Below are 56922 nucleotides of genomic sequence, written 5' to 3' on the forward strand. Positions count from 1 at the left end.
TCCAAGGCATCCCTTGCAGTAATCAGGCTGCCTGATTTCGCCGCGGCCTCGACAACAATCACCGCTTGCGCAAGGCCCGAGATGATACGGTTGCGTCGCGGGAAATGGCGCGCCTGCGGTGTCGTGCCCATGGGCTGTTCGGACAGGCGCAGGCCGCTCTCAACAATATCTCGTGCGAGATCGGCGTTCTCGGCGGGATAGATCACGTCGACGCCTCCGGCCATTACCGCCACCGTACCAGTTGCCAATGCGGCTAGATGAGCCGAGGTATCAATCCCGCGCGCTAGCCCAGAAACAATGACGAAATCTTGCTTGCCCAGATCGGCAGCAAGCGCACGCGCCATGCGCGCACCCAGCGAAGAGCAGTTTCGCGCCCCGACCATCGCAATCGCCTGGCGTTTTAGGATTGACGGATCTCCGATCGCCCACAGCATCGGTGGTGCATCCGAAATATCATTCAAAGCCTCGGGATAATCGGCGGCCCCAAGGCACAAAAGCCGTGCTTTTGCGGCTTTTGCGGCCCTGAGTTCCGCCTCAATCACACCGGGAGGACAGATTTCATATCTTTCGATCCCGGCAGCGCGTGCCATTTCCGGCAGCGCAGCCAGCGCATTCTGCGCTGAGCCGTGTTCGCGCAGCAAGCGTCGGAACGTCGCCGGACCAACCTTGCGCGAACGCAACAGGCGGAGCCACGAAAACCGGTCTTCTTCCGTGGTGGGTGGGAGTGGGGGGTGATAGGAAGAAAGCTGCTCTTCGGTCATCCGATGCTCCGCCTGATTGCAAAACTGGTTTACGGTGAAGCGGGTTAACAGCCTGTGAATCTCAGAAAATTAGATATGTTTTGTTCGGTATTTCACTCGAAAAGGAAGAGTATCCATATGAAAAAGAAAGAGAAAATTTATGTCAATTTTCTTGGGGCGTGTCGCACCTGTTCGGTTTCCGCCGCTGTGGATGGGGCGCAGTGTTAACTCTGCGTCCCATTTTGTGACAGATCATCCGACTCAGGCGGCAGAACCGCCGACCGTCAGCCCATCCATCAGAACTGTCGGCTGTCCGACGCCCACCGGAACCCATTGCCCGTCCTTGCCGCAGGTGCCCATGCCGGGATCAAGCGCCATATCGTTGCCCAAGCCCCGAATACGCTTCAACGCTGACGGGCCGTCGCCAATCAGTGTCGCACCCTTGACCGGTGCACCTATCTTACCATTTTCAACCCGGTAGGCCTCGGTGCAGGAAAACACAAACTTGCCGTTCGTGATATCGACCTGACCACCGCCAAATCCCACGGCCCAGATCCCATCCTTGATATCGGCCACCAGCGATGCAGGATCGGCATCGCCGCCCAGCATGATGGTATTGGTCATGCGCGGCATGGGTTTATGGGCATAGCTTTGCCTCCGCCCGTTCCCGGTGGGTGCAACACCCATCAAACGCGCGTTCTGGCGGTCCTGCATATAGCCGGTAAGAATACCATCCTCGATCAACACCGTACGCGAACTGGGCGTGCCCTCGTCATCCACCGAAATCGAGCCGCGACGATCCGCAATCGTTCCGTCATCCACAACTGTCACGCCTTTTGAGGCGATCTGCTGACCCATCAGCCCAGCAAAGGCAGAGCTGCCCTTGCGGTTGAAATCACCTTCAAGGCCGTGACCGATGGCTTCGTGCAACAGAATTCCGGGCCAGCCTGGGCCCAATGCGACCTCCATCACACCGGCAGGGGCAGGGATGGCATCCAGATTAACCATCGCGATCCGCAGTGCCTCTTGTGCCTTTGCCTGCCAGTCGGCGGGATCAATCAGCCCATCCAGCCCAACACGACCGCCCCCTCCGGCAGAGCCGCTTTCACGTCTGCCGTTCTGTTCAACGATGACCGATACGTTCAATCGGGTCATTGGGCGTACATCGCGCACCTGAACGCCATCGGGGCGCAAAATCTCAATCTCTTGTACGGTGGCTGCGATGGTCGCGCTGACCTGCACAACCCGAGGGTCCAGATCGCGCGTGAAGGCATCAATCTCGCGCAAGGTTTCGATCTTGACGGGGAAACTGGCGGATTCGATCGGGTCTTCATCAGTGTAAAGCCGGATATTGGTGGGCTGCGGGGCCCTAGCCATTGTTCCGCCACCATCACCTACAGCCAGTCGCGCAGTTTCGGCTGCCCGCTTCAAAGACGGTATCGAGACATCGGTTGAATGCGCGTATCCCGCGACCTCACCCTGCACAGCGCGCAGGCCGAATCCCTCGGATGCGTCGTACGAAGCCGTGCGCAATCGCCCGTCATCAAACACCAGCGACTCGGATTTTCGCCGTTCGACAAACAGCTCTCCGTCTTCTGCGCCATTGGTTGCGGACCGCAGTTCAGCAAGCGCTTCATCCCTGGGGAGAATGCTTTCAAAAGGGCGAAACGGGGCCTGAGTCATCAGTTGTGACCTTTCGGGTTTGATCCAGATCAAAAATAGCGTCTGTTTGACGCAAGCATTTTGCTTTATCTACCCGACGGAATATGGTTTTTAACGCGGCCAAAGACAACGGGAGAGGTGCGACCGATTCACACCTTTTCGCCAGAGACGCAAAGATCAAACGATCAGGACAGAAAATGAAGAATGCTTTGATGCTTTCCGGGCTTGCTACGGCCCTCTCCAGCCTTCCAGCCATGGCTCAGGAACTTGAGATTATTGGCAAGCCGGTCGATGGTGGGATGGGTTTCCAGCCTTCGGCTACCGAACTTGCTGACAGGATTCATAGTCTGGACGCGATGATTCTGGTGATCATCACTGCCATCTGCCTGTTTGTTGCGGGTCTGCTGGTCTATTGCATCGTACGCTACAATCAGCGCGTTAATCCCAACCCTGCACGATTCTCTCACTATACTCCGGTCGAGATTGCATGGACCCTGGTCCCGATTCTGATTCTGGTCGTTATCGGGGCGTTCTCGCTGCCGGTTCTGTTCCAGCAACAGGAAATCCCCGAAGGCGACATCACCATCAAAGTTGTAGGCAACCAATGGTACTGGACCTACGAGTATGTTGATCATGATTTTGCCTTTGACAGCTATCTTCTGGGCCACCCGGCTACTTTGGATGAAGGCGCCCGCCCTGCGGATGCAGATGTGACACCGTTTATTCTGGACGATGCGATGCGCGCCAAACTGACCGACGCGGGCTACAGCGAAGACGAATGGCTGCTGGCCACTGACACCGCCGTTGTTGTTCCGGTTGGAAAGATCATTGTTATGCAAGTGACTGCTTCGGACGTTATCCACTCGTGGACCATTCCTTCGTTTGGCGTGAAGCAGGACGGCGTGCCGGGGCGCTTGGCCGAACTGTGGTTCGAAGCTGAAAAAGAGGGCATCTACTTTGGTCAGTGCTCAGAACTGTGCGGCAAGGATCACGCGTACATGCCGATCACCGTCAAAGTGGTGAGCGAAGAGGCCTATGAACAGTGGCTTCAGGACGCTCTGGAAGAGTATGCAGGTCAGCCTGCCCCCTATCAGGTGGCCTCGAACTAAGCCCGTAGCGGCCTAGTAAACACATGCAGGCTGCGCGGGATTCGCGCAGCTTTCGCCCCGAAAAGGACCGGAAATGAGCGACGCAAGCTTCAATGCCAGCACCGTAGCCGCCCAGACCCGCGCGGACGAGGCCAGCTTTGGCGACTATTTCGCCCTGCTGAAGCCACGCGTGATGTCGTTGGTTGTGTTTACGGCTTTGGTTGGGCTGCTTGCGGCTCCGGTTCCGGTGCATCCGTTTGTTGGATTCTGTGCCATCCTGTTCGTTGCGATCGGTGGCGGTGCGTCTGGCGCACTGAACATGTGGTGGGACGCGGATATCGACCGCGTGATGAAGCGCACCAAAGGTCGCCCGATCCCGTCGGGCAAGGTCGAAGAAGGCGAGGCGATGGCGCTTGGGCTGGCCCTGTCTGGCCTGTCCGTGATCATGCTGGGGCTGGCGACCAACTGGTTCGCGGGTGCGTTTCTGGCCTTTACCATCTTTTTCTATGTCGTCGTTTACACGATGTGGCTGAAGCGATCGACGCCGCAAAATATCGTCATTGGCGGCGCCGCTGGGGCATTCCCGCCTGTTATCGGATGGGTCGCAGCCACGGGATCAATGACGCTGGAGCCGTGGTTGATGTTCGCACTGACCTTCATGTGGACACCGCCGCATTTCTGGGCGTTGGCGCTGTTCATGCGCTCGGACTATGACGATGCGGGCGTCCCGATGCTGACAGTTACACATGGGCGTCGTGCGACGCGCCGGCATATTTTGGTCTATACCGCCCTGTTGGCGCTGCTCGCCGTTGGCACTGCGTTCTCGGATATCGGCGGGCCGATCTATCTGATGGTTGCGCTGGTACTGAATGCCCTGTTCCTGCGGGGTGCGTGGGTCATCTCGCGCCGAACCGAGAATGATGCTGAGGCGGATAACTTCAAAGTGGAACGCAGTTTCTTCAAACTGTCGCTTCTGTATCTTTTCCTGCATTTTGGTGCGATTCTGGTCGAAGCTTTGCTGAAACCTTATGGGTTGGGGGGCTGGTCATGAGCTTGCGCAAAAGCCACGAGCTGCATCAGCGCCGGTTCAGCCGAAATCTGGGCGTCGGCCTGACGCTGGCAGCGTTCATCGTGATCATCTTTGGACTGACGATTGTGAAAGTCTCGGGCACTGATTTTAATCTGGCGCCGCAAGAGGTGCAGAACTGATGGCGATGACAGGACCTCAGAAAACTGTTGCGCAAACGGTTGGTGTGGTTGTCCTGATGGGCAGCCTCGCATGGGCATCGGTGCCATTCTATGATTGGTTCTGCCGTGTCACCGGGTTTGGCGGAACCACCGGTGTGGCCGAAGTCGCCCCTGACGAAATTCTGGATCGCACAATTACCGTGCGCTTTGACGCATCGAAAGCCAAAGATATGGCTTGGGAATTCAAGCCGGTCGAACGACAGATGGAAGTCCGCATAGGTGAGACAGGACTTGCCTTCTACGAGGCTTACAATCCGACCGATCGCCCGATCGCGGGGCAGGCTTCTTACAATGTCGCGCCGTATTCGGCTGGAGGGTACTTTCAGAAAATCGCCTGTTTCTGCTTTGAAGAACAGGTTCTACAACCCGGTGAGCGGGTTGAAATGCCGGTGACTTTCTTTGTCGACCCGGAAATCGTTGACGATCTGGAAGCCAAGTATGTGCATACGATCACTCTGTCGTATACATTCTACGAAATTGACCTGCCCGAGGGCTATGCCGCCCTTGAAGTGCAGGCTGATACAAACAAGAACTAACGCCTGTAGGTGAGGGACGCTGATGGCACACGCTAAAGACCATGACTACCACATTCTGAACCCCTCGATCTGGCCGCTGATCGGGGCTGTCAGTGGGTTTGTGATGCTGTTCGGAGCCGTTCTGTGGATGCACGGGGTCACCCCGTGGATCTTCTGGATGGGGTTGATCGGTGTCCTTTACACCATGTTCGCCTGGTGGTCCGAAGTGGTGGTGGAAAGCCGTCAGGGCGATCACACGCCGGTTGTACGCATCGGCCTGCGCTACGGATTTATCCTGTTCGTGATGTCCGAAGTGATGTTCTTCTTTGCCTGGTTCTGGTCGTTCTTCAAACATCGCATGTACCCGATGTACGACTATGCCGGGACCGAGTATATTCAGCCGGATATTCACGCCGTTGACCCGTTTCACCTGCCATTGATCAATACACTGGTCTTGTTGTTGTCGGGCTGTGCAATCACCTGGGCGCACCACGCACTGGTGCATGACAATGACCGTAAGGCTCTGATCAATGGTCTGGCTATCGGGATCGTTCTGGGCATCGCGTTCACCGCGTTGCAAGGCTTTGAATACTATGAGCTGCTGGCGCATGAAGGTTGGAAATTCGGTGATGATCAGTTCTATTCGAACTTCTTCATGGCGACTGGTTTCCACGGTTTCCATGTCATCATCGGAACCATCTTCCTGTCTGTCTGCCTGATCCGTGCGCTGAAGGGTGATTTCACGCCCGAGAAACACGTGGGTTTCGAGGCAGCGGCCTGGTACTGGCACTTTGTTGACGTCGTTTGGCTGTTCCTGTTCTTCGCCGTCTACATCTGGGGTCAAGCCCCTCTGATGTGAGCTGTGTCAGGTAATCCAATTGCAAAAGCCGCCCCATGGGGCGGCTTTTTCTCTATCCCGGGCGCAAGATTGCGCCCGATACAATTGCACGGTTGCAATCCACCTCAAGCCAACCATAACAAGACGCCGATTCCTGTGATGAGGTTTTGTTTCTAAATGCGCCGCATACTGTTTCCATTGATTTTCGGTCTCGCCGGTTTGGGCGTCCTCGTATCGCTGGGTGTGTGGCAGATGCAGCGGCTGGCCTGGAAAAACGACATTCTGGCCGAGATCGAAACGCGCATCGCGGCTGATCCGGTAAATCTTCCTGCGGCTATGTCCAAGGAAAATGACAAGTATCTTCCCGTCACGCTTACGGGAGAGATGGAGCCGGGGGAAATCCACGTTCTGGTCTCGGTCAAGCAGGTTGGCGCCGGATATCGGATCATCCAGTCCTTCAGCGCCGACAACCGAACCATTCTGGTGGATCGTGGCTTTGTGCCGACATCCGCGAAGCAGGCCGAGCGTCTGACAGGACCGATGGAAATTACGGGCAATCTGCATTGGCCGGATGAGATCGACAGCTATACGCCTGAGCCCGATATCGACGAAAACATCTGGTTTGCGCGCGATGTGCCCAATCTTGCGGCGGCATTGGGGACAGAACCGGTGCTGTTGATCGCAAGGTCACAAACCGATCCGGGCGTGACACCGCTGCCTGTGGATACAGCGGGCATTCCGAACGATCACCTGCAATATGCAATCACCTGGTTTGGTCTGGCTCTGGTCTGGGCCGCGATGACCGGGTATTTCCTGTGGCGCAACCGCACCCCTGCAAAGAGTGAAGAGCAATGAAATACATCTCGACCCGTGGCCAAGCGCCCGAACTGACCTTTGAAGAGGCGATGCTGACAGGGCTGGCCCGGGACGGGGGTCTTTACCTACCCGCCGAGATTCCGGTGATGTCGCAGGACGAGATCGCAGCACTTGCCGGTCTGCCCTACGAAGATATCGCGTTCCGCGTGATGTGGCCCTATGTCAGTGGGTCATTTGCTGAGGACGAGTTCAAGCAGATCATCGCCCGTGCCTACGAAGGGTTCGGTCATGATGCCCGCGCACCTTTGAAGCAATTGAACGAGAACCATTTCCTGCTGGAACTGTTCCATGGGCCCACTTTGGCCTTCAAGGACTTTGCCATGCAGTTGATCGGCCAGCTGTTCCAGGCTGCCTTGAAGCGCCGAGAAGAGCGCGTGACCATTGTGGGGGCGACCAGCGGTGATACAGGATCGGCAGCTATTGAGGCGTTTCGGGGGCTGGATGCCGTGGATGTGTTCATCCTGTTTCCGCATGGCCGCGTCTCGGAAGTGCAACGCCGCCAGATGACCACGCCCGCCGACAGCAATGTGCATGCGCTGGCTGTGGATGGTGATTTTGATGATTGCCAAGCCGCGCTGAAAGATATGTTCAACGATTTCGACTTCCGTGACGGCGTAAAGCTGGCTGGTGTGAACTCGATCAACTTTGCGCGGGTTCTGGCGCAGATCGTCTATTACTTTTCGGCGGCCGTCAGCCTTGGCGCGCCGCATCGCAAGGTCAGCTTTACCGTGCCTACGGGCAATTTCGGCGATATCTTCGCGGGCTACCTGGCCAAACGTATGGGATTGCCCATCGACCGGCTGGTGGTGGCGACGAACCAGAACGATATCCTGCATCGCTGTCTGTCAGGCGAGGGGTATTTCAAGGGTGACACGATCCCGTCGATCAGCCCGTCGATGGATATTCAGGTCAGCTCAAACTTTGAACGGGCGCTGTATTACGCCTATGGCGAGGACGGCGGTGCCGTAGCGCAGCTGATGGATGAGCTGAAGAACGGCGGCTTCAACGTTAGTCAGGGCGCGATGGAGGCGCTGCGCGAAAGCTTCGACTCGGGGCGGGTATCCGAAGACGAAACGCTTGCGACGATCAAACACACGCTGACCCACAGCGCTGAACTGGTGTGTCCGCACACAGCCGTTGGTATCAAGGTCGCGGAAGAACATCGCGCTGATACGCCGATGATTACTCTGGCCACCGCGCACCCGGCGAAATTCCCGGCGGCGGTCGAGATGGCGAGCGATGAACATCCGCCTCTTCCATCCCGCATGTCTGATCTGTATGAACGTCCGGAACGGGTGACCCGCATCGCCAATGATCTGGGTATCCTTGAGGATCATATCAGAAGGCATATCGCTGAGTGACTGTCAGACAAGACCAACTGAAGAACGGCTTTCGTATCGTCAGTGAACATATGCCGGGGCTGCAATCTGCGGCCATCGGCATCTGGGTGACCGCCGGTGGGCGGCATGAACGGATCGAACAGAATGGCATCGCCCATTTCCTTGAGCATATGGCTTTCAAGGGGACTAAGCGGCGGTCGGCCTTGCAAATCGCCGAAGCGATCGAGGATGTGGGTGGGTATATCAACGCTTACACCTCGCGCGAGGTGACGGCTTATTACGCGCGCGTTCTGAAAGACGACGTGGCGCTGGCGATGGATGTGATCGGAGACATCGTTCTGAACCCGGTCTTCGATCCGCGTGAGATCGAAGTTGAGCGGGGTGTCATCCTGCAGGAGATCGGTCAGGCCTATGACACGCCTGACGATGTGATCTTTGACTGGCTGCAAGAGCAAAGCTATCACGATCAGCCGTTGGGCCGGACCATTCTGGGCCCGACTGAGCGGGTCAGCGCATTCTCGCGCGAAGATTTGTCGGGCTTTGTGGCTGAACACTACGGACCCGAGCAGATGATCTTGTCGGCAGCGGGTGCTGTGGATCACGATGCGCTGATGAAAATGGCCGAAGAAATGTTTGGCCATCTGCAACCGCGCAAAGGTTTGATCCCTGACGCGGCGCGTTTCACCGGCGGTGAAGCGCGGCAGGAGAAAGAGCTGGAACAGGCCCATTTCGCGCTGGCGCTGGAAAGCCCCGGGTACCGCGACGATGCGATCTATACAGCCCAGATATACTCGACCGCGCTGGGCGGTGGCATGTCCTCGCGCCTGTTTCAGGAAATGAGGGAGACCCGGGGGCTTTGCTATACGATCTTTGCTCAGACCGGTGCTTATGCGGATACCGGCACGACAACGATCTATGCAGGCACTTCGGCCGATCAGGTTGGCGAACTGGCGTCGATTACAATTGATGAGATGAAGCGCGCAGCAGAGGACATGAGCGCCGAAGAGGTCGCGCGTGCACGGGCCCAAATGAAGGCCGGAATGCTGATGGGATTGGAAAGCCCGTCAAACCGGGCGGAACGCCTGGCGCGCCTGGTGCAGATCTGGGGGCGTGTGCCCTCGCTTGAGGATACGGTTGCCAAGATTGATGCCGTCAGTACCGAGGATGTGCGCGCCTTTGCTGAAAGCATGGCCGTGCAGGCCCCTGCGGCGCTGGCGCTTTACGGTCCGGTCTCGGGCGCGCCGACATTGGTGGAGCTGCAGGAGAGGCGTGCGGCGTGATGCTGTTGGGCAGACGCAAGCTGAAACTCGAAACCGAGCGCCTGACGCTGCGCCCGCCCGTGCATTCCGACTTCAATGACTGGACCGCGCTGCGGCGTGCCTCGAAAGATTATCTGGTTCCGTGGGAGCCGGTCTGGGCCAAGGATCATCTAAGCCGCAAGTCGTTTACCAACCGTGTCTATTGGGCGCAGCGTTCCGTGGCCAGCGGAACGGCGATCCCGCTGTTTTTGTTCCGGCGCAGCGATGATGTGCTGATGGGTGCGATTACGCTGGACAATGTGCGACGGGGGCCTGCGCAGGCGGGGACGCTGGGCTATTGGACCGGGCAAGCCTTTGCGCGGCAGGGCTTCATGCGCGAGGCCATAGGTGCGGTTGTGCATTATGCTTTCACCCGCTTGGACCTGAGCCGGATTGAGGCGGCTTGTTTGCCCGAGAACAAGGCCTCACGCGGGTTGTTGGAAAGCTCGGGGTTCAAATATGAGGGCGTAGCGCAGTCGTATTTGCAGATCAACGGGCGGTGGCGGACGCATGTTCTTTATGCGTCATTGCGATCGGACCGGCGGGGCAAGACGGACGCAGGATAGGGAGCGCCATCCCCATCACGGCAAGCCAGAACTTCCTCAGGATATTTGAGGCCAGATGAACAAGGGTTATGTCGCGTAAAAGTGGGCGCGGATTTTGCATCCTTTGGACCTGCGCGATCAAATAGAATGACTTGGGGATTTTCTGCGCTACACTGGGCTGTATGCGGTGGGTTGTTGCGGGATTGATGCTGGTAGCAAGCGGAGCTGGGGCGCAAGAGCGGAGACCCAGCCATTGCATCGCGATTGCAGACGCGACGCCGGGGATTGAATACCTTCACAAAGCAGCCTGGCAAGATCCTGTGCCCGAGTTTTCAGCCCGGATCAGCTATATCGCTCATGCGTCATTTCTGATCCAGACGCGGGGTGGGCTGAATGCGGTGACTGATTTCACCGGCTTTGTCGGCGGCGCTGCATTGATTCCCGACGTGGTGACAATGAACCACGCGCATGACACCCATTGGACCGCCTATCCCGACCCAGCCATCCCTCATGCGTTGCAAGGGTGGGGAGAATTCGGGCAAGGCATCGAGCATCATCTTGATCTGGGCGAGATGCTGGTGCGCAATGTGTCGACCGATATTCGTTCAGTCTATGGAGGTGTCGAAGAGCGCGGAAACTCAATCTTTGTGTTCGAGGTTGAGGGGCTGTGCATTGGTCATCTGGGACATCTGCATCATATCCCCTCGGACGAGCAGTTTGCAGCTTTGGGTCGGCTTGATGTGGTCATGGCGGCGGTTGATGGCGGAACGACAATGCCATTGCCTGAAATGATCGAGGTTCTGAAGCGATTGAAAAGTTCGATCATCATTCCGATGCACTGGTTCTCGGACTTTTCGCTCGAGCGGTTTTTGGTGGATATTCGTGACGATTTTCCGGTTGAACGCGATGGCGTAACCGAACTTGTCGTCTCATTGCGGACACTACCCGATCGGCCGACAGTTGTAGTATTGGAACCTCAGTATCTGATCGAGCAGGAATAGTGCTTGTCGCAGCCCGTGGCCTTTGGCAGGGAAGAGAAATGAGATTGAACCCCGCTGATGACCGCTTTGCCGCCGCTATCTGTGCCCAACTGGGCGATGATGTATTGCGACCCATTTCCGAACGCTATCTAGAAGAACCCCGTCAGCGGTTCGTGGGGCGGTCAGGGCTACTTGCTTTGCCGCGCACCGTTGAACAGGTTTCGGCATTGGTGAAACTGGCTGCTGAATCCTGTGTGCCAGTCATACCCTATGGCGGCGGCACGGGTCTGGTGGGTGGGCAGGTGGTTCCAGATGGCCCGACCCCGCTGATCATATCGCTGGAGCGGATGGCCGCGATCCGAGCGGTTTATCCAACGGAAAACATTCTTGTGGCCGAAGCCGGTGCCATTCTGGCCGATGTTCAGGCCGCGGCCGAGGAGGCTGAGCGTTTGTTTCCTCTGTCGCTTGCAGCACAGGGCTCTTGCCGGATCGGGGGCAATCTGGCCACCAATGCGGGTGGTGTGAACGTACTACGCTACGGCAATGCGCGCGATCTGTGTCTGGGGCTTGAGGTGGTTTTGCCCAACGGTGAAATCTGGCACGGGCTCAGCCGTTTGCGCAAGGACAACACCGGATATGATCTGCGCAATCTGATGATCGGATCCGAAGGGACGCTGGGCATCATCACAGCGGCTGCATTGAAGCTATTTCCACGACCCAAGGGGGTCGGAACTGCGATGTTCCAGGTTGCCTCGCCCGAGGCAGCCATCGATCTATTGTCGCTGGCACGGGATCAGGTGGGCGAGGCGATCAGTACGTTTGAGCTTATCCATCGGCAAGGCCTTGAGTTCCTGACCGACGCTCTGCCCGAGGTTCGGCAGCCTTTCGCCACGCCACTGGAATGGAGCGTCTTGATCGAATTGGGTCTGCCCGCCGGACTAGATCCGTCGGAGATGCTTGAGGCCATCTATGTTGCCGCAGATGAGCGCGCTCTGGTCAGCGATGCGGTCATTGCCCAAAGTGAGGTGCAAAGGTCCGAGCTTTGGGCCGTGCGTGAACGCATACCCGAGGCGAACAGGTTGATCGGTTCGGTCTCAAGCCATGATATTTCGGTCCCGATTTCCCGTATCCCCGAGTTCATCCAGCGCGGCGCGGATGTGGTCGCCGGGCAGGGGGCATTCCGGGTGAACTGTTTTGGCCACTTGGGTGACGGTAATCTGCACTACAACGTGTTTCCGCCTGAAGGGCACGACAAGGCAGAGTTTGTTGCGCAACGGGGCGCTGTCAAACGCGCCGTTCATGATCTGGTGCATGAGTTTGGCGGATCGGTCAGCGCCGAACATGGAATAGGGCGGCTTAAGACAGATGATCTGGAAAGCTATGGCGATCCGGTCAGATTGCAGGCAATGCACGCCATCAAGGCTGCACTCGACCCTCTTGGGATCATGAACCCCGGAGCCGTTTTGAAGCCATAGGCGCGACCCGGCGGGTAACCGGATCGCGCCAAATACTTACGAGGCAGGCAGAATGACCTTGTCGATCACATGGATCACGCCGTTTTCAGCTTCGATATCGGCCTGCACGACATTGGCATCATTCACCATCACCCCATTGTCCAGATCGATAGTGATGTCTCCGCCCTGAACTGTAGCTGCGGTCATATCGTCGGACAGATCGCTGGACATCACTTTACCTGCTACAATGTGATAGGTCAGGATTGCGACCAACTGGTCCTTGTTTTCCGGTTTCAGCAGGTTTTCGACCGTGCCATCGGGCAGGGCTGCGAAGGCCTCATCTGTGGGGGCAAAAACGGTGAACGGACCTTCACCTTTCAAGGTATCAACCAATTCAGCCGCCTGAACGGCCGCGACGAGTGTTTCAAAGCTGCCCGCACCAACGGCGGTGTCGACAATGTCCTTGGAATGCCCATCCGCGAAGGCAGAGGTGGTCATTAGAATGCTTGCTACTCCGGCAACTGCGAATTTGCGCAACATGATAAGGTTCCCTTGTTGAGAATGCCCTAGGTGGCATCAACAGGGGTACGGAGGGTCCTCGCAAAAAGATCACAGATTTTGAGTGAAGCCATCCGTTGACGGATCAACACTGTGCGCTAAGCTTCGACGTTCTCAGATCTCTAATCACGATTTTGTGATCGCCGGAGGGTCAAAGCCCCTCGAACTCGCACAGAACGTGCACATCCATGCCTAGATCTTCCAACGCCTTGCGCCCGCCCAATTCGGGCAAATCGATGATGAAGGCGCAGGAAATGATCTCACCCCCCAGACGTTCAATCAGATTGATCCCGGCAGCAGCGGTACCCCCTGTGGCCAGTAGATCATCGACGACCAGAATCTTTTCACCCGGCTGGATGGCATCATCGTGGATTTCAACGATGGCTTCGCCATATTCCAACTTGTAATCCTGACTGATCGTGGTTCCGGGCAGTTTGCCCTTCTTGCGGATCGGCACAAAACCCACGCTCAGCTGATGCGCGATGGCACCGCCAAGAATGAAACCACGCGCCTCAAGACCCACGACCTTGTCGATACGCTCACCGGCGTAGGGGTGCAGCATCTGGTCAATCGCCATACGAAACCCACGTGGGTCGGCAAACAGGGTGGTGACATCGCGAAACATGATCCCTTCATGCGGGAAATCGACGATGGTCCGAATGTAATCCTTGACCGTTTTGTTTCTAGACATGGGCCACCCCTTTGGCATCAAACTCGCGGGGGTGTTTGGCCCATCAAAGCAAGTCATGCAAGAAAACTTTGACCTCTGCGCTAAAGTGCTTTGGCTACGCATCGCGTTCGGCAGCTCTTAGTAACGATACAGTGCATTTGGTGACCAAGACAGATGCGGCTTACGCCAATTGCGCGGGCCTCACAGAAGAAGTGCGTGTGCGGCATGAAGGTTCATTGCTATTACGCTGGTTTTGTTGTTTTGTGCCCGATAACGACAAAGTCTATGCCACGTATAGACAAAGTATATCGAAGAAGTTCAAATTCAAGGTGGGGTCAGGGCGCGTGTCTAAGAAAGACGTAAAGAAATCTACCAAGAAAAACAGTCAGTTGGTTTTGCGTCTCGACAAAGATGAACGCGACGCTTTTGTGGAATTGTGCAAAGAACTGGATACATCCGCCGCACGTGAAATTCGCCGGTTTATTCGGGGATTTATGAAAGAAAACGCCGAAGAATAAATTAGGTGGGGCGGCGCAGAACTGCTGTGGCGACACCCATACCGACCAGGGTCAAACCTCCGAACCGGGTCATGGCGGTGATGACGCTGGTGCGCCCGATCAACTGGCGTAACTTATCCGCCAGCAACGCATAGGCCAACGAGTTGAGCCAGGCGAGGCCAACGAAGGTTGCGATCAGGATTGCAAATTGCGGGCCCAGTGGCTCTGCCGGGCGCAGGAATTGCGGCACGAATGCAATGAAAAAGGCGATGGATTTCGGGTTCAATGCGGTCACTGCGGCGGCATGGCCAAAAACACTTTGGGCGGTCACATCACGCCCGGTCGCGACCGTCTGCAACCCGGTCGAGGGTGCGCTGCGCAGCAACTTGATGCCCAGCCAGACCAGATAAGCGGCACCCACCCATTTCAGCACTGTGAACAGGGTGGCTGAGGCTAAAACCAGCGCACCTAGCCCCAAAAGCGACGCGGTCATCGCCACCAGATCGCCTACGGCAACACCAGTAGCCGAGGCAACGGCAACGCTGCGCCCTTTAGACAACGCATAGCTGAGCACCAGCAAAACGGTCGGGCCGGGGATCAGTAACAATGCGGTTGATGCGGCTACAAAGGTCAGCCAGAGTTCAAGAGACATAGGTCATCCTATCGGTGCGTTTCGCTCACCAAGCCCCGCTGCGATGGCGAGGTCAAGCCCTTGTGTACTCGGTCGCACGGCGCATCAACGCCTCTAGCGGTCCGCGCTTAAATTTGCGGGCCCAAAGAAGCGAAAACACAGAGGACAAGCTGCAAAACAGCAGCGCATAAAGGGCAATCTGCGGCGCGCTTAGCGTTCCGCCCAGCAGCCCAAGCTCTTCCAGCACCCCCATCCCGATCAGGATATGCGCCATATAAAGCGTCAGGCTCTGCCGCCCTGGTGCGGTCAGAAACGCGGCGGTACCAGTGCGTTTGATCATGGGCCAGAGTTTCAACAGAAGTCCAATCACTATACAGGCGGTACCCGTCCCCGCCATAACATAGAACGGTCCAGGCGGAATGGATTCTGTCCCCAGATAAGCCACCAGCTCTGTGTCCGACGTCATCATCTGCGGAAACAGCGCCAGCACCGCTGCGCCGAACCCCCACATGATCAACCGGTGCTGAATACACAATGTATGAAGCTTGGACCGTCCAATCGCCATCCCGATCAGCAGGAAAGCGGCCCAGGGCAGCACCGGATGCCACCCGTTAAACAACGCGTTGCGCAGAAATCCGGGCAGAGTCCAGAGGTCGGTATACACCAGTGTGTCCCAATCCCAGCCTTGGTCGTAGTCAAAAAACAGATTGGCGATCACCGCGAGGATCATTATCCCCAGTGCCCCCAGCCACAACCCGCGTTGCGATGCCGCCAGAAAAAAGGCCCCGACTACGAAATACAGCGCATAGAAATGCAGAATGTCGGCATCAAACACCGTCATGTTGATCAGGCCGATCACAAACAGAAACGCAGCGCGGCGCAGCAGCAAACTGGCTGAGATGCGTGACAACCCGATGCCAATCCCCGCCAAGACAACAAACAAAGCCGCCGCGCGCCCTTCGAGCGCGCCGATCAGCATTGATGCCCAATCCATGCCCGGTGCGACCTCGGCCGCGATGCGGAAGTTAACCAGAACCATGCCGCAAAAGGCCAGAAACCGGGCTGCGTCCAGTGCATCCAGTCGTTTCACTTGGGTTTTCGTATGCGGAGTCGGCACGGGTAAGTAGTTGCCTTTTCGACTATAATCAGCGTCAACATGGCTGGCTGGCTGCGCATTTCAACCGTTACTCGGCCCAATAGCTGCGCGAACTGGCATTGCGGCAACAGCTTTAAGATTGGATGAAGCTTGGCTCATGCATCTTGAAATGCCCTTATTACTCGCCACACTTGAAATACGACAAAAGGAGGCGGCTATGGTTCAAACTCAACACGCAAATGCTGAGGCAGACACCGGCCACTTTGGTGTCGAGCGCCTAAAAAGCGCCTTGGTCGGTCTACTGCTGGTCGGAACGATCGCGTATGCGGGCATCGTCGGTTACATGTTTCTTAACCAGCAATCCCTGCTCTATAAACCCGACGGCGAGTTGCCCGATCCGACCACCGTTGGACTGGCAGATGTCGAGGTTTTGTCGCTGAACATGGCCGACGGTACAGCCCTGACGGCTTGGGCTGCGCCCGCAGCAATCCCGGATGCGCCCACAGTGTTGTTTTTCCATGGTCAAAGCGGCAATCTGGGTGACCGCGCCGACCGGCTGCGCGAGGTACTCAATTCGGGGTACGGCTTGCTTGCACCAAGCTATCGCGGCTTTCCGGGTAGCGAAGGCGAACCCTCGGAACTGGCGCTGATCTCTGATGGTGTGCAACTCTATGACAGGCTGGCCGGTGAAGGCAAAACTGTGATTCTGCACGGCCAAAGCCTCGGCACGGGGATCGCGGCAGCCGTGGCCCATCAGCGCCCGGACGCCATGCTGCTGGTGCTAGAGGCCCCATTCACGGCCACTGTCGATGTCGCGGCAGAACGCTACCCGTTTCTTCCAGTCTCAGCCTTGATGAAGGACCAGTTTGCCACGCGCGATCTGATCGAACAGATCGCTGTGCCGACGCTGATATTTCATGGCACCGAGGATGAGACAATCCCACTGCACCATGGGCAGGCTCTGGCTGAGATGTCAGACCTTGCGCAGATATATGTGATCCCGGGTGGGGGTCATAACGACCTTTGGTCACATGGCCTGTGGGATGAGGTGCAAAAGAACTTGCCGTAAAAATAAGGTCATAGCACCCGCCCGGCTACTGCATCCAACTTGGCCAGCAGTGCCGGATCGCGCTTTTCGGGGGCGGTCAGGATCGCATATTCCAGTGCTCGGTCGCAGCCATGCGGGCATGGCGCGCGTTCGAGCCCCAGCAGCGCAGGCAGGCGTTTGACCAGTGCCCGTCCTTTTTCCGCATTACCGGTCAGTGTCGCGATTATGGCTGTCACGTCGACCTCGCCATGATCCGGGTGCCAGCTGTCATAGTCGGTGACCATGGCAATCGAGGCATAGCAAAGCTCGGCCTCACGGGCGAGTTTCGCCTCGGGCATGTTGGTCATGCCGATCACGTCACATCCCCAATGCTCCCGGTACATCTTGGATTCCGCCAGTGAGGAAAACTGAGGCCCCTCCATCGCCAGATAGGTACCGCCCCGGTGGATGGTGATCCCTGCGGTCTTGCCGGCTGTTTCACAGGCGTCGGACAAACGCGGGCAGGTGGGATGGGCAACACTGACATGGGCAACGCAGCCGGTGCCGAAAAAGCTTTTTTCCCGCGCGAAAGTCCGGTCGATAAACTGATCCACGATTACGAAATCGCCCGGTGCCATATGCTCGCGGAACGATCCGCAAGCCGAGACCGAGATCACATCCGTAACCCCCAGACGCTTCAAAGCATCAATATTGGCGCGATAGGGCACCTCGGTCGGTGAATGCACGTGGCCGCGTCCGTGGCGCGGCAGGAAGGCCATCTCGACACCGCCCAAAGACCCGGTCAGTATCTGATCCGACGGGTCGCCCCATGGCGTTTCCACGGTGACCCACTCGGCATTTTCCAGACCATCGATGTCATAAATGCCCGATCCTCCGATGACGGCAATTTTTGTTTGGGTCACGATTGCTCTCCGCTGAAAATAACTGTTGAATGAGTTCTGCGGGCCGCAGTCCTTTTTGACAAGTGGCTTCAACGGTTTGTGTGTTATTGAAGTATGCCATGCGCCAGGCGCATATCTGGTTCCCAGTAAACGCCGTATCTATCGGTCCGTTTGACGGCTAGAAGGCCCCTTTCGCGCGAACACATCTGACCGACAGGACGTCCAATGCCCCGAGCCTTGCTGGCAAGCTTTGCCAATCGCCTAGCCATACCTGATCTGCGCTGGGTGCCCGACGAAGGCCTGACCTTTACTCGCTTGCGGATCGAACTGCTTTCGGGCCTCACCGTCGCTTTGGCGCTGGTGCCCGAGGCCGTGGCCTTCGCATTTGTTGCCGGGGTACACCCGCTTGTTGGATTGTATGCGGCGTTTCTGGTTGGTTTGATCACGGCGCTGATCGGTGGTCGCCCGGGCATGATCTCGGGCGCAACCGGCGCTCTGGCCGTAGTTATGGTCGCATTGGTCGCGCAGCATGGGGTCGAATACTTGTTCGCAACCGTGGTTTTGATGGGAATCATGCAGATCATTGCCGGTGCAATGCACTGGGGCCGGTTCATCCGCCTTGTGCCACACCCTGTGATGCTGGGCTTTGTGAATGGCCTGGCCATCGTGATCTTTCTGGCTCAGATGGGGCAGTTCAAGGTTCCTGGCACCATGGAAAACACCGGCCACGGCATGAGCGGTGGCGAATGGCTTTCGGGAATGCAGCTTTACACCATGCTGGGTCTGGTGGCGCTGACCATGGCGGTGATCTGGGTTATGCCCCGCATCACGCGCATCATCCCAGCGCCTTTGGCTGGTATTGTGGTCGTGGCTGCGTTGGTGATCGGCATCGGGCTGGACGTCCCGCGCGTCGGTGATCTGGCGTCGATCGAGGGTGGTTTGCCCAGCTTCCACATCCCCATGGTACCGCTTACTTGGGAGACCTTCGAGATCATCCTGCCTTATGCCCTGATCCTTGCGGCAATCGGCCTTATCGAATCTCTGCTGACATTGAACCTTGTGGGTGAGATCACCGGCAAACGTGGTGGCGCTTCGCAAGAGTGCATTGCGCAGGGCACCGCCAACGTCGTCACTGGCTTCTTCGGTGGCATGGGCGGCTGTGCGATGATTGGCCAGTCGATGATCAATGTGAAATCGGGCGGGCGCACGCGCATCGCTGGCATCGCTGCGGCGCTGTTCCTGCTGCTCTTCATCCTTGTCGGCTCGTCAATGATCGAACAAATTCCACTGGCGGCGTTGGTGGGCGTGATGTTCATGGTGGTGATCGGGACCTTTGCATGGAATTCGCTGAATATCCTGCGCAAGGTACCTTTGACGGACGCATTTGTTATCGTACTGGTGACTGTCGTGACGGTGATGGAAGACCTTGCCGTGGCGGTTGTCGTTGGTGTGATCGTGTCGGCTCTGGCTTACGCTTGGAACAACGCCAAGCGCATCCACGTCGTCAAACGCGAGTCGGAAACAGAAGAGGGTGCACAGGTCTACGAGATCCAGGGACCGTTGTTTTTTGGCTCGTCCGAAGGGTTCATCGAACTGTTCGATGTGCCAAACGACCCCGAGATTGTCATTATCGACTTTGCAGCCAGCCGCGTGGTGGACCAATCCGCGCTGCAAGCCATCGAGAACATCGCTGGCAAGTACGAGGCTGCAGGCAAGCGGGTCATGCTGAGGCATCTCAGCCGCGACTGTCATAAACTGCTGAACAAGGCGGGCCACCTGATGGTCGATAGCGATGATGATCCAGATTACGAATTGGCCGTGGATTACTCGGTGCGTACCGGCATTCTGGGTGGCCACTAAAGCTTTTTTGCGAGGCTCTGCCTCGCGCTCCGAGGTATTTTTAGCCAGATGAAGTGAGGATCCCTGACTTCATCTGGTGAGGATTACCGAGGGGAGTCGCCCGCAGGATGGAGGGGGCCGGCCCCCGAGCTTAACGCCTCAATCGTCTGGACGGTTGAGAGAAAACAACTCCGTCACAACCGAATAGTCCCGATAGCCAAGCCGGGCGAGTGGTTTGAATGAGGTCACATCGAACTTGCCGTTACGAATGTGATCGTCTTGCAGATGTACGCCTGTGACCTCTCCAAACACTACACGATTGGCTTCACCTGGAAGCGTCGCGATTTGCGTCAGTTTGCATTCAAGCGCAGCTGGGGCATCCGCGACCCGCGAGCAGTTGATCGTTTCACATTCAAGCGATGTCAGGCCTGCATGGGCAAACTCGTCGATGTGTTTGGGCAGACCTTCTGAGCTGGCATTCATCGAGTCGCGATGAGCATATGCAACGACGTTGACGCAGAACACGCCTGTGACCTCGATATTGGCGATGCTGTCCTTGCCGCCGTTCTGATCGTGTTTTGAGCCGGTTGTGGCGAACATCACCTGGGGCGGTGTGTAAGCGACGCCGTTGAAGAAGGAATACGGGGCCAGATTATTGGTCCCTTCCGCATCGCGGGTTGAAATCCAGCCGATGGGTCGTGGTGTGATGATGGCGTTGAAGGGGTTGTGGGGCAGGCCGTGGCCGTCTTCGGGGCGATAGAACATGAGGTCTCCAAGCGTTTGCCCAAGGCGTAGCGAAGTGCTAGGGCGATTTCCAGTAAGGAAACGAGGCGCGCGTGCAGCAATTCAAGATCAGGCCGGAAGAGCCCGAGGACTGGTGGGAGGTCGAAGCGCTCTATGACCTTTGCTTCGCGCCGGGGCGCGAGGCGCTTTCCTCTTATCGTCTGCGCGATGACGTGCCATCCGTCGCCGGCTTGTCGCAGGTTGCGCGCGACGGGCAGGGCATTCTGGCAGGTGCGATCCGGTTTTGGCCCGTTCATGTAGGCGAACACGATGCTTTGCTGCTGGGTCCTGTGGCCGTTCATCCGACCCATCAGGGCGAAGGGTTGGGCGGTTATCTGATCCATCAGGGTGTCGAAGCCGGACGTGCCAAGGGATGGGAGCGCGTCATGCTGGTAGGCGATGCGCCCTATTATGCACGGTTTGGATTTACGCGAATCGCAGGTGTCGAAATGCCGCCGCCTACTAACCCGGACCGGGTACTTGGATTGGAGCTTACGCCCGGGGTTTGGTCTGAAATACAAGGGTTTGTCACGCGCTGGACCCGGTGACCCATTGAAATCCCGCTGCAAAGTGCCGATGTTTTCAAGACAGGAGGGCACAGATGCAGGACGTTGTTCTTGTCAAAAAACTTGATCCCGAGGCCGAGCTAGACCGCTTGGCGCGGCTTTATAGCTCTGCCGGTGGCACTGGCGTCACGCTACTGAACAAGCTGGGCGGGTCGGCAGAGTCTCTGCTGGATCAATTGCCCGAGCCGGTGCGGCTTGGACTGACCGGGGCGACCGAACAGGCGCTTTGGCTTGCGATGCACGCCGCTGAGGGGTCTCGACGTGCTGTGCCGGACCAAAAACCATGGATCAATACGGCGTTGGCCACGGCGATGGGCGCTGCAGGAGGGCTGGGCGGGGTATCGACCGCTCTGGTCGAGTTGCCTGCCAGCACGGCGATGATTCTGCGCGCGATTCAAGGGGCTGCGGCGCGGGAAGGGTTTGATCCGACGGCTGAAAACGTGAAATTTGATTCGATCCGGGTGCTGTCCGCCGCTGGGCCACTGGAGAAAGATGATGGGGCCGATCTGGGGTTCTTCTCGATGCGGCTGACGCTGACCGGGCCTGCAATGCAGCGCATGATTTCGATGGTGGCACCACGCCTGTCCGTGGTGCTGGGCCAGAAGCTGGCGGCGCAGTCGGTGCCTCTGTTGGGAGCGTTGGCCGGAGGGGGCACGAATTTTATCTATACCCGCTATTATCAGCAGATCGCTCATGTCCATTTTGGGCTGCGTCGTTTGGCAATCGATGCCGATATCCCGCATGATGATCTGGTTCAGCGTCTGTCCGGCCGTATGTCCGTCTGATCAAGGCTGTGGATAAAACTTGGCTTGCGACTCGGACCGTGCTATTTTTCACTGCATAAACCGCAACATAAGCGGAGCGAGCAGTGAGAATGGACCGTGTTTGACGGGCGCAGTCGTGCGACAATAGATGGGCTTTCAACTGAAAGCCTTTCGCTTTCCGGGGCGCTTCCGGTCTACAGCCAGTCTGCGGCCTTGTGCTATTGTGTGGACGCAGGCCAGCCTCAGATATTGCTGATCACGACCCGCAGGGCGCGACGCTGGATTATCCCCAAAGGATGGCTGATTAACGGGATCAGCCCGTCGCAAACCGCTGCCCGTGAGGCCTGGGAAGAGGCAGGCGTTGTTGGCATCTGCGGCACCGAGAGCCTTGGTCGCTTCGCCTATGTCAAAAACCGGCCCAACAAGGCATCCGCATTGTGCCTGGTGGATGTATTCCCGCTGCACGTGCAGCGACTGACGGCTCATTTCCCTGAGGCCGGGGAGCGTAAGCGCAAGTGGTTTTCGCCCAAAAAAGCGGCGCAGAGGGTAGCATCGCCCGAACTGGCAATACTCTTGCGTGGATTCGGGCATTTGTCGCAGTAGTTGGACAAGATCAAGTCTTGATATTGCCAAGTTGCTCGGTATCTATTCGTCAACCGGAATCGGGACGCGTGATGATTCAATACGCATTGAAATGTAGCAACGACCACAGTTTTGATAGCTGGTTTCAGTCCGCAGCCGCTTTTGACAAATTGTCGGTGGCCAGGATGGTAACCTGCGCGGTGTGTGGTTGTGACAAGGTGGAAAAGGCGATCATGACGCCTCGGGTTCGACCTGCGCGCGCTACGGTGGCCGAACAGGCCCCTGCCAGTCCTGAGCCGGATCAAATCAACATGTCTACGCCCTCAGCTGAAATCGAAAAGGTTCTGTCCGAATTGCGACGCACGGTTGAAGAGAACTCCGACTATGTGGGGCAGGATTTTGCGCAGGAAGCCCGCAAGATACACTTGGGGGACGCACCCGAACGTGCCATCTATGGCGAAGCCAAACCCGAGGATGCGCGCGCGCTAGTCGAAGACGGTGTTCCGGTGGCTCCATTGCCTTTTGTTCCTTCGCGAAAAACCAACTGACCCATGCATATCGTGATCACAGGTGCCAATCGCGGCCTCGGGAAAACTCTTGCAGATCAATACCGTAGTGCGGGTCATGCAGTGACCGGCACCGCGCGCAACGGAAGTGGCGAGGTCCTACTGGACGTGTCTGATCCGGCGCAGCACAGGGCCATGTCCGAACAGTTGCAAGGACGCCCAGTTGATCTTCTGATCTGTAACGCGGGTGTCTATCTGGACAAAGGGCATGACATCAGCGGTTACCCTGCAGAGATGTGGGAACAAACCTTTGCAGCCAATGTGACCGGCGTTTTCCTGACAATCCAAGCCCTGTTACCCAATCTGCGTAAAGCAGAAGGTAAAATCGCGATCGTGTCGTCTCAGATGGCCTCGCACACCCGGGCACCGGGGGGCAGCTATATCTATCGCGCATCTAAGGCCGCAGCGTTGAACCTGGGGCGCAACTTGGCCGCCGATTTGCGCGGCGATGGTATTGCCGTAGGCATCTATCACCCCGGTTGGGTTCAGACCGACATGGGCGGAGCTGCGGCAGACATCACCGTAGATCAGGCTGTAGCGGGCCTGACCGACCGGTTCGCGGCGTTGTCACTGGACACAACTGGGTGTTTCGAAACTTGGGACGGTCGCGCGCACGACTACTAATTGTTAAGCGCTGCTTTGGGAATTTCATAGACTTCACCAGGCTCGATGAAAATCACCATTAAATCGCCCGGAGTTTCATAAGTCAGTTTCGAGGTCGAGCTGCTGGAATCCGGCACGCCATTCGTGAAATAAATCCGCCGAACCTCTCCCGTATTCAATTGCACCGCAAGGGTTGCCGTCCCATCCTCTTTTTTCCGCAATTCAGCGGGACAACTGGACATCGGTTCACCTGAAAGGGCGGCGCAAGGAACAGTGCCCAGCGCGTTCTGCCCATCGGTGCCCGACAGGGTGGCGACCTGTGCGCTGGCGGCGGTTGAAATCAGTGTCAGGGCGGTGGCAAGGCGGAGCATGGAAATCCTCGTGGGGAAAAAATATTGCATCCACGCTTACATCACGCGATCCCAATGTAAAGCACCGCATCCGGGGCTTTGCCCACTTGCCCTTACGCGACCCCTCGCATAAGACGCACGGGATCAGAAATTCAAGGCGCGGAGACTTTGGCCTCATGCCCGTACTCGTGATGAAATTCGGCGGCACATCGGTCGCCAATCTGGACCGCATCCGCCGCGCTGCCAAACGGGTCGGAGTCGAAGTTGCCAAGGGCTATGATGTTATTGTCATCGTTTCGGCCATGTCGGGCAAGACCAACGAGTTGGTAGGGTGGGTCGACGAAACCTCACCGCTGTACGATGCCCGCGAATATGATGCGGTTGTGTCCTCGGGTGAAAACGTCACTGCCGGTCTGATGGCGCTAACCCTGCAGGAAATGGATGTCCCCGCCCGCAGTTGGCAGGGCTGGCAGGTGCCTCTGATCACGAACGGTGCCCATTCCGCGGCACGGATCGAAGAGATCCCGCCCGAGAACATCAATCAGAAATTCGGCGAAGGAATGCGCGTTGCGGTCGTTGCAGGCTTTCAGGGCATCAGCCCCGAAGGGCGCATCACCACACTGGGTCGGGGGGGGTCGGACACTACGGCGGTGGCCTTCGCCGCCGCGTTCGAGGCCGAGCGCTGCGATATCTACACGGATGTGGATGGTGTCTATACTACTGACCCGCGCATCTGCGAGAAAGCGCGCAAACTGGATCGTATTTCGTTCGAGGAGATGCTCGAACTGGCCTCGCTTGGGGCCAAAGTACTGCAAACCCGTTCGGTCGAACTGGCGATGCGCTATAAGGTGAAACTGCGCGTTCTCTCAAGTTTTGAGGAACAATCCGACGAGGCCGGTACTCTGGTCTGCCATGAGGAGGATATCATGGAATCCAATGTTGTGGCCGGTGTGGCCTATTCCCGCGACGAAGCCAAGATGACCGTCGTTTCCGTGGCCGACCGCCCGGGTATCGCCTCAATCATCTTTACCGCACTCAGCGAAGAAGGCGTCAATGTCGACATGATCGTCCAGAACATCTCGGACGAAGGTCGGACGGATATGACCTTCTCGTGCCCCACCAATCAGGTTTCCCGCGCCGAAAAGGCACTGTTGGCGATCAAGGAACAGGGTGAGCTGAACTATGCCGAACTGGTTGCCGACGAAGACGTCTGCAAGGTGTCAGTTGTGGGCATCGGTATGCGCTCGCAATCCGGTGTCGCGGCCAAGATGTTTAAGATTCTCTCGGATGAGGGGATCAACATCAAGGTCATTACAACCTCTGAGATAAAAATTTCCGTCCTGATCGACAGGAAATACATGGAACTTGCGGTTCAGGCACTGCATGATGCCTTTGAGCTGGACAAGGCGGCCTGAGCATTCAGCCACGTGTCCCGTCTGAAACCGTAACGTGGGTGGGCCATGGCGGAAGGCACGGAAACAGAATCCCGCAAGCTGCTGGGGCGGCTGCGCGAAGAAATGGCGAGCGAAGCCGCCGGTCAGGAACGTCTTGACCGGATTACGCATCTGATTGCGGATAGCATTCACCGCGAGGTGTGCTCGATCTACCTGTTCCGGGATGAAGACACGCTTGAGCTTTGCGCCACTGAAGGTCTGTCACCCGAAGCTGTTCACCAGACCCGAATGCGTATGGGCGAGGGATTGGTTGGACGCGTGGCCAAGTATGGCAAGGTGGTCAATACCGCCGATGCGCCCTCGGCCAAGGGTTTTCGATACATGCCGGAAACCGGCGAAGAACGGTATTCGTCCTTTTTGGGCGTGCCGGTGCAGCGCTTGGGTCAGAAACTGGGCGTGCTGGTCGTGCAGTCTCGGGAAGCGCGCGAGTTTTCGGCAGATGAGGTTTACGCGCTGGAAGTTGTTGCCATGGTTCTGGCCGAAATGGCTGAACTCGGTGCGTTCGTGGGCGAAGGCGCGGCTTTGTCGCCCCTGCACCAGCAGTCGCTGCTGCTGCGTGGTGGCCCGGCGCAGGAAGGGTCTGCCGAAGGCCATGTCTGGCTTCATGAACCCCGCGTCGTTGTCACCAACCCGATCGCTGAAGACCCGCATCGCGAACGAGAGCGGTTAAACGAAGCCGTCGAGGAACTGCGCGTCGGTGTCGACAAGATGCTCGAAATTTCGCAGGGCGGTGACAAAGAACAGCTTCAGGTATTGGAAGCCTACCGGATGTTCGCCAACTCCAAGGGTTGGATGCGCCGGATGGAGGAGGACATCGCGTTGGGCCTCAGTGCTGAGGCTGCAGTCGAAAAAGAACAGTCGCAGGCGCGTGCGCGCATGGGACAGGTCACCGACCCATACTTGCGCGAACGGCTGGCCGATCTCGATGACCTGAGCAACCGGTTGCTGCGGATTTTGACTGGGCAGGGCAATGGCAACGGGGCTGATCTGCCGCCTGATCCGATCCTGATCGCCCGTAATATCGGACCGGGCGATCTGTTGGATTATGGCCGCTCGCTCAAAGGCGTCGTGCTGGAAGAGGGCTCGGTCGGCAGTCATGCCACCATCGTAGCGCGCGCTTTGGCGATCCCGTTGGTGGTGCATGTCGGCCGGATCACGACCGAGGCGCTGAACGGTGACCACATTCTGGTCGATGGCGACAACGGGGTCGTGCATCTGCGCCCTGAGGATACAGTTGTCAGCGCGTTTCGTGATAAAGTCGCAATGGAGGCCAAGGCGCAGGAACGGTATGCCTCGATCCGTGAAACGCCAACGGTGACCAAAGATGGCGCGCGTATCAATATGGTGATGAACGCGGGCCTTATGGCCGATCTACCATCGCTGAACAATTCGGGTGCCGAAGGTGTGGGTCTTTTCCGGACCGAGCTGCAATTTCTGATCCGAAACAAGATGCCGAAACGATCAGAACTTGTAACGCAATATAAGCGGGTTCTGGATGCAGCGGGCGACAAGCGCGTTGTATTCCGCACGCTGGATATCGGGTCGGACAAGGTTCTGCCCTACATGAAACATGTGGATGAACCGAACCCTGCACTGGGTTGGCGGGCGATCCGCGTTGGTCTGGACAAACGCGGCGTTATGCGGATGCAGTTGCAGGCGTTGATCCGTGCCGCCGATGGACGTCCGTTGACCGTTATGTTCCCCTTTGTCGCGCAGGCGGACGAATTCCGCGAGGCGAGGTGGGAGGTCAAGAAAACAATCGAACGGGAACGGCGTCTGGGTCACGTCCTGCCAGAATCGCTTGAGGTTGGTGCGATGCTCGAAACGCCGTCACTGGCTTTTGCGCCGCAAAAGTTCTTTGACGAGGTTGGTTTTATCTCGATCGGGGGCAATGATCTGAAACAGTTCTTCTTTGCCGCTGACCGTGAAAATGAACTGGTGCGCCGTCGCTATGACACGCTGAATGTCAGCTTTCTCACATTCATTGAGCGTATCGTGGAACGATGCGCGATTTCGGACGCCCCGCTCAGCTTTTGTGGCGAAGATGCTGGTCGCCCGGTCGAGGCGTTGTGCCTCGCTGCAATGGGTATCCGCACTTTGTCGATGCGTCCGGCCTCAATCGGGCCGGTCAAAAGCCTTTTGTTGCGGTCGAACCTGCAGGACGTGCGCAAGATCATCGCGGATGCCCGGCACCGTGGTGAACAATCCGTGCGTCCAGCAGTGATGGACTGGTTGCGGTCGCAATCCTGATGCCTCTGTCAGCGAAAAGGCGATTCCGGGCTTGATTTTTATGTCCGGGTTCCGTATCCAGCCGGAGAATGTTAGCGATAACATTAGTTGCAAGGCATCGACACCTCAAGCCCTGTATGTCTTGGCGGGGACCTCGAAAGGAAGCTGGCCATGGTTTCACGCGTAATTCCGGTAGAACCTTTTGACCTCGTGCTGTTCGGCGCGACGGGAGATTTGGCGCAGCGCAAGATCCTGCCGGGGCTGTATCACCGGTTCGAGGTCGGGCAGATGCCCGAAAATGCGCGTATCATCGGCACTGCGCGCTCGGATATGAACAGCGAAGGGTTCCGCAAGCAGCTGCGCGCGTCGATGGATGAATTTGCTCCGAAGTATGATAAGGGCACTCTGGATCGTTTCCTGTCGCGCGTTGAATATGTCCCGGTGGATGCACTGGGTGATGCGGGTTGGCCCGATCTGGTCAAAGCGCTGCGCGCTGATGTCGTGCGCGCTTTTTATCTTTCTGTCGGGCCGAGCCTGTTTTCCGGGATCGCGAAACGGCTGAACGATCATGGCCTGGCCACGCCCGACAGCCGTATCGTGGTGGAAAAACCGTTTGGACATGATCTGACCTCGGCCAAGGCATTGAATGAAGGACTGCGCGCCTGTTTTGACGAGCATCAAATCTACCGGATCGATCATTATCTCGGCAAGGAAACCGTGCAGAACCTGATGGCCTTGCGCTTCGCCAATTCGCTGTTCGAACCGCTTTGGAATGCCACCCATGTCGACCATGTTCAGATCACGGTTGCCGAGACCGTGGGTGTCGAGGGGCGCGGCGCCTATTACGATCAATCCGGTGCGATGCGGGACATGATCCAGAACCATCTCGTGCAATTGCTGTGTCTGACCGCGATGGAGCCGCCCTCGAAATTCGCGCCAAACGCGGTGCGCGATGAAAAGGTCAAGGTGATTGAAGCGCTGGAACCGGTGGGACCCAAGGATATCGCCCGAGGTCAGTATCGTACCGAGAATGGCGGGGACGGCTATCTCGATCATGTGGGTAACCCCGCCAGCCGCACTGAAAGCTTTATTGCCCTCAAGGCTCATATCGGCAACTGGCGCTGGGCTGGCGTGCCGTTCTACCTGCGCACCGGAAAGCGCCTGCGCGCACGCGAATCCGAGATTGCCGTGTTCTTCCGCGACCCACCGCACACGATTTTCCCGAATGTTGGCCCTCTGCACGGCAATGTACTGGTGATCCGTCTGCAGCCGGACGAAGGCATCACCCTGCGTACGACGATCAAGGAACCGGGACAGGGCGGTTTCCGACTGTCCGATGTCGCACTGGATATGAGTTTTGCTGACGCACTAGGCGACGACGGGCAATCCCCGGACGCCTACGAACGTCTGATCATGGATGTGATCCGTGGCGATCAGACCCTGTTCATGCGCGGTGATGAGGCCGAGGCCGCCTGGGCTTGGGTCGATCCCATCATTCACGGCTGGGAAGAGCGTGGCGACAAGCCTGCGAAATACGATCAGGGCAGCTCGGGACCAGAGGAAGCATTGATGCTGATGCATCGCGATGGACGCCGCTGGCGTCAGATCGGAGGATAATCATGGTCAATACAGTAATATCCGACGTCACCAAACGCATCATTGATCGCAGTGCTGATCTGCGCGGTCCGCACTTGGAGCGTATGGAACAAGCCAAATCCAAAGGTCCGGCACGTGCGCATCTGTCCTGCAGCGGTCAGGCTCATGCCTATGCCGGCGCGGGTGAGGATCAGGGATCGATGGCCACAGGCACGGCAGGAAATCTGGGCATCGTCACCGCCTATAATGACATGCTTTCCGCCCACCAGCCGTTCGAGCGCTATCCCGCGCTGATCCGCGACGCGATCCGCGCGGCAGGTGGAACTGCGCAGGTCGCGGGCGGCGTGCCTGCCATGTGTGATGGCGTGACACAGGGCGAGGCGGGGATGGAATTGTCTCTGTTCTCGCGCGATGTGATTGCATTGGCGACTGGCGTGGCGCTCAGCCACAACACTTATGATGCCGCCGTGTTCCTGGGTGTTTGTGACAAGATCGTGCCCGGTCTGATCATCGGCGCTCAGGCATTCGGCCATTTGCCTGCTGTGTTCCTGCCCGCGGGCCCAATGACCAGTGGCCTGCCAAACGACGAAAAGGCGAAGATCCGTCAGAAATTTGCCGCCGGAGAAGTCGGTCGCGAAGAGCTTATGAAAGCTGAAATGGCCGCCTATCACGGCCCCGGTACCTGCACCTTTTACGGGACCGCCAACACCAACCAGATGCTGATGGAGTTCATGGGTCTGCATCTTCCGGGCTCCAGTTTCATCAACCCGAACACGCCCTTGCGTGATGCATTGACCGAGGAAGGCGCGCGCCGCGCCTTGTCCCTGAGTGCGTTGGGCAACAGTTACACGCCGGTTTGTCAGGTCCTCGACGAACGCGCCTTTGTGAATGGCATCGTTGGTTTAATGGCAACGGGCGGTTCCACCAACTTATTGATCCATCTGATCGCCATGGCGCGCGCGGGTGGTATCGTGCTGGATTGGCAGGATTTTTCGGATATCTCCGCCGTGGTGCCATTGGTCGCGCGGGTTTATCCAAACGGTTTGGCGGATGTGAACCATTTCCACGCCGCGGGTGGCTTGGGCTTTGCCATCGGCACGCTGCTTGAAGAAGGGTTGCTGCACCCGGACACCTTAACCGTCGCGGGGCAAGGTCTGCACAACTACACCAAGGAGCCCAAACTGAAGGGCGGCGAGTTGATCTGGGAAGAGGGCGCCGGTCACAGCCTAAACGAAAAGATCGTACGCCCCGCCAGCGACCCGTTCCAACCCACCGGTGGTCTTTCGCGCCTGACCGGCAATCTGGGCACCGGTGTCATGAAAGTCTCTGCCGTCGCGCCAGAACACCAAGTGGTCGAAGCACCTGTACGTGTGTTTCACGATCAAGACGACGTGAAAGCTGCGTTCAAAGCCGGAGAGTTCACCGAAGACGTCATCGTCGTCGTCCGCTTCCAAGGCCCCAAGGCCAATGGGATGCCCGAGCTGCACTCACTGACGCCGCTCCTGTCGATCCTGCAGGGCAGGGGTCAGAAAGTGGCGCTGGTTACCGATGGCCGCATGTCTGGTGCGTCCGGCAAAGTGCCCGCTGCCATCCATGTTTGCCCCGAAGCGCTCGATAGGGGGGCAATCGCCTATTTGCAGGATGGTGACCTCTTGCGGGTTGATGCGGTCAAAGGCGAATTGGAAATCCTGACCCCGGGCGTTCTTGACCGCGCCCCAGCCATCGCCGATCTCACGGCAAACCAACACGGCGTTGGCCGAGACCTCTTTGGCGCATTCCGCCAAAATGTCGGCTCGGCCGACACAGGCGCCAGCATATTCGGAGTGTAATCCCATGACCAAAACCCAACGTACCCGCGAGATTTGCGCCCTTGCCCCGATCGTTCCGGTTCTGGTCGTTGATGATGCAACACACGCGCGCTCACTGGCCGAAGCACTGGTCGCCGGAGGCCTCCCCGCGCTCGAAGTCACCCTGCGCACCCCCGCCGCGCTCGACGCCATTCGAGCTATGGCTGAGGTGCCTGGAAGTGTCGTCGGCGCAGGTACGTTGGTTACCCCCGGAGACGTCCGCGCCGCCAAAGAGGCAGGCGCACAATTCGGAGTCTCCCCCGGTGCAACCGATGCGCTGATCGCCGCCTGCGAAGCCGAAGGTCTGCCCCTTCTGCCCGGTGCTGCCACCGCAAGCGAGGCGATGGCCCTGTTGGAAAAGGGCTATGACATGCTGAAATTCTTCCCCGCCGAAGCCTCGGGCGGTGCTCCCGCCCTGAAAGCTATCGGCGCGCCTTTGCCGCAAATTACCTTCTGCCCAACCGGCGGTGTGTCTCCCTCCAATGCACGCGATTACCTGTCGCTTTCCAATGTGATTTGCGCTGGGGGCAGTTGGGTTGCGCCCAAACAGATGGTGCAAAGCGGCGATTGGTCCGGGATCGAAACACTTGCGCGCAAGGCCGCCAGCTTGATGGATTGACGCCGCAGGGCGAAACGGTAGGGTAGCCTCAATTCAAACAGGTTGCCCTCATGACAAACCAACCCTCCCTCTCGCAAGGGCGCGAATATCTAGCCATTCCTGGTCCCTCAGTCATGCCCGACGCGGTATTGCAAGCCATGCACCGTCCGTCGCCCAACATCTATGATGGTGAATTGATCGAGATGATGCCTGCCCTGACACGCGATCTGCGCCGCGTGGCCAGAACCCAGCACAACGTCGCCATCTACATCGCCAATGGCCACGGCACGTGGGAGGCCGCCCTTTCAAATGTGATCGCCCCCGGCGAAACCGTACTGGCCCCGGCCTCGGGCCGATTTACCCATGGCTGGGCAGAGATGGCCGAAGGGATCGGTGCTAAGGTAGAGATTATCGATTTCGGCATGTCCTCACCCTGGGACCTCGACCGCATCGCCGACGCTCTGCGCGCCGATACCAACCACAAAATCAAAGCCGTGCTTGCGGTGCATGTCGACACATCAACCTCAATCCGCAATAACATCCCGGCTCTGCGCGCTCTGCTGGATGATGTGAACCATCCGGCACTGCTGATGGCCGACTGCATCGCCTCACTGGGTTGCGATCGGTTCGAGATGGATGCCTGGGGCGTCGATATCACGGTCACCGCCTGCCAGAAGGGGCTGATGACCCCGCCGGGCGTTGGCTTTGTGTTTTTCAACAACAAGGCTCAGGCGAAACGGGCAGGGATGCCCAGAGTCTCACAATACTGGGACTGGCAACCACGCGCCAACCCCGAGCTATTCTACCAGTATTTCAATGGCACCGCGCCGACCCACCATCTCTATGGCCTACGTGCAGCGCTCGACCTGATTCACGCCGAAGGGATTGAGGCAGTCTGGGCCCGCCATGAACGCCTCGCCAAGGCGATCTGGGCCGCGTGTAAAATCTGGACGCAAGGCGGAGCGCTCCACTTTAATGTCACCGATCCGACCAACCGCAGCCATGCCGTCACTGCCCTCCGCCTGACCGAAGGGCGCGGTACACCGCTGCGTAATTATACCGAAAAACAACTCGGCCTGACGCTGGGTATCGGCCTGGGAATGGAGGACTGGGATGGATGTTTCCGCCTCGGCCATATGGGCCATGTAAACGCACAGATGGTCATGGCCATACTGGGCAGTGTGGAAACCGCCATGGCCGCCCTCGATATTCCTCGCGGCCATGGTGCACTGGAAGCTGCCGCCACTGCTTTAGCGGCCTAAAGCCCGATCCGCCTCTTCATCTGGCTAAAAATACCTTCTGGGGGAATCGCGCTTTAGCGCGATGGGGGACAGACAGTCCCCCTATACGGCCCTGGCAGTCGCCAAAGCCTTGGGCAAAGCAGCCTCAAAGGCAGCCATCTCTGCCTTTCCCCCACAACTCACCCGAATACAGCGGTTCTGAGGTGCGCTGAACGGCATCCGCACGAACACACCCTGTTCGACCAGCGCGTCCAGAATGGCTTTGGCAAACGCCCCATCGCGCCCGCAATCAATCGCCACGAAATTCGTGGCTGAGGGCAAAGGCTTTAAGCCATTGGCCTGCGCAATCTGCCCGATCCGATCGCGAGCCTCGGCAATACGCGCCCGAACCTGCGCCAACCACTCGTCATCCCCTAAAGCGGCCAATGCTCCGGCTTGGGCAGCGCGGTTCATACCGAAATGGTTGCGCACTTTGTTGAAGGCGGAAATCAACTCGGGCGCCCCGATGGCATAGCCGACCCGCGCCCCTGCCATTCCATAGACCTTGGAAAACGTCCGCATTCGGATCACACGCGGATCATCGGCAGCAACGGGTGCGGCGGTGCCCTCCGGGGCGCATTCCACATAAGCTTCGTCGAGGACCAGCAGACAGCCTTTCGGCAACGCCGCCATCGCGGTCATGATATCTGTCCCGGAATGCCAGGTTCCCATCGGGTTGTCCGGGTTGGCCAGATAGACCAGTTTGGCATCCACCTCTGCCGCTTTCGCAAACAGCGCCGCGGGGTCCTCATGGTCGTCGCGATAGGGAACCCTGTGCAAATTCCCGCCGAAACCCGCCACATGGTAGTTGAAGGTGGGATAAGCCCCGTCCGATGTCACAACCGCATCTTCTGGCCCGACCAACAACCGGACAAGATAACCCAGCAACCCGTCTATGCCTTCGCCGACCACGATATTCTCGGGCGCCACTCCATGATGCGCCGCCAGCGCATGGCGCAGCTCATAATTCTCGGGATCGCCATACATCCAGATCTCGCCCGCTGCTCGCTGCATCGCCTCGATAGCGCGCGGTGAGGGGCCAAATATGCTTTCATTTGCGCCAATCCGGGCCACGAAGGGCGCGCCACGCTGACGCTCCTGCGTTTCGGGGCCGACAAATGGCACGGTTGCGGGCAGGGATTGTGCAAGCGGGGTGTAACGAGGACCGGTCATGGCGGCAGATAAGCGCAACCTCCGCAGCGGGGCAAGCCTTGCACCCCGTCGCATTCATGGTCAGGGTGCCCACAACCACGGTTCGGAGGCATCATGCGCTATCTAATAGGACTTGTCCTTATCGGTCTTGCCTATCTCGTGTTCTGGCCGATCCCGGTTGATCCGGAAGTCTACGAGCCGCCAGTACCACCCGGTTTCACCGGCGCTTTTGCCGAGAACAATTATCTCGACAAAGCACAGCTAATCATTCTCCCAAACACCGAATTTGGCCCCGAGGATATCGCAGTGCTACCGGACGGTGCGATCTATACTACCAGCCTGTCCGGCACTCTCTACCGCATCGACGGGGACCAGCCGGTTGAAGTTGACCAACTAGGCGGTCGCCCGCTGGGACTGCGGGCGGGACCAGATGGGTCGCTTTATATCGCCGACAGCTTTCGCGGGCTGCTGCGCTGGAGCGGGCCAGGGACGATGGAAACGCTGGTTTCCGAGATCGATGGTGCGCCAGTGATCTATGCCAACAACCTCGACGTGGCACAGGACGGCACCGTCTATTTCTCGAACTCCTCGGATCGGTTCGATCCAGAAACCATGGGTGGTACCAAACCCACCTCGGTCATGGCGATATGGGAGCAATCGCCAACCGGTTATGTGGCGCGTTACACTCCTGATGGCACTGCCGAAAAGATCGCCGAAGGGTTCGTCTACACCAACGGCATCGCCCTTTCTCCAGGCGAAGATTTCCTGCTGATCGCAGAAACCGGGCGGGCACGGGTGCATAAACTGTGGCTGACCGGTCCCAATGCAGGCAAGCAGGAAGTTCTGCTCGACAATCTGCCAGGCTATCCGGACAACATCAAAGCGCAAGGAGACGGCACCTATTGGATGGCTTTCGCCAGCCCGCGCGTACCTGCGGAAAGGCTGATGCCCTATCCCTTCCTACGCAAGGTGATCTGGCGGCTGGGTCCAAAGGTGCGCCCCGCGCCGATCCACCGGGGTATGCTGGTGCAGTTCGATGGCGACGGGACCATCCTGCGTACGCTGCAAGATCCCGAAGGACGGCTCGGCATTACCACCGCGGGTCAGATCGTTGGTGACCAGTTCTACGTGATGACACTGGATTCGCCGTGGTTTGGTCGGATGCCAGTCGCCGATTTGCCCTGACGTCGTTATAGCGCTCCCTGCCTCTTACTGGCATGCTTGAGGCAATAAAGAACGCCCCGGAGGTCCCATGTCCCGCGTATCCATCGAATACAAAGATCACATCGCCCATGTCACCCTGACACGCGGCGACAAGATGAACGCTTTGGACGATGCAATGATCAAGGCGATCCTCTCGGCGGGCCAAGAAGTCGCCGCTGCCGACATCCGCGCCGTGGTGCTGTCGGGTGAGGGCAATAGCTTCTGTGCCGGGCTTGATATGGCCAGCTTCGCATCGATGGCACACAAGGACCCGACCGAATGGCTGATGACCCGCAGCCACGAAGACGCCAACGAGATGCAGGAGCTTGCTTTGATCTGGCGTCGCGTCCCGGTTCCGGTCATTTGCGCCATTCAGGGTGTGGCCTATGGCGGCGGTCTTCAGATTGCGCTGGGCGCGGATATTCGTATTGCGCACCCCGAGGCCAAGTTGGCAGTGATGGAGATGAAATGGGGCATTATCCCCGACATGGGCGGGATGGTCCTGCTGCCTGAGCTCGTCCGCACGGACGTGCTGCGCCTGCTGACCTATACCGCTCGTCCCATCGGCGCGGCACAGGCTGCGGATTGGGGGCTGGTGACGAAATTGTCGGACGATCCCCTGACCGAAGCCCTTGCACTGGCCGAAGATATTGCGGGCAAAAGCCCCTCGGCCATTCGCGCCGCCAAACGTCTGATCGATGTGGCCGAAACCCGAGACCGTGCCTATGTGTTGCTGGCCGAATCCTCGGAACAGGTCGACCTGATTGGAAAGCCGGATCAGATGGAGGTTGTCATGGCGCAAATGCAGGGTCGCAAGCCCGAGTTCAAATAGTCACCACCCAAAACTGTGCGGCGCATCGCAGCCTTGCCCTGCTTGGAGATAGTCCGAATACTGGATTCCTTACATGCGACCAGTTTACCAAGGAGTGCGAATAAATGGGTGTCATGCGACCTGTGATGGCTCGGTGAATGGAATCATCGCACTCTGTTCGTCACAAGATACGTGATACCACCTGCCAGTAGCCCCCAGACCGCTGCTCCCAATCCGAAGACCGTGATGCCTGAGGCGGTGATGACCAACGTCAAAATAGCCGCCTCGCGTTCGGCTGGAACATCTAGCGCGGCATGCATGGCGTTGGCCATGACCCCGATCAAAGCGACCCCCGCCAGAGTTCCCATCAGCAGCGGATCCGCATGGGCAGCGAAGCTGGTGATTGCCACCGCAAAGATGCCAAACAAGCAATAGAACACGCCGCCCATGACCGCAGACCAATAGCGCTGCGCCGGGTCGGGGTGGCTGTCTTCGTTGGAACACATCGCCGCCGTGATCGCAGCCAGACAGGTCGCGGGTGCTCCGAAAGAAGCAGAAAGCATGCTTGCGCTACCGACGGACGAGAACAACCGACCGGGAACAGGGTCGAAGCCAAAGCTGCGCATCACCGCGATGCCGGGGATGTTCTGCGTTGCCATCGTGACGATAAACAGAGGTACACCAATCCCGATGGCAGACGCGACCGAGAATGTCGGCAAGGTCCAGACCGGAGCAGCAATCAGGCGGTCTGGTATCAATTTAGCATCGCCAGCGTTTAGTGACACAATGATAGCTGCGGCGACGACGGCTGCCGGGACGGCGACTAATCGATTGAAACGACCCGCAATGAACCATGTCAGAATTACCGGTAATGCCTGCCATGGGATCTCGACCGCCGCTTTGAAGGGTAGGAGGCAGAGCGGCAAGAGCACGCCCGCTAGCATCGCTTGTGCCAGTGTTATGGGGATTGCTGCGGCCAACCGGCCAAGTGGTTTCCAAAGCCCGGACAGAACAGTCAGGGCTCCGGCACAAAGGAAAGCGCCGATCGCGCCCGAAAACCCTTCGACCGGAGTGGCAGACACTGCCAGAAGAGCAACCCCTGGGGTAGACCAGGCGACGCTAATGGGAAGTTTGTGCCACAAACTGAGAATGATGGCCGCAAGCCCCATGGCGATTGCCGCGCTCATCAGGCCTGAGGCCGCCTGCGCCGCTGATGCGCCCATTGCGTTTAGTCCTTGCAGGACGATGGGGAACGAACTGAAAAAACCGACGATGGCCACTACCAACCCGGTTGAAACGGTCTGCATCGGAGGGAAAGGTCGCACCATCTGGGCCTCGGAAAATTACTTTGCCGAAGTGCTAACAAGTGCCGGGTGGCGCGAACAAGGGGAAAGCTTTGAGGGTAAAGAAAAACCTCACCGCAGGGATGGGCGGTGAGGTTCGAATTTCCGTATTTGGAACGAGAAAAAGATCAGGCGATTTCGGCCAGACGGGCGAGGGCCTCGTTCAGCTTTGCCTCTTCTTCTTCGCGGGCAGCGAGATTTGCCTTGGCTTCCGCAACCACCTCTTCCGGGGCTGAGGTCACGAATTTCGGGTTGTTCAGGCGCCCGCGCAATCCGCCTAGTTCTTTGGCCAGCTTACCTTTGGCTTTCTCCAGCCGTTCCTTTTCTGCGCCGATGTCGATGATATCCGCCAGCGGTAGACCAAAGGACGCGCCGGGGGCGGCGATAGAGATTGTGCCCTTGGGCAGTTCGTCCGCTTTGGTCAGGCTATCGATCCGGGCCAGACGTTTGATCAGCGCCTCGTTGCGGTCCCAAGCGGCCTGACCGTTGGCGTCGATTGTTGTCACCAGCATCGGTACGTACAGGCCAGCGGGGACGCGCATCTGCGCGCGGGCCGAGCGTGTGTTCTCGATCACAGAGATCACCCAGTTCATCTCACGGTCTGCCTCGGAATCAATCAGTTCGGTTCCGTATGTGGGCCAATCGGCGTGGACGACCATTTTGGCGCGGTTACCGGTTAGGCCCCAGAGCTCTTCAGTAACAAAGGGCATGATCGGGTGCAGCAGAACCATGCACTGATCCAGAACCCAGCGCATGGTGGCGCGGGTTTCGGCCTGGGCCTCGGCGTCGTCACCCTGCAGCAGGGGTTTGGAGAGTTCCACGTACCAGTCGCAGACCTTGCCCCAGACAAAGGCGTAAAGCCCGTTGGCGGCGTCGTTGAAGCGATAGCTTTCCAGCGCCGCGTCGACCTCTTCCCGTACGCGGGCAGTTTCGCCGATGATCCAGCGGTTCACGGCGGCTTTGGGTTTCAGGTCGGCCACGTCAAGTTGAGGGACGGAATCGGCGAACACCTCGTTCATCTCGGCAAAGCGGATGGCGTTCCACAGTTTGGTGCCGAAGTTGCGATAACCGGTGATACGCTCGCGCGACAGTTTCAGCACGCCGCCAATCGCCGCCATTGAGGCGTTGGTAAAGCGCAGCGCGTCGGCGCCGAATTCGTCCACGATTTCCAGCGGGTCGATGACGTTGCCGGTGGTCTTGGACATCTTCTTGCCCTTCTCATCGCGGACGAGAGTGTGCAGGTAGACGGTGTGGAAAGGGATCTGATCGACCACGGCAAGTTGCATCATCATCATCCTGGCGACCCAGAAGAACAGGATATCTGCGCCGGTGATCAGGACGTCCGTCGGGAAGTAGCGCTTTAGCTCCTCGGTCTGCTCGGGCCAGCCGAGCGTGCCGATGGGCCAGAGGCCGGAGGAGAACCACGTGTCGAGGACGTCGGGATCGCGCCAAACCGGATAGATCAGTTTGGTTGGGTCCTGCTCAACCGCATACTGGGCAAGGCTTTCGGCGAACTGATGGATTGCTTCGTGCTTGTCGGCGACTTCGATGACCGTTGCGTGGCTCAGCGGGCTGGGAATGTTTGCGTTGTCGTCGAGGAACTTTTCTGTAACCGTCTCAAGGCTCGCCGCGCATTCCATGACATTGCCTCGGTGCAGCATGCCCCCTTCGTTCAGCAAACGGCCCATTTCGATCAGATCAAGGTCGCCATCGTTCTCGTCATCTTTGAAGTTTTCAGCTGACAGATCGAGGCCATACCAAACCGGAATCTGATGCCCCCACCACAGCTGGCGCGAGATGCACCAGGGCTCGATGTTTTCCAGCCAGTGATAATAGGTCTTCTCGCCGGACTCGGGGATGATCTTGACCGTGCCATCCTTTACGGCGTCCAACGCGGGGCCGACGACTTTTTCGGCGTCGACGAACCACTGGTCGGTGAACATCGGCTCGATCACGACTTTCGAGCGGTCGCCGAAGGGCTGCATGATCGGTTTGCTCTCGACCAGCGGGACCAGCGCGGCTGGATCGTCATCTTCGCCTAGTTTGGTGCCCAGAACCGGGTTGTCCGCGCGGGTCATGACGGCCAGACCGTCAGCAGTGATCTCTTCCACCACTTTGGCACGCGCTTCGAACCGGTCGAGTCCGCGCAGGTGATCGGGAACCAGATTTATCGCGTCGATTTTGTTCTCGGTGAACTCTTTGCCGCGTGCGAACTTCTGCGCCAAATCCGCCGCTTCGGCGTAGGGTGCGCCATCGGCCCGCATCGCGCCTTTGGTGTCCATCAGGCGGTACATCGGGATGCCGCCACGCTTGGCCACCATGTTGTCGTTGAAGTCATGCGCGCCGGTGATCTTCACAGCGCCCGAGCCGAAATTGGGGTCGGGGTAGTCATCTGTGATGATTGGAATTTGGCGGCGATGCTCTTTTGGTCCAACCGGGATTTCACAGAGTTTTCCGACGATTGGTGCGTACCGTTCATCTGACGGATGAACCGCAACCGCACCGTCACCCAGCATGGTTTCTGGGCGTGTTGTGGCGATCGAGATGTAATCGCGCTCTTCTTCAAGCACGATATTCCCGTCCTCGTCCTTCTCGACGTAAGTGTAGGTCTCGCCCCCGGCCAACGGATATTTGAAGTGCCACATGTGGCCGGCAACTTCGATATTCTCGACCTCAAGGTCCGAGATCGCGGTTTCGAAATGTGGGTCCCAGTTGACCAGACGCTTGCCGCGATAGATCAAGCCTTTTTCGTACATGTCGACGAAGACCTTGATCACTGCGTCGTGAAAATTCGCAGAATTTTCGTGGCCTGTTCGCGGGTCACGCGGCGCACCCGCCATGGTGAACGCATTGCGCGACCAGTCGCAGCTTGAGCCCAAACGCTTCAACTGCTCAATGATCGTGCCGCCATATTCGCCTTTCCATTCCCAGACCTTGTCCAGAAACGCTTCGCGTCCCAGTTCGTTTCGGCTGGGCTGCTGGGTGGCTGCCAGCATCTTTTCCACCTGCATCTGTGTGGCGATGCCCGCATGGTCCTGACCGGGCTGCCACAGCGTGTCAAAGCCGCGCATCCGGTGCCAGCGGATCAGGATGTCCTGCAGAGTGTTGTTGAACGCGTGACCCACATGCAAGGCGCCCGTCACGTTGGGTGGCGGGATCATGATAGTGAAGCTTTCGTCGCGCGATTTGTTCGCGCCCGCCTTGAAGGCTCCGGCCTCTTCCCAGGCCTTATAGATACGGGCCTCGGCCTCGGCCGCGTTGAATGTCTTTTCCATCGCCATGGGATGCGTCCTGCGTCAACAAAATTGAGGGTCAGCGCCTGCAATAACGAATGCGTGCGGGAAGGGGAAGGGTCTGCGCGTGCTCTGGACAACGAACCTGCACGGCCTAATGTCGCCCCTGACGCAGCCCAAAGGATCGCCCCATGGAAAAGTTCGGCAAAAGCCAGCCCGTCAAACGGACCGAGGACCAGCGGTTTCTGACCGGGCAGGGGCAGTACATGGATGATTCAGTGCCAGATAATGCCCTGTTCGCGGCGTTCTTTCGCAGCTCTGTCGCGCATGCCAAGATTACGGCGCTGGACCTTGAAGGCGCGCGCGCGGCTGACGGGGTGCGCCTGGTCATGACGTTGGAAGATCTGGCCACTGCGGGGATCGATACGGTCATGGACGCCACAACTGTCGCGAACCGCGACGGAAGCCAAGGCGCCGCGTCTGAACGCAACATGTTGGCCAAGGATCGCGTGCGTTTCGTGGGAGAACCCGTCGCGGTAGTAATCGCGGACACCATGGAGCAAGCCCGTGATGCGGTTGAGTTGATCGGGATGGAAACCGAAGACCTTCCCGTTAAGATGGATGTCGCCCCGGGCGGGGAGACTCTGCATCCTCAGGCCCCCGACAATCAGGCCTTTGACTGGGGGCTGGCGGACGAAGAGGCGACGAAAGCAGCCTTTGATGCGGCAGCGCACACTGTTGCGCTGGATGTGCATGACAACCGGGTCATCGTGAACTCGATCGAGCCGCGCGGCTGCCAGGCGGAATGGGCTGATGGCAAGCTGCACCTGTCATATGGTGGGCAGGGCGTCTGGGGGATGAAGGCGCAGCTGGCACAAAAGCTGAAACTGGACCCCGAGGCGATCCGCGTCACCACGCCGGACGTGGGCGGAGGGTTTGGCATGAAGGCTATGCCCTATCCCGAGTACTTCTCGGTCGCTGTCGCTGCGATCAAGCTGGGTCAGCCTGTGCACTGGATGTCGGACCGGTCCGAGGCGATGTTGTCGGATCACCATGGCCGCGATTTGACCTCGTTGGCTGAACTGGCCTTTGATGCCGATCACAAGATCACCGCCTATCGCGTGCACAGCAAATGCAACATGGGGGCCTATAACAGCCATTTTGCGCAGGCGATCCAGACCAGCCTGTTCAGTCGCGTGCTGATGGGTGTCTACGATGTGCAAACCACCTATCTGCGGGTTGAAGGCTTCTTCACCAACACAACGCAGGTCGATGCCTATCGCGGGGCCGGTCGGCCCGAGGCGATTTATGTCCTTGAACGCGTGTTGGACCGCGCCGCGCGCGAGCTGGGCGTCGACCCGTGGGAACTGCGGCGCAAGAACTTCATCCGGCCCGAAGCTTTCCCCTACAAGACCGCGACGGGCGAGACCTATGATGTGGGTGAGTTCGACATGGTCCTAAGTCGCGCCGCCGAACAAACCCTGGGTTTTGAGGCCCGCAAGGCTGCCGACGCCAAGAATGGCCTGATCCGGGGGCAGGGGATTTGTTACTATATCGAAAGCATTTTAGGGGACCCTTCCGAGGGTGCGAAGATCGAGTTTTGCGAGGATGGAACGGTGAACCTCTATGTCGGCACCCAATCGAACGGGCAGGGGCATGAAACGGTCTATGCACAGTTTTTGTCGGATCAGACGGGCATTCCGACGAATCAGATCACCGTAGTTCAAGGTGACACCGACCGGATTGCGCAGGGCGGTGGAACGGGCGGGTCACGATCGGTCACGGTGCAAAGTAACGCCACGCTGGTCACAGTTGATACGATGATCGCCGCATTCACGCCCTATCTTGCAGATAAGATGGGGGTCGAGGAAAGCGATGTGACGTTTGACCACGAAACCTTCCGCGCACCGGGTTCGAACCTGACGCCAACCCTGACCGAAGCGTCCGCGATGGCGCGTGCCGATGGGCGCACTGATCTGTTGCAGCACGAAGCGCGCGCCAAGCTTGAGGCGCGCAGCTATCCCAATGGCGCACATGTTGCCGAAGTTGTTATCGATTCTTACACCGGCGAAACTTGGGTTGATCGCTACACTATCGTGGATGATTTCGGTAACCTTATCAATCCGATGCTGGCCGAAGGTCAGGTGCACGGCGGAGTGGTGCAGGGCATAGGTCAGGCCCTCAACGAACATGTTGTACACGATGCGCATGGGCAACTGCTCACGGCTTCGTTCATGGACTACGCCTTGCCCCGCGCCGAGGGGATACCCATGATAGAGTTTACCTCGGCACCGGTTCCGTCAACCGCCAACCCGATGGGGATGAAAGGCTGTGGCGAGGCTGGCACCGTGGGCGCATTGGCCGCTGTGGCAAACGCGGTTCAGGATGCGCTCTGGGATCACGGGGTGCGGCAGGCGGATATGCCTTTCACACCTCACAAAGTTTGGGAATTGTTGACACATGGTTCTGTCGCGGCTGAGTAGAAAGGTACTGGGATGGCTCGGACGGCCCTTACGGTCCGAGCACTCAGCCGAGGTGCGTCACCGCGAACCAATCAGCCATGTCATTATCCTCGACGGCACCATGTCGACGCTGGAGCCGGGCCGGGAAACTCACGCAGGTCAAACCCTGCAATTGTGTTGCGAGATGGGCAGCAAGGTCTCGGTCTTCTACGAAGCTGGCGTACAATGGGAAAGCTGGAAGTCCACCATGGATGTGATGATGGGCCGGGGCATCAACCGGCAGATCAGACGCGCCTATGGCTACCTTGCCTCCCGCTACAAACCCGGCGACAAAATCTTTTTCATCGGCTATTCACGCGGCGCTTACGGTGTGCGCAGCCTTGCGGGCGTGATTGATGCAATCGGTCTGCTTAAGGCGGAACATGCCACCGTTCGTAACATCAAACAGGCCTATCGCCACTATGAATGCGTTTCTGATGGGACAGCCGCGGCTGAGTTCCGACAGCGGTTCTGTCATGAGGATGTCGCGATCGAGATGGTGGGTGTCTGGGACACCGTCAAAGCGCTGGGCCTACGCCTGCCGCTGCTCTGGCGCTGGGCTGAGGAACGACATGCCTTCCACAATCACCAGCTTGGCCCGGCCACCCGCCACGGCTATCACGCCTTGGCGCTGGACGAGACCCGCGAGGTGTTCGAGCCGGTCTTGTGGAAATGTACGCCCGAGTTCAAAGGCCATGTGGAACAGGTCTGGTTTCGCGGCACCCACGGCGATGTCGGTGGCCAATTAAACGGGTTCGAAGAGGCCCGCGCCCTCAGCAATATTTCCCTGATCTGGATGCTGGACAAGGCCGAACTGCACGGCCTGTCGTTGCCCGAAGGCTGGCGCGACCGCTACCCCGCTGATCCACATGCACGTTCGGTGGGTACTTGGCGCGGCTGGGGCAAGATTTTCCTGCTGCGCAAGCATCGCAAAGTGGGCAAGGACCGGTCAGAGAAACTGCACGTATCAGTCGCGCCGGACGAGTTGCCCCGCTGGGTGCCGATGCCGGATTTGCCATCGCATCCGGCGCAGTGAAAGGCAGAAGGTAGGCCAGCGACTCCAGGATCACCGACGCGGCAATGTCAGGTTCGAGCCCGTTTCGACATCTGCGCTTCCTTATTTGAATCAATAGTAATTGTACGGGATAAGTGAGAACGGCTCATATCATGGGATCAAATCAATGCCGACAGCCTGCTTAACCCCCGACCCAATTTTATTTCGTTTTAGGAGAGCAACTTGACCGAACACATAACTCTCAGAGATGGTAGAACGCTCGCTTTCGACATTTATGGCGATCCAAATGGAACACCTGTGATTTTTAGCCATGGGTTTTCCGACTCTCACGTAATTCGTCAACCCGACGACAGTCTGACCACCTCGCTCGGAGTTCGATGGATTGCAGCCGACGAACCTGGGGTTGGAGGCTCGAGTCCGAAAAAGGATCGGAGAATGGTCGATTGGGGCGCTGATATGGAGGATCTGGCTGACCATCTTGGCCTTGATACCTTCAATGTAGCGGGTCATTCTGGAGGCGGCCCCCACGCTTTGGCTGTAGCATTTCACATGCCCGAGCGTGTGCGCAAAGTAGCGCTGGCGTCTCCTGTGGCGCCATTTGATGAGCCCGGCGTTACCAAAATGCTCGTATTGAAGGATCTGAAGACCATCGCGAAACTGCGCCATCTGACTCTGCTGATCCGCTGGGCAGAGCGTATGGGCGCCAAAAGTGCTGTGAAAGACATCCCTTCATATGTGGAGTCTGTCGTTGACCAAATGCCCAACGAGGCCAAAACAATACTCCGCAATCCTGAGCAGCAAGCTTTGTTCGAAGAGAACTTTCGCCTTGGTTATCTGCAACACGAGGAAGGAGTTTTCGAAATGACGATCGCCCTTTGGGATTGGGGATTTTCGCCAAAGGAGATCCAGCAACCGGTGGAGATGTTTTATGGCACTGCGGACGACATCATCTCACCGGAAATGCCTCGACACCTTTGCGCTGAGCTTCCGAACTGCGCAGCGCATGAGTGGGCGAGTGCTGGACATTATGGGTTCGTGGATCGCGAGCGTTGGACCGAATTTGTCGGCGCGGTGGCTAATTTGTCTTAGGAAGTCGAAGGCAGCTTTGTCTGCACATCCGACGCCCCGATCTAAAACACCCTCGCAGCTTTCTGCGAGGGTGCCTCCTCATAAGGGCCCGTTACGCTTTGCGTTGTTTTGACTTTGCAATGCTTCCGGTAAGAGGCTTGGCGAAACACCTGGGTCCTTTTCACATTCTATAATAATAATTTAGGTTTTGGTGTTCGCAATTACCGCCGCCGATCTCGGCGCGAGCTCATAGGCTGGAACGCCACGCCCACATGCGCCTCGCAATATGGCTTGCCCGCCTCAACCGGCAGGCCGCAGAACCAGAAATCCTCGGTTGCGGGGTCACCCACGGGCCATTTGCAGGTTTTCTCGGTCAGCTCCATCAGCGTCAGCTTCTTGGCCTTCTTCTCGATCTCGTTGACCTTGGCCAGCGCCTCGGGACTGATCTCATTGGCCGACGGCTGCGGTGGCAAAGGCTGACCGGCCGGAATGATCTGACGGCGGGCAGGGATGGCGGGTTTTGCTTCCGGGGCAGGAGCCGGGCGCGCCGGTTCGGTCTTGGGGGTCGGTTTAGGCTTGGCCTCGGCTTTGGGTGCGGGTGCCGGTTTTTCCTTGGGCTCGGATTTGGCCGGGCTTGCACCGGTGGCGCGGTTGGACAGGCCCAGACGGTGAACCTTGCCGATCACCGCATTGCGGGTCACGCCGCCCAGTTCCTTGGCGATCTGGCTGGCCGACTGGCCCTCGCCCCACATCTTTTTCAGCAGCTCTACACGCTCGTCAGTCCAGGACATCATTTGCCTTTCAAAAGCGGAAAGCGGCCCCGGATTCGGGCCGCCTTGGGAATTCGTCTCAGCACCCTATTCTAAACACTGCTGCCCGAGTTACAAGCGGTCTTCGAATCAGGTATGGGGCAGACATGCAGAATCTCATGGATCACGACGCGCGCCGCTTTGGGGCGGTGAATTGGATGGGCCTCTATACGTTAGCGCAGCGTGAAACCCTGCGCTTTTTGGCGGTGTGGACACAGACCCTGCTGGCCCCGCTGGTGACCGCCGGTTTATTCCTGCTGATCTTCAATATAGCGATCGGTCCCAGCCGCCCGGATGTGATGGGCGTGCCGTTTCTGACCTTTCTGGCCCCCGGCATCATGATGATGACGGTGATCCAGAACGCCTTTGCCAACACCTCGTCTTCAATGGTGATCGCCAAGGTGCAAGGCAATATCGTCGATACGCTGATGCCGCCCTTGTCACCGCTGGAAATCCTGTTGGGGTATCTGGCCGGAGGCATCGTCCGCGGTGTCCTGATCGCGATGGTCGTGGCCATAGCGCTGGCATTGGTTCTGGGAATTGTGCCACAGAACCCGCTGATTGCACTGATCTTTGTGGTTCTGGGCGGGGCCTTTATGGGCGCGCTTGGTCTGTTTGCTGGGATTTTTGCCAACAAGTTTGATCAGATGGCGGCGATCACCAACTTCATCGTTACACCACTGGCCTTCCTGTCGGGCACCTTCTACTCGGTTCAGGCCTTGCCGCCTGTGCTGAATCGCCTAAGCCATGTGAACCCGGTTTTCTATCTGATCGATGGGCTGCGTTATGGAATGATCGGGGTATCCGACAGCTCTCCTTGGCTGGGGATGATGATTTGCGCCGGGACGACCGTGCTTGTCGGGGCGCTGACCTGGCAAATGTTGAAAACGGGTTACCGGCTCAAGGCCTGACGCTGCCGGGTTTCGCGCCAGACGAGGATCAAGCCACCTGTCAGGATGACAATCGATCCGATTACACTGATGGTGTCAGGGATCACGCCGAAGATTGCAAAGTCGTAAAACGCTGCAAAAATCAGCGTTACATAGCTGATCGGAGCCACAAAGGACGCATCCGCCCGCGCCATGCCGTTGACGAAACAGGCTTGGGCGCAGGCCATTAGCATCCCGATCCCGGCCAATGCTACCCATTGCTTGGCAGTAGGTATCTGGAACACAAAGCTTACCGCGACCGAGGCGATGGCCAGCCCCATAGCATTGTTGATCAGCAGAATCTGAATTGGAATTTCGCGGCCTGAGAGTTTTTTGATGAAGATCAGTTCCATCCCGATCAAAACTGCCGCTGTCAGGGCCAACAAGGCAGCGGGTTGAAAACTTGCAGGCGTCGGGCGCAGCAAGACCAACGCTCCGGCAAGTGCTACGATTGCAGCAAACCAGCGCCAGGGTCCTACGCCTTCCTTGAGCAGAGGAATCGCCAGCACCATCGCAAAGACCGGGTTCAGGAACGAGATCGCCGTGGCATCCGCAATCGGTATGAACGCAACCGAGGCAAACATCAGCGTTATCCCCATCCAACCAAAACTTGTACGCCCGATATGCAATCCCCAATGTGGGCGGCTCAGGCGTGGCCGTAGAATTCCCACCGCCGTGATGATCACCAGAAAGGCAAATAAAAATCGCCCATGACTGATCTGTACCGGATGAAGTGGTGGGCCCAAGACATCAGTGCCCAACGCCTTGGCCAACAACGTAGTGCCCGCTATCAATGCACTTGCTGCGAGGATCAGCAATGCCGCCAGGGTCGGGTTCTGTCGTATTGGGCTCATGTCCCACCCGTGCGCCAGCGCGATGCAAATGGCAAGTGACAAACCCCGCAATGGCCGAATTTCGGTCTGGCGAAAAAAACAGGGTTTTCAGACCGCGTGCGCACCGTTATACGGCCTGTCATGATCAAACACGCACATATCTTGCGCCTTCGACGCCGACGCTTCACTGCGTAAACGATCCGTTTGATCCCGTGCGCCGTCCAGTTCGGCGCAAAATCCACCAAATCAGTTGACGAACCCGGCCCCGGTGTATCACTCACTTGGGCTCCAGCTACCTGAAAAGGATGATCCGATGATCCCGTCCGTTCTGCCGACCTATAACCGCGCGCCCCTGACATTTGTGAAGGGCGAAGGCGCCTGGCTGACCGAGGCGGATGGCCGACGTTTTCTGGATCTCGGTGCGGGTATCGCAGTGAACGCGTTGGGCCACGCGCATCCGGCACTGGTAGCCGCATTGACCGAGCAGGCGCATGCGTTGTGGCATGTCTCGAACCTCTACAACATCCCGCAGCAGCAGATGCTGGCGGATAAACTGGTGGAACACACCTTTGCTGACACGGTATTCTTCACCAACTCCGGCACGGAATCCTGCGAATTGGCCGTGAAAATGGCCCGCAGGTATTTCTATGACAAAGGCCAGCCTGAAAAGGTTGAAATCATGACTTTCGACGGCTCATTCCATGGCCGGTCCTCGGCAGGGATCGCGGCGGCTGGATCCGAGAAAATGACCAAAGGTTTCGGCCCGCTGCTGCCTGGTTTTGTGCACTTGGCGTTTGGCGATCTCGATGGCGTCACCGATGCGATCAACGACAATACTGCCGCGATCCTGATCGAACCGGTTCAGGGCGAAGGTGGTATCCGCCCCGTGCCTGACATGGAGCTTAAGGCCCTGCGCCAGATCTGCGATGAAAACGGCCTGCTGTTGATCCTCGACGAGGTTCAATGTGGCGTGGGCCGGACCGGCAAGCTTTTCGCACACGAATGGGCGGGTATCACGCCGGATATCATGATGGTCGCCAAAGGTATCGGCGGGGGTTTCCCTCTGGGTGCTGTTCTGGCGACCGAAGAGGCCGCAAGTGGTATGACCGCAGGCACACACGGTTCAACCTACGGAGGGAATCCTTTGGGCTGCGCAGTGGGCTGTGCCGTGATCGATCAGGTCGCCACACCCGCCTTCCTTGAAGGTGTTAACCGCAAGGCAGGCCTGCTGCGACAGAAGCTTGAAGGACTGATCGCCGATCACCCCGAGGTGTTCGAAGAAGTGCGTGGATCGGGCCTGATGCTGGGCCTCAAGTGCAAGGTTACCAATATCGACGTGGTCAACGCAGGCTATGACAACGAGGTCATCACGGTTCCCGCCGCCGATAACGTGATCCGCTTACTGCCGCCGCTCACTCTGACCGAGGATGATATTGCCCAAGCCTTGATTCGCCTCGACAAGGCGGCGGCACAGGTCGAATCCCAGCTCACCGACGCGTGACTGCTAACACATCCACATTCACAGGGGGATGCCCCCAACCATGGACAGCCAAAAGCGAAACGATATGAACCACTTCCTTGATATCCATAAAACTGATGCCACTGCGCTGCGGGGTATGATCGATCAGGCCAGCGCAATGAAGCAGGCCCGTCTTGGGCGGCCAAAGGCTGCGCATGATGATGAACTGCCGCTGAAGGATCGTATGGTGGCGCTGATTTTTGAGAAACCCTCAACCCGTACTCGCGTTTCGTTCGACGTGGGCGTGCGCCAGATGGGCGGCCAGACCATGGTTCTGTCGGGCAAGGACATGCAACTGGGCCACGGCGAAACCATCGCCGACACCGCCCGCGTGCTGTCACGGTATGTCGATATGATCATGATCCGGACATTTGATGAAACCATCCTGACTGAGATGTCTGAATACTCGGATGTGCCCGTGATCAACGGGCTGACCGACCGCACCCACCCCTGCCAGATCATGGCGGACGTACTGACCTTCGAGGAACACCGCGGCCCCATCAAAGGCAAAAAGGTCGTCTGGACCGGCGACGGCAACAATGTCTGCGCCTCGTTCCTGCATGCCGCTGGTCAGTTCGGGTTTGATCTGACCTTCACCGGCCCAGCTCAGCTTGATCCGGAGGAAGAGTTCATGGGGCTCGCCCGCCAGAAGGGCTCCAAAATTGTGGTCGAACGGGACCCTTACAGAGCAGTGGAAGGTGCCGATCTGGTGGTCGCAGATACCTGGGTTTCGATGCACGATTCCCAATCCGCCAAGGAACGCCGCCACAACATGCTGCGCCCCTATCAGGTCAATGCCGAGCTGATTTCTCATGCTAAGCCCGATGCATTGTTTATGCATTGCCTGCCCGCCCACCGCGAAGAAGAGGCGACATCCGAGGTTATGGACGGCCCCAACTCGGTCGTCTTCGATGAAGCCGAGAACCGTCTGCACGCACAAAAGGCGGTTATGCGCTGGTGTCTGGGTGTTTAAGAGGGCCGCACCATGCCTCATGTGACATTGGAATTCTCTAAAGGCATCGAACAGATCCATGATGTGCAGGCTATCTGCGACCGGCTATTCTCGGCGCTGGCAGATCATCCGGAATTCGACGCCAACACGATCAAAATCCGCGCCACCCCTGTTGCGTATTACCGCATCGGTTCAGAGCCTCAAAGCTTTATCCACGCCACGCTGATGCTTATGCAAGGGCGTGACGAGGTGATGCGCACGGCGCTCAACGCCCTCATTCTGGATGTGCTCGCCGGAGCGATGCCAGAGGTCGGCAGTATCACGGTGCAAGACGTTCAGATGAACCGCGCGTCCTATGCCAAACGGCTGGCCGGGCCATAGTCGGTGCTCGGCTTCCAGCGGCGCATCCGCGTTCAGTTGCGCCGCCTGATATTCCAGACTCGGAGCTTTGCCAGCGTCGTCGCCCACGCCAGCACCACAAGCGTACAAAGCGCCGTCTTGGTCATGACCTCCATCGTGCCTTCGATCAACATGGCGTGCACCATACTGCCAACGATGGTCACGCTGGCCAAGCCGGTGTGGCCCAATCTCCAGACGCGGAACCGCAGGTTCAGACGATGTCGGAAAATACCTAGCAAGGCCGCCCCAAACGCCGCCCACATTGCGACAACGCCCCAGGCAGAGAACGGTGTTGGGGACACGAACAACAATGCATCAACCACGTCAGGGGGGCTTGTTACCCAAAGGCCACCGACATGGATGAGGATGGCCGCGACCAAACTTATACCAATCAATCGGTGCAAGCGCCGGCTTGCCATCGGGGATAATCCCGGCAGGTCTCGCCCAGCCAGAAGCGGCTGCATCAACAAGAATCCCATGCTGATAACCCCTGCAAACCCGGCAATGATGTATACCGGGTCACGCCATACCAGAAGCGGGCTTGTTGCCGCCGCGATCAACGGGACTGTCAGCGCGACGAGCAGACCCGCCCAAGCAAAATAGGCGCGACTCATTGGTGTTAGACAGGTTGCAAGACGAAATGCGCGGCCAGAGTCTTATCCTTTGAGCTTGCCATCACCGGCCGCAAAAACACCGGCTTAAATACCCCGCTGTCATAGGCCAGATGTCCGTGTGCCTGACCGAAGGCTGGTACGATTTGTGGCATCTCCAACCGGAACTCGCCATTCGCATCGGTCAGAGTCGCGCCATGGCTGCGTTGGTCGCGTTCATGCCCTTCGGTCGTATGTGCCCAAATCTGGATGCGCTGACCGGGCAGGGGGGCTCCGTCTCCTGCGCGGCGCACGGTGCCCGTCATCCAGAACCCGCCACCTCCGATCCGGCCCACAATGGGTGCGCCGGGTCGGTAGTTGTTGGACCCGCCCCGCATCGATCGCGTCGGTTCAAGACCCGCTGCGCGCGCGGGTGCTGTGACGCCGGTCATCCCGGTTGCGATCGCGCCAACACCAGTTGCGATAAAACTGCGGCGCGTCAATTCTAATCGGGTCATTGCGTTCACTCCTGTTTGTCGAACCCTATATCAGAGCAGCCCCAACGGGCCGACAAAACCCGCACCATTAGGATAGCACGATTGCTTGTGAATCCGAGGGCCATTGCACCGAATGCTGGGCGATCCACGTCACACCAGCGTGAGAAGTCCTTGATTGCACCCGCAGGCCACCCGCACCCTGCACGACAATTGTGCGCACATGCGCTTTTCATGCGAGGTTTTCGTAATACACTCCGCATATCCGAACATAAATTCGTTTCACTGGATCGAATAATGGGAGATCAGGAATGAGTTGGAACCCCACCCATAACCCCGACGGTGCCTCCGAAAAAGATGCGCTCGAGACATTGATCATTCCGCGCGCCCGCGATCTGGGCGGCTTCGAGGTGCGTCGCGCGCTGCCCTCGGTCAAACGCCAACTGGTTGGCCCGTTCATCTTTTTTGATCAGATGGGCCCCGCGGAGTTCATCACCGAGGGCGGTATAGATGTCCGCCCGCACCCTCACATTGGGCTGGGCACTGTAACCTATCTGTATCAGGGCGAGTTCGAACATCGCGACAGCCTCGGTACTCAACAGATGATCTTTCCCGGTGAGGTCAACTGGATGGTTGCAGGTCGTGGTGTCACCCATTCCGAACGCACAAGCGAAGAAACGCGCGGCAAGCGTCACAAACTGTTTGGCATCCAGACCTGGCTCGCCCTGCCCGAAGCGCATGAGGACATGGCCCCCGACTTCGAACACCACAAGCAAGGTGCGCTGCCACATATCGAAGATACTGGCGTCAGCGCCCGTCTGATCCTGGGCACGGCATATGGCGCAACCAGTCCTGTATCCATGTTGTCCGAGACGTTCTATCTCGACGTGCAACTCGCCCCCGGCGCATCTATTCCTTTGCCCGATGACCATGAAGATCGCGGTGTTTATGTCACGCAAGGAAGCATTGAGATCGCAGGCGACAATTTTAACGAAGGTCGCCTGTTGGTATTCAGACCCGGCGATCATCTCTCGGCGAAGGCAGGCCCGGTTGGGGCGCGGCTCATGCTGTTGGGCGGCGCAACGCTGAACGAGGATCGATATATCTGGTGGAACTTCGTCTCGTCCTCGAAAGAAAAGATCGAAACTGCCACCCGTGAATGGAATAACGCTGATTGGGCCAATGGCGCCTTTCATTTGCCGCCCGGAGACGATCTTGAGTTTATTGCCATCCCGAAAGAGCTTGAGCGTACGCGTCCACGATTGGCGCGCGTATGACTTAAACTCACTCTGGCCCCGCACGGCGTTCCAAGCGATCAATGCGACCACAGAGGAGGGTGCGCAATGAAGATCGCTGTTGCGGGCGCAGGCAGCATAGGATGCTACTGCGGTGCGTTGCTGGCCTCTGCAGGGCATGATGTTACGCTGCTGGGCCGGGCCCGTGTGCTGGAGGCGATCCGGGCGCAAGGCCTGACGGTGACCGATTTCTCAGGCCTACGCCGCAGCGTACCCGCAGCTCAACTGACGCTGGCTGAGGGCCCTGTTGGATTGAGCGGTGCTGATCTGGTCCTTGTCACCGTCAAATCTGGCGCGACGGCAGAAATGGCAACATTGATTGCGGCGCACGCCCCAGCGGCGGCCCCGGTTGTGTCGTGGCAAAATGGATTGGGAAATGCCCGTACATTGCGCGCTTTTTTGCCGGGGCGCGACGTGCGGGCCGGAATGGTACCCTTCAACGTCGTGCCGACCGAGCAGGCGACCTATCACAGGGCCACCTCGGGCGAGATCGTCATTGAATCTGGACCGGGCTCGATCGGCACTCAGCTCAACACATCTGAATTGCCCATCTCCGAAAGCGACCAGATCGAAGCAGTGCAATGGGGCAAATTGGTGATTAACCTCAACAACGCTTTGAATGCACTGTCCGGTTTAACCTTGCAGAACCAATTGCTCGACCGAAACTGGCGCCGCCTGATGGCCGATCAGATGACCGAAGCGCTGCGCGTACTGAAAAGGGCTGACATTGACATAGTCTCGACAACGCCGGCTCCTGCTTGGGTGATGCCGCATATATTGCGTCTTCCGACACCGGTGTTTTCGCGGATTGCGGCGAAAATGCTAACCATCGATCCGAGCGCGCGGACCTCGATGGCCTACGATCTGATGGCAGGCCGCGCGACGGAAATAGATGACCTGCAAGGGGAAATCATCAAACTCGGTCACGAACAGGGGATCTCAACCCCGATCAACAGCCGCGTCTCGGACTTGATCCATCAAGCGCGACCCGAACCATTTACAGTCAGTCAGATTATCCTGTGATCCGCAGCTTCATCTGGCCAGAAATACCTCGGAGCGCGAGGCAGAGCCTCGCAAACAATCGAGTTAGCTGAACGCAGTCAAAATCCAGAAGATCATCGCCGACATCACCGCTGCCGCCGGGACCGTGATTACCCAGGCGGCCACGATGGTCATGAAATGTGACCGACGCACCAGCTTGCGCCGTCTCCGCTCTTCCCGCGCCAGACGCAGTTCAGCAGGACGCTGACGGTTTGAGTATTTCCACCGCCGCTCTGCATGCCATTCCCGGTAGAACCCGACGCCAAACACAGCGCCCACCGCGATATGGGTCGAGCTGACGGGTAAGCCCAGCCAGCTGGCCACAATGACCGTGATGGCTGCTGAAAGGGCGACACAGAAGGCGCGCATCGGGTTCAGCTTGGTGATCTGGCTGCCCACCATTCGGATTAGCTTGGGGCCGAACAGGAACAAACCGAAAGAGATGCCAAATGCCCCGATCACCATGACCCATGTCGGGATCGATACTTTTGATGCGAAATCTCCAAATTCTGCCGCATGAACAATGGCTGCCAACGGGCCCACCGCATTGGCCACATCATTGGCCCCATGGGCAAAACTCAGGAAAGTGGCCGAGATCACCAACGGCAGACCGAACAGTGTTTTCAACGAGCGCGTCCGGTTCTCCAACCCCTCTGATTTCCGCCGTACCCAAGGTACAGTTGCCGCCCAGACAAGCCCGCCCGAGGCCAAGCCAATCAGCAGCGCAAACTCCAGATCAATCCTGACGATCCGCTTCAAGCCTTTGACTGACAGGTAGGTTGCAAATGCTCCGGCCATCACCGCAACCAAAATGGGTACCCAGCGTCGTGCAGCGGCGATCTTGTCGTCCTGATATTGAATCTTGTGCTTGATCAGCGCAAGAAACCCTGCCGCAACCACCCCGCCCAGCACCGGTGAGATCACCCAGCTGGCTGCGATCGCGCTCATTGTGCCCCAGCTGACCGCGCTTAGCCCGGCTGCGGCGATGCCCGCTCCCATAACACCGCCCACGACCGAATGCGTGGTCGAAACAGGGGCCCCGACCCAAGTGGCCAGATTGACCCACAGCGCGGATGAGATCAGCGCCGCCATCATCGCCCAGATGAACACATCGCTGTTTTGCACCGACATCGGGTCGATGATGCCTTTGGAGATGGTCGAGACCACATCCCCACCCGCCAGCAACGCACCGGCGCTTTCGGCGATTGCTGCGATCAAGATGGCTCCGCCCATGGTCAGGGCGTTTGCACCGACTGCCGGACCCATGTTGTTGGCGACGTCGTTGGCACCGATATTGATCGCCATATACGCGCCGAATGCCGCCGCAGCAGCAACGATCAATCCGCCATCGGCCAGCCCGAACAATACAGCTGCAGCCAACCCTGCCAAAGCGATAAAGGCCAATGCAATGCCGGGCGCCAGCAGTGGACGCGCGACATAGGCATTGGCATATTCAAGACGCGAGATGCGGTGGAGGTCACTGTCTAGCGCGTGCCAGCGGGCTTTGGGTGGTAGATCAGACATTGGTTTTCATGGGCCATTCCAGTTGAGGCCCGCCGCTACCCGGTTCCGAACAAAGCGGCAACCTTTGTCGCAAGGAATTTACAAAATTGTTACATTTGCAGCAGCAAATCCCGCAATTCCGGCTCTTGCACCCGTTCGGCGGCTACTTTGGGGGAAACCCAGCATCGCCTGCGCTGATCTGCTTCAGGATAATCATCCGCCAGATCAGTCACTTGAACGCGGTAGACGCTGGTAACCACCTGCTGCGCCGTTCCGTCGTTCAGCGTCTTGTCATAGGAGTAATGGCCAACCGGTTCTTTCAACACATCCGTCGACCGTACACCGGCTTCTTCCCAGGCTTCCTGAAGCGCGGTCTCGGGGCCGTTAAGCCCATCAATAGGCCAGCCCTTCGGAATGATCCAACGTCCGGTGCCCCGACTGGTGATCAGCAACACATCGTCGCCCGCATCCGTGCCACGCGTGCACAAAGCTGCGACCTGCACCCGCCTTGGGCGCTGGATCAAAGGTCGCGCGACCTCTTCCCAGATGTTGCGTATCCAATTCATCATGTTCAGCCTGCTCGGACGTATTTGTTATTATTCGAAAGAGTTAAGTAATCATGTATTGCAGGGTTAACAATAGATCGGCGGAATATTGGGTGAATATGGACGGATTTCAGCCGAAAATACGTGAATCTGTAGCATTTTTGCTGGATTGCGATGCGATCTTCATCAAAAATTTCCGGGTTGATATCGGTAATTTCAACCCTTTCGGCGTTTTGCTCGCAAGGTTGGGTCGGCCTGTGTTGGGTCTTCGGGCCAGGGATGTTTGGGGTATTGCGCCCGCATGTCCTTGCGCACATCGGCATAAGATCCCGCCCAAAACCCTGGTAAGTCGCGGGTAATCTGAATGGGCCGTTGCGCCGGGGACAACAGCGTGATTTTCAGAGGCTCGCCACCAATCACCGGGTGCTGGGTCACGCCGAACACCTCCTGAAGACGGACCGAGATTTCGGGTATTGCACCGCTATAATCAATCGGCAGCTTCCGGCCCAGCGGCGTCACGAATGACCCCGGTGCGCGCCGATCCAGCTCTTGCATCTGGTCCCAGCTCAAACGGGCGCGCAGGGCCGGCAGCAGATTGAAACGCTTCCAGTCTTCGGCGTTCCGTACGCGGGTCAGTATTGGCAACAACCAATCCTCGAGCGTTT

55 protein-coding genes (2 of these 55 running past the window's edge) are annotated in these 56922 nt (G+C 58.1%); 36 read left to right on the forward strand and 19 right to left on the reverse strand.

Features of this window, described 5'->3' with window-relative positions:
- Positions 1–761, reverse strand: the 5' portion of a protein-coding gene (gene dprA / locus Q1B46_RS01165; RefSeq protein WP_299943766.1) for a DNA-processing protein DprA. It extends 376 nt beyond the left edge of the window; 761 of the gene's 1137 nt are visible here — the first part of the coding sequence; its start codon is at positions 759–761; the stop codon falls past the left edge of the window.
- A 240-nt stretch (positions 762–1001) separates the two neighbouring features.
- Entirely contained in the window at positions 1002–2423 is a 1422-nt protein-coding gene (gene tldD / locus Q1B46_RS01170) for a metalloprotease TldD (protein ID WP_299943771.1), read from the reverse strand.
- Positions 2424–2599: 176 nt separating this feature from the next.
- Here tldD and coxB point away from each other — a divergent pair, with 176 nt between their 5' ends.
- The 11 genes from coxB to Q1B46_RS01225 all read left to right on the forward strand — a co-directional run bounded on the left by coxB (position 2600) and on the right by Q1B46_RS01225 (position 12605).
- A complete protein-coding gene (gene coxB / locus Q1B46_RS01175; protein ID WP_299943775.1) occupies positions 2600–3511 on the forward strand; it encodes a cytochrome c oxidase subunit II in 912 nt (303 codons plus the stop codon).
- A gap of 73 nt (positions 3512–3584) precedes the next feature.
- Positions 3585–4541 carry a heme o synthase gene (gene cyoE, locus Q1B46_RS01180; RefSeq protein WP_299943778.1) on the forward strand — a complete coding sequence of 319 codons (957 nt, stop codon included), beginning with the start codon at positions 3585–3587 and terminating at the stop codon, positions 4539–4541.
- Complete coding sequence (locus Q1B46_RS01185; RefSeq protein ID WP_193746506.1) at positions 4538–4699, forward strand: hypothetical protein; 162 nt, start codon at positions 4538–4540, stop codon at positions 4697–4699. The genes cyoE and Q1B46_RS01185 overlap by 4 nt, the downstream gene beginning before the upstream one ends.
- Positions 4699–5274, forward strand: coding sequence for a cytochrome c oxidase assembly protein (locus tag Q1B46_RS01190; protein ID WP_299943786.1), 576 nt, complete (start codon positions 4699–4701; stop codon positions 5272–5274). The genes Q1B46_RS01185 and Q1B46_RS01190 overlap by 1 nt, the downstream gene beginning before the upstream one ends.
- A gap of 22 nt (positions 5275–5296) precedes the next feature.
- A complete protein-coding gene (locus Q1B46_RS01195) occupies positions 5297–6112 on the forward strand; it encodes a cytochrome c oxidase subunit 3 (protein WP_170541585.1) in 816 nt (271 codons plus the stop codon).
- Between the two features lie 156 nt (positions 6113–6268).
- Positions 6269–6946 carry an SURF1 family protein gene (locus Q1B46_RS01200; RefSeq protein ID WP_299943794.1) on the forward strand — a complete coding sequence of 226 codons (678 nt, stop codon included), beginning with the start codon at positions 6269–6271 and terminating at the stop codon, positions 6944–6946.
- A complete protein-coding gene (gene thrC / locus Q1B46_RS01205; RefSeq protein ID WP_299943797.1) occupies positions 6943–8328 on the forward strand; it encodes a threonine synthase in 1386 nt (461 codons plus the stop codon). The genes Q1B46_RS01200 and thrC overlap by 4 nt, the downstream gene beginning before the upstream one ends.
- A complete protein-coding gene (locus Q1B46_RS01210) occupies positions 8325–9587 on the forward strand; it encodes a pitrilysin family protein (protein ID WP_299943800.1) in 1263 nt (420 codons plus the stop codon). The genes thrC and Q1B46_RS01210 overlap by 4 nt, the downstream gene beginning before the upstream one ends.
- On the forward strand, positions 9587–10171 hold the full coding sequence (locus tag Q1B46_RS01215; protein WP_299943803.1) for a GNAT family protein: 585 nt from the start codon (positions 9587–9589) through the stop codon (positions 10169–10171). The genes Q1B46_RS01210 and Q1B46_RS01215 overlap by 1 nt, the downstream gene beginning before the upstream one ends.
- Before the next feature lie 161 nt (positions 10172–10332).
- Positions 10333–11151, forward strand: a complete 819-nt coding sequence (locus tag Q1B46_RS01220) for an MBL fold metallo-hydrolase (RefSeq protein WP_299943806.1) — start codon at positions 10333–10335, stop codon at positions 11149–11151.
- A gap of 38 nt (positions 11152–11189) precedes the next feature.
- Positions 11190–12605 (forward strand): FAD-binding oxidoreductase, encoded by a 1416-nt coding sequence (locus tag Q1B46_RS01225; protein ID WP_299943809.1) that lies wholly within the window; start codon positions 11190–11192, stop codon positions 12603–12605.
- A gap of 36 nt (positions 12606–12641) precedes the next feature.
- Here the strand turns inward: Q1B46_RS01225 and Q1B46_RS01230 are convergent, their stop codons facing one another.
- Complete coding sequence (locus Q1B46_RS01230) at positions 12642–13124, reverse strand: fasciclin domain-containing protein (RefSeq protein ID WP_299943812.1); 483 nt, start codon at positions 13122–13124, stop codon at positions 12642–12644.
- Between the two features lie 169 nt (positions 13125–13293).
- Positions 13294–13833 carry an adenine phosphoribosyltransferase gene (locus Q1B46_RS01235; RefSeq protein ID WP_299658964.1) on the reverse strand — a complete coding sequence of 180 codons (540 nt, stop codon included), beginning with the start codon at positions 13831–13833 and terminating at the stop codon, positions 13294–13296.
- Between the two features lie 140 nt (positions 13834–13973).
- Here Q1B46_RS01235 and Q1B46_RS01240 point away from each other — a divergent pair, with 140 nt between their 5' ends.
- Entirely contained in the window at positions 13974–14330 is a 357-nt protein-coding gene (locus Q1B46_RS01240) for a hypothetical protein (RefSeq protein ID WP_299943816.1), read from the forward strand.
- A gap of 1 nt (position 14331) precedes the next feature.
- On the opposite strand, the gene Q1B46_RS01245 is transcribed toward Q1B46_RS01240, so the two are convergent.
- Both Q1B46_RS01245 and Q1B46_RS01250 read right to left on the reverse strand, forming a co-directional pair.
- The gene (locus tag Q1B46_RS01245; protein ID WP_299943820.1) at positions 14332–14961 is read right to left on the reverse strand and encodes a LysE family translocator; all 630 of its coding nucleotides are present in this window, start codon (positions 14959–14961) and stop codon (positions 14332–14334) included.
- A 52-nt stretch (positions 14962–15013) separates the two neighbouring features.
- Entirely contained in the window at positions 15014–16030 is a 1017-nt protein-coding gene (locus Q1B46_RS01250; RefSeq protein ID WP_299943823.1) for a DUF418 domain-containing protein, read from the reverse strand.
- A gap of 223 nt (positions 16031–16253) precedes the next feature.
- On the opposite strand from Q1B46_RS01250, the gene Q1B46_RS01255 reads away from it, so the two are divergent.
- Positions 16254–17105: an alpha/beta fold hydrolase gene (locus Q1B46_RS01255; RefSeq protein WP_299943826.1), complete on the forward strand. Its 852-nt coding sequence runs from the start codon at positions 16254–16256 to the stop codon at positions 17103–17105.
- 8 nt (positions 17106–17113) lie between these two features.
- Here the strand turns inward: Q1B46_RS01255 and Q1B46_RS01260 are convergent, their stop codons facing one another.
- Positions 17114–17986 carry an S-methyl-5'-thioadenosine phosphorylase gene (locus Q1B46_RS01260; RefSeq protein WP_299943829.1) on the reverse strand — a complete coding sequence of 291 codons (873 nt, stop codon included), beginning with the start codon at positions 17984–17986 and terminating at the stop codon, positions 17114–17116.
- A gap of 204 nt (positions 17987–18190) precedes the next feature.
- Between Q1B46_RS01260 and Q1B46_RS01265 the strand changes: the two genes are divergently transcribed.
- Positions 18191–19825 (forward strand): SulP family inorganic anion transporter, encoded by a 1635-nt coding sequence (locus Q1B46_RS01265; protein WP_299943832.1) that lies wholly within the window; start codon positions 18191–18193, stop codon positions 19823–19825.
- Between the two features lie 138 nt (positions 19826–19963).
- Here Q1B46_RS01265 and Q1B46_RS01270 read toward each other — a convergent pair whose 3' ends face one another.
- Positions 19964–20569, reverse strand: a complete 606-nt coding sequence (locus Q1B46_RS01270; RefSeq protein ID WP_299943835.1) for a flavin reductase family protein — start codon at positions 20567–20569, stop codon at positions 19964–19966.
- Between the two features lie 71 nt (positions 20570–20640).
- Between Q1B46_RS01270 and Q1B46_RS01275 the strand changes: the two genes are divergently transcribed.
- From Q1B46_RS01275 to Q1B46_RS01295, 5 genes are all read left to right on the forward strand, one after another.
- On the forward strand, positions 20641–21135 hold the full coding sequence (locus Q1B46_RS01275; RefSeq protein WP_299943838.1) for an N-acetyltransferase: 495 nt from the start codon (positions 20641–20643) through the stop codon (positions 21133–21135).
- A gap of 53 nt (positions 21136–21188) precedes the next feature.
- Entirely contained in the window at positions 21189–21938 is a 750-nt protein-coding gene (locus Q1B46_RS01280) for an EcsC family protein (RefSeq protein WP_299943841.1), read from the forward strand.
- A gap of 96 nt (positions 21939–22034) precedes the next feature.
- The gene (locus Q1B46_RS01285; protein WP_299943844.1) at positions 22035–22520 is read left to right on the forward strand and encodes an NUDIX hydrolase; all 486 of its coding nucleotides are present in this window, start codon (positions 22035–22037) and stop codon (positions 22518–22520) included.
- A gap of 71 nt (positions 22521–22591) precedes the next feature.
- Positions 22592–23047 (forward strand): DUF1178 family protein, encoded by a 456-nt coding sequence (locus Q1B46_RS01290; protein WP_299943847.1) that lies wholly within the window; start codon positions 22592–22594, stop codon positions 23045–23047.
- A 3-nt stretch (positions 23048–23050) separates the two neighbouring features.
- The gene (locus Q1B46_RS01295; RefSeq protein ID WP_299943851.1) at positions 23051–23689 is read left to right on the forward strand and encodes an SDR family NAD(P)-dependent oxidoreductase; all 639 of its coding nucleotides are present in this window, start codon (positions 23051–23053) and stop codon (positions 23687–23689) included.
- Here Q1B46_RS01295 and Q1B46_RS01300 read toward each other — a convergent pair.
- A complete protein-coding gene (locus tag Q1B46_RS01300; RefSeq protein ID WP_299943854.1) occupies positions 23686–24039 on the reverse strand; it encodes a hypothetical protein in 354 nt (117 codons plus the stop codon). The two genes, Q1B46_RS01295 and Q1B46_RS01300, sit on opposite strands and share 4 nt — an antisense overlap.
- Positions 24040–24194: 155 nt before the next feature.
- On the opposite strand from Q1B46_RS01300, the gene Q1B46_RS01305 reads away from it, so the two are divergent.
- The 6 genes from Q1B46_RS01305 (at position 24195) to Q1B46_RS01330 (ending at position 33004) form a co-directional block, all read left to right on the forward strand.
- The gene (locus Q1B46_RS01305) at positions 24195–25433 is read left to right on the forward strand and encodes an aspartate kinase (RefSeq protein WP_299943857.1); all 1239 of its coding nucleotides are present in this window, start codon (positions 24195–24197) and stop codon (positions 25431–25433) included.
- 45 nt (positions 25434–25478) lie between these two features.
- Entirely contained in the window at positions 25479–27722 is a 2244-nt protein-coding gene (gene ptsP / locus Q1B46_RS01310) for a phosphoenolpyruvate--protein phosphotransferase (RefSeq protein ID WP_299943860.1), read from the forward strand.
- 150 nt (positions 27723–27872) lie between these two features.
- On the forward strand, positions 27873–29318 hold the full coding sequence (gene zwf / locus Q1B46_RS01315; RefSeq protein ID WP_299943863.1) for a glucose-6-phosphate dehydrogenase: 1446 nt from the start codon (positions 27873–27875) through the stop codon (positions 29316–29318).
- Between the two features lie 2 nt (positions 29319–29320).
- A complete protein-coding gene (edd, locus tag Q1B46_RS01320) occupies positions 29321–31126 on the forward strand; it encodes a phosphogluconate dehydratase (RefSeq protein WP_299943865.1) in 1806 nt (601 codons plus the stop codon).
- Positions 31127–31130: 4 nt separating this feature from the next.
- Positions 31131–31763, forward strand: a complete 633-nt coding sequence (locus Q1B46_RS01325; RefSeq protein WP_299943870.1) for a bifunctional 4-hydroxy-2-oxoglutarate aldolase/2-dehydro-3-deoxy-phosphogluconate aldolase — start codon at positions 31131–31133, stop codon at positions 31761–31763.
- 50 nt (positions 31764–31813) lie between these two features.
- The gene (locus Q1B46_RS01330; protein ID WP_299943873.1) at positions 31814–33004 is read left to right on the forward strand and encodes an aminotransferase class V-fold PLP-dependent enzyme; all 1191 of its coding nucleotides are present in this window, start codon (positions 31814–31816) and stop codon (positions 33002–33004) included.
- A gap of 81 nt (positions 33005–33085) precedes the next feature.
- Here Q1B46_RS01330 and Q1B46_RS01335 read toward each other — a convergent pair whose 3' ends face one another.
- Complete coding sequence (locus tag Q1B46_RS01335) at positions 33086–34195, reverse strand: pyridoxal phosphate-dependent aminotransferase (protein WP_299943875.1); 1110 nt, start codon at positions 34193–34195, stop codon at positions 33086–33088.
- Positions 34196–34288: 93 nt separating this feature from the next.
- Here Q1B46_RS01335 and Q1B46_RS01340 point away from each other — a divergent pair, with 93 nt between their 5' ends.
- Complete coding sequence (locus tag Q1B46_RS01340; protein ID WP_299943878.1) at positions 34289–35359, forward strand: SMP-30/gluconolactonase/LRE family protein; 1071 nt, start codon at positions 34289–34291, stop codon at positions 35357–35359.
- A gap of 67 nt (positions 35360–35426) precedes the next feature.
- A complete protein-coding gene (locus Q1B46_RS01345; protein WP_299943881.1) occupies positions 35427–36209 on the forward strand; it encodes a crotonase/enoyl-CoA hydratase family protein in 783 nt (260 codons plus the stop codon).
- A 143-nt stretch (positions 36210–36352) separates the two neighbouring features.
- Here the strand turns inward: Q1B46_RS01345 and Q1B46_RS01350 are convergent, their stop codons facing one another.
- Positions 36353–37516, reverse strand: coding sequence for a benzoate/H(+) symporter BenE family transporter (locus Q1B46_RS01350; RefSeq protein WP_299943884.1), 1164 nt, complete (start codon positions 37514–37516; stop codon positions 36353–36355).
- A 143-nt stretch (positions 37517–37659) separates the two neighbouring features.
- Positions 37660–40812 carry a valine--tRNA ligase gene (locus tag Q1B46_RS01355; protein WP_299943888.1) on the reverse strand — a complete coding sequence of 1051 codons (3153 nt, stop codon included), beginning with the start codon at positions 40810–40812 and terminating at the stop codon, positions 37660–37662.
- Between the two features lie 143 nt (positions 40813–40955).
- On the opposite strand from Q1B46_RS01355, the gene Q1B46_RS01360 reads away from it, so the two are divergent.
- The 3 genes from Q1B46_RS01360 to Q1B46_RS01370 all read left to right on the forward strand — a co-directional run bounded on the left by Q1B46_RS01360 (position 40956) and on the right by Q1B46_RS01370 (position 45369).
- Positions 40956–43247 carry a xanthine dehydrogenase family protein molybdopterin-binding subunit gene (locus tag Q1B46_RS01360; RefSeq protein WP_299943891.1) on the forward strand — a complete coding sequence of 764 codons (2292 nt, stop codon included), beginning with the start codon at positions 40956–40958 and terminating at the stop codon, positions 43245–43247.
- The gene (locus Q1B46_RS01365) at positions 43225–44301 is read left to right on the forward strand and encodes a DUF2235 domain-containing protein (RefSeq protein WP_299943896.1); all 1077 of its coding nucleotides are present in this window, start codon (positions 43225–43227) and stop codon (positions 44299–44301) included. Before Q1B46_RS01360 ends, Q1B46_RS01365 begins: the two co-directional genes overlap by 23 nt.
- A 201-nt stretch (positions 44302–44502) precedes the next feature.
- Entirely contained in the window at positions 44503–45369 is an 867-nt protein-coding gene (locus Q1B46_RS01370; RefSeq protein ID WP_299943899.1) for an alpha/beta hydrolase, read from the forward strand.
- Between the two features lie 200 nt (positions 45370–45569).
- Here the strand turns inward: Q1B46_RS01370 and Q1B46_RS01375 are convergent, their stop codons facing one another.
- Positions 45570–46139 (reverse strand): GcrA family cell cycle regulator, encoded by a 570-nt coding sequence (locus tag Q1B46_RS01375; protein ID WP_299943903.1) that lies wholly within the window; start codon positions 46137–46139, stop codon positions 45570–45572.
- A 125-nt stretch (positions 46140–46264) separates the two neighbouring features.
- Here Q1B46_RS01375 and Q1B46_RS01380 point away from each other — a divergent pair, with 125 nt between their 5' ends.
- The gene (locus tag Q1B46_RS01380; protein ID WP_299943906.1) at positions 46265–47068 is read left to right on the forward strand and encodes an ABC transporter permease; all 804 of its coding nucleotides are present in this window, start codon (positions 46265–46267) and stop codon (positions 47066–47068) included.
- Here the strand turns inward: Q1B46_RS01380 and Q1B46_RS01385 are convergent.
- Positions 47050–47940, reverse strand: a complete 891-nt coding sequence (locus tag Q1B46_RS01385) for a DMT family transporter (RefSeq protein ID WP_299943909.1) — start codon at positions 47938–47940, stop codon at positions 47050–47052. The genes Q1B46_RS01380 and Q1B46_RS01385 overlap by 19 nt on opposite strands.
- A 292-nt stretch (positions 47941–48232) precedes the next feature.
- Between Q1B46_RS01385 and Q1B46_RS01390 the strand changes: the two genes are divergently transcribed.
- From Q1B46_RS01390 to Q1B46_RS01400, 3 genes are all read left to right on the forward strand, one after another.
- Positions 48233–49420 (forward strand): aspartate aminotransferase family protein, encoded by a 1188-nt coding sequence (locus Q1B46_RS01390; RefSeq protein WP_299943912.1) that lies wholly within the window; start codon positions 48233–48235, stop codon positions 49418–49420.
- A 64-nt stretch (positions 49421–49484) separates the two neighbouring features.
- The gene (gene argF / locus Q1B46_RS01395; RefSeq protein ID WP_299944713.1) at positions 49485–50411 is read left to right on the forward strand and encodes an ornithine carbamoyltransferase; all 927 of its coding nucleotides are present in this window, start codon (positions 49485–49487) and stop codon (positions 50409–50411) included.
- A 12-nt stretch (positions 50412–50423) separates the two neighbouring features.
- Positions 50424–50771 (forward strand): 5-carboxymethyl-2-hydroxymuconate isomerase, encoded by a 348-nt coding sequence (locus tag Q1B46_RS01400; protein ID WP_299943915.1) that lies wholly within the window; start codon positions 50424–50426, stop codon positions 50769–50771.
- Positions 50772–50803: 32 nt separating this feature from the next.
- On the opposite strand, the gene Q1B46_RS01405 is transcribed toward Q1B46_RS01400, so the two are convergent.
- Positions 50804–51403: a ferric reductase-like transmembrane domain-containing protein gene (locus Q1B46_RS01405; RefSeq protein ID WP_299943918.1), complete on the reverse strand. Its 600-nt coding sequence runs from the start codon at positions 51401–51403 to the stop codon at positions 50804–50806.
- Between the two features lie 5 nt (positions 51404–51408).
- A complete protein-coding gene (locus Q1B46_RS01410; protein ID WP_299943921.1) occupies positions 51409–51897 on the reverse strand; it encodes a twin-arginine translocation pathway signal in 489 nt (162 codons plus the stop codon).
- Between the two features lie 287 nt (positions 51898–52184).
- Here Q1B46_RS01410 and Q1B46_RS01415 point away from each other — a divergent pair, with 287 nt between their 5' ends.
- Positions 52185–53150, forward strand: a complete 966-nt coding sequence (locus tag Q1B46_RS01415) for a pirin family protein (RefSeq protein WP_299943924.1) — start codon at positions 52185–52187, stop codon at positions 53148–53150.
- 66 nt (positions 53151–53216) lie between these two features.
- Positions 53217–54191: a 2-dehydropantoate 2-reductase gene (locus tag Q1B46_RS01420; RefSeq protein WP_299943927.1), complete on the forward strand. Its 975-nt coding sequence runs from the start codon at positions 53217–53219 to the stop codon at positions 54189–54191.
- 63 nt (positions 54192–54254) lie between these two features.
- Here Q1B46_RS01420 and Q1B46_RS01425 read toward each other — a convergent pair whose 3' ends face one another.
- From Q1B46_RS01425 to hrpB, 3 genes are all read right to left on the reverse strand, one after another.
- Complete coding sequence (locus Q1B46_RS01425) at positions 54255–55733, reverse strand: inorganic phosphate transporter (RefSeq protein WP_299943931.1); 1479 nt, start codon at positions 55731–55733, stop codon at positions 54255–54257.
- 89 nt (positions 55734–55822) lie between these two features.
- Positions 55823–56281 carry an NUDIX hydrolase gene (locus Q1B46_RS01430; RefSeq protein WP_299943934.1) on the reverse strand — a complete coding sequence of 153 codons (459 nt, stop codon included), beginning with the start codon at positions 56279–56281 and terminating at the stop codon, positions 55823–55825.
- Positions 56282–56473: 192 nt separating this feature from the next.
- Positions 56474–56922, reverse strand: partial view of an ATP-dependent helicase HrpB gene (gene hrpB, locus Q1B46_RS01435; protein WP_299943937.1) — the 3' end only. 1993 nt of this gene lie beyond the right edge of the window; only the last 449 of its 2442 coding nucleotides appear in the window; its start codon lies off the right edge, out of view; it ends in the stop codon at positions 56474–56476.

It is taken from the genome of uncultured Ruegeria sp., assembly GCF_947500045.1.
In the GTDB taxonomy this organism is placed as follows: domain Bacteria; phylum Pseudomonadota; class Alphaproteobacteria; order Rhodobacterales; family Rhodobacteraceae; genus Ruegeria.

Coding starts and splice junctions, on each gene's coding strand:
- Q1B46_RS01295 (WP_299943851.1), top strand. CDS start 23,051: ATGCATATCGTGATCACAGGTGCCAATCGCGGCCTCGGGAAAACTCTT.
- Q1B46_RS01350 (WP_299943884.1), bottom strand. CDS start 37,516: ATGGTGCGACCTTTCCCTCCGATGCAGACCGTTTCAACCGGGTTGGTA.
- Q1B46_RS01225 (WP_299943809.1), top strand. CDS start 11,190: ATGAGATTGAACCCCGCTGATGACCGCTTTGCCGCCGCTATCTGTGCC.
- edd (WP_299943865.1), top strand. CDS start 29,321: ATGGTCAATACAGTAATATCCGACGTCACCAAACGCATCATTGATCGC.
- Q1B46_RS01335 (WP_299943875.1), bottom strand. CDS start 34,195: ATGACCGGTCCTCGTTACACCCCGCTTGCACAATCCCTGCCCGCAACC.
- Q1B46_RS01200 (WP_299943794.1), top strand. CDS start 6,269: ATGCGCCGCATACTGTTTCCATTGATTTTCGGTCTCGCCGGTTTGGGC.
- Q1B46_RS01305 (WP_299943857.1), top strand. CDS start 24,195: ATGCCCGTACTCGTGATGAAATTCGGCGGCACATCGGTCGCCAATCTG.
- Q1B46_RS01290 (WP_299943847.1), top strand. CDS start 22,592: ATGATTCAATACGCATTGAAATGTAGCAACGACCACAGTTTTGATAGC.
- Q1B46_RS01255 (WP_299943826.1), top strand. CDS start 16,254: ATGGTTCAAACTCAACACGCAAATGCTGAGGCAGACACCGGCCACTTT.
- Q1B46_RS01360 (WP_299943891.1), top strand. CDS start 40,956: ATGGAAAAGTTCGGCAAAAGCCAGCCCGTCAAACGGACCGAGGACCAG.
- Q1B46_RS01375 (WP_299943903.1), bottom strand. CDS start 46,139: ATGTCCTGGACTGACGAGCGTGTAGAGCTGCTGAAAAAGATGTGGGGC.
- Q1B46_RS01345 (WP_299943881.1), top strand. CDS start 35,427: ATGTCCCGCGTATCCATCGAATACAAAGATCACATCGCCCATGTCACC.
- tldD (WP_299943771.1), bottom strand. CDS start 2,423: ATGACTCAGGCCCCGTTTCGCCCTTTTGAAAGCATTCTCCCCAGGGAT.
- Q1B46_RS01265 (WP_299943832.1), top strand. CDS start 18,191: ATGCCCCGAGCCTTGCTGGCAAGCTTTGCCAATCGCCTAGCCATACCT.
- Q1B46_RS01185 (WP_193746506.1), top strand. CDS start 4,538: ATGAGCTTGCGCAAAAGCCACGAGCTGCATCAGCGCCGGTTCAGCCGA.
- coxB (WP_299943775.1), top strand. CDS start 2,600: ATGAAGAATGCTTTGATGCTTTCCGGGCTTGCTACGGCCCTCTCCAGC.
- Q1B46_RS01235 (WP_299658964.1), bottom strand. CDS start 13,833: ATGTCTAGAAACAAAACGGTCAAGGATTACATTCGGACCATCGTCGAT.
- Q1B46_RS01270 (WP_299943835.1), bottom strand. CDS start 20,569: ATGTTCTATCGCCCCGAAGACGGCCACGGCCTGCCCCACAACCCCTTC.
- Q1B46_RS01220 (WP_299943806.1), top strand. CDS start 10,333: ATGCGGTGGGTTGTTGCGGGATTGATGCTGGTAGCAAGCGGAGCTGGG.
- Q1B46_RS01245 (WP_299943820.1), bottom strand. CDS start 14,961: ATGTCTCTTGAACTCTGGCTGACCTTTGTAGCCGCATCAACCGCATTG.
- Q1B46_RS01330 (WP_299943873.1), top strand. CDS start 31,814: ATGACAAACCAACCCTCCCTCTCGCAAGGGCGCGAATATCTAGCCATT.
- Q1B46_RS01190 (WP_299943786.1), top strand. CDS start 4,699: ATGGCGATGACAGGACCTCAGAAAACTGTTGCGCAAACGGTTGGTGTG.
- Q1B46_RS01405 (WP_299943918.1), bottom strand. CDS start 51,403: ATGAGTCGCGCCTATTTTGCTTGGGCGGGTCTGCTCGTCGCGCTGACA.
- Q1B46_RS01415 (WP_299943924.1), top strand. CDS start 52,185: ATGAGTTGGAACCCCACCCATAACCCCGACGGTGCCTCCGAAAAAGAT.
- Q1B46_RS01385 (WP_299943909.1), bottom strand. CDS start 47,940: ATGAGCCCAATACGACAGAACCCGACCCTGGCGGCATTGCTGATCCTC.
- Q1B46_RS01410 (WP_299943921.1), bottom strand. CDS start 51,897: ATGACCCGATTAGAATTGACGCGCCGCAGTTTTATCGCAACTGGTGTT.
- Q1B46_RS01400 (WP_299943915.1), top strand. CDS start 50,424: ATGCCTCATGTGACATTGGAATTCTCTAAAGGCATCGAACAGATCCAT.
- Q1B46_RS01390 (WP_299943912.1), top strand. CDS start 48,233: ATGATCCCGTCCGTTCTGCCGACCTATAACCGCGCGCCCCTGACATTT.
- Q1B46_RS01420 (WP_299943927.1), top strand. CDS start 53,217: ATGAAGATCGCTGTTGCGGGCGCAGGCAGCATAGGATGCTACTGCGGT.
- Q1B46_RS01355 (WP_299943888.1), bottom strand. CDS start 40,812: ATGGCGATGGAAAAGACATTCAACGCGGCCGAGGCCGAGGCCCGTATC.
- Q1B46_RS01230 (WP_299943812.1), bottom strand. CDS start 13,124: ATGTTGCGCAAATTCGCAGTTGCCGGAGTAGCAAGCATTCTAATGACC.
- Q1B46_RS01195 (WP_170541585.1), top strand. CDS start 5,297: ATGGCACACGCTAAAGACCATGACTACCACATTCTGAACCCCTCGATC.
- Q1B46_RS01425 (WP_299943931.1), bottom strand. CDS start 55,733: ATGTCTGATCTACCACCCAAAGCCCGCTGGCACGCGCTAGACAGTGAC.
- Q1B46_RS01365 (WP_299943896.1), top strand. CDS start 43,225: ATGGTTCTGTCGCGGCTGAGTAGAAAGGTACTGGGATGGCTCGGACGG.
- zwf (WP_299943863.1), top strand. CDS start 27,873: ATGGTTTCACGCGTAATTCCGGTAGAACCTTTTGACCTCGTGCTGTTC.
- cyoE (WP_299943778.1), top strand. CDS start 3,585: ATGAGCGACGCAAGCTTCAATGCCAGCACCGTAGCCGCCCAGACCCGC.
- Q1B46_RS01215 (WP_299943803.1), top strand. CDS start 9,587: ATGCTGTTGGGCAGACGCAAGCTGAAACTCGAAACCGAGCGCCTGACG.
- argF (WP_299944713.1), top strand. CDS start 49,485: ATGAACCACTTCCTTGATATCCATAAAACTGATGCCACTGCGCTGCGG.
- Q1B46_RS01280 (WP_299943841.1), top strand. CDS start 21,189: ATGCAGGACGTTGTTCTTGTCAAAAAACTTGATCCCGAGGCCGAGCTA.
- ptsP (WP_299943860.1), top strand. CDS start 25,479: ATGGCGGAAGGCACGGAAACAGAATCCCGCAAGCTGCTGGGGCGGCTG.
- thrC (WP_299943797.1), top strand. CDS start 6,943: ATGAAATACATCTCGACCCGTGGCCAAGCGCCCGAACTGACCTTTGAA.
- Q1B46_RS01300 (WP_299943854.1), bottom strand. CDS start 24,039: ATGCTCCGCCTTGCCACCGCCCTGACACTGATTTCAACCGCCGCCAGC.
- Q1B46_RS01430 (WP_299943934.1), bottom strand. CDS start 56,281: ATGATGAATTGGATACGCAACATCTGGGAAGAGGTCGCGCGACCTTTG.
- Q1B46_RS01325 (WP_299943870.1), top strand. CDS start 31,131: ATGACCAAAACCCAACGTACCCGCGAGATTTGCGCCCTTGCCCCGATC.
- Q1B46_RS01340 (WP_299943878.1), top strand. CDS start 34,289: ATGCGCTATCTAATAGGACTTGTCCTTATCGGTCTTGCCTATCTCGTG.
- Q1B46_RS01380 (WP_299943906.1), top strand. CDS start 46,265: ATGCAGAATCTCATGGATCACGACGCGCGCCGCTTTGGGGCGGTGAAT.